This window comes from Vibrio variabilis, from assembly GCF_003263785.1.
Taxonomy (GTDB): Bacteria; Pseudomonadota; Gammaproteobacteria; order Enterobacterales; family Vibrionaceae; genus Vibrio; species Vibrio variabilis.
On record NZ_JYJK01000118.1, the window covers coordinates 1 to 56,282 of the forward strand.

Sequence of the window (56,282 nt, forward strand, 5' to 3'; positions counted from 1 at the left end):
GTATGGGTAGTCAAAGTCAGCACGAGTTGATAGGTCGTAGTGCGCATCGAAGTGGATAACGCGAAGAGGACCGTACTTCTCACCTAGTGCACGCATTGTTGGGTATGGGATTGTGTGGTCACCACCGAAAATAAGCGGCGTACAATCTTTTTCAACAACCATGTGGTGAAGAAGCTCAGTGAGCTGCTCAACTTCTGCTTTCAGCTCGAACTGGCCTAGGCTATCCCAGTTACCGTAGTCAGAGATACGACACCATTCGAATGGGATTTCACCGTTGTCACCAACCGTACCCATACCCATTTTACTTAGGTGACGTAGACGCTGTGGTGCGAACTTGTGTGAAGAACCAGTAGGAGAACATTTTTCAATGCCCATACCGTAGATCACAAGGTCAGTGTTATCGAGATCTTGTGAGAATGGCGCTTGGTAGAAACCTAGGTAGTCTTTGTTGATAAAGCTAAGCTGCTCTACACCTTTACCGCCGCCTTGCTCTTTAACGCGAGCTAGGTAAGCCGCAACTTCTGGATCTAGGTTGTCTGCTGCAGAAACGTTTTCCCAGATGTGCTTATATTTCGCTACTTTTTCTGGGTCGATTGCAGGCCACTTTTTGATGTTAGACATGATATTGCCTCTCTACTTGGTTGATGGCTCAATATTAGCGTAACAATTTGGACGCCAACAGTAACAGTAGGTACAGATTACGTTTTAGAAAACGTAAACTACATAAGTTACGTTAGAGCGTTCGGGATACTATCTGTCATACGAAGTACAGTAAATAATGGACTCACTGGAAACACTAATCTGTGATATTCGCCAAGCTCAACCTAGCATGCTCTAACGTCGTGCGAAGGGAATCATCAAGTATCATCACATCAAGTTGCTGTGCAGCGATAGCGTTGATATCTGCCACGCTTTGTTTCGCCTCGCTCCAATACTGCCTAGCCGTTCCCTCTTGGCCTGCGACCTGATAAATCAAAGCAAGCAGAGTCGTCTGAAGCACATTTCCTTCCACGTAGAACAAATCCAGGCTTTGCAGTGCGGCTTCATTGTCTTGTTGACGAATGGCGTTTAACGCTTGGCTTAACTTGAGCCAGATTGGAAAATAATCATCCTTACCCCAAAGGTTGGTTAAAATCTTGATTCCATAGTCAAAATTTCCCGATAAGCACACCAACCAACCCACCGCGCCAATCGTGTAGTGAGAGTTAGGATTGAGCTGAATAATTCGCTCAGCGCAGCCGCTCACTTTCTGCGGATTGTTTGTCAGCAATGCCCACCAAGCTTGAGCCAACATCACTTCACCATCACGCGGGGCATAATCCAACGCTTTCGAGACCAACTTCTCGCAGCGCTCAATCACCTCGTCGTGGTTCATCATGCCAAAGAGTAAGGCGTCACAATAAAGCTGAGCTAACGTAGCCAAGGTTCTCGCATCATTGGCGTATCGACCAGCGACCAACTGTTGATAGAGTGTGATCATATCTTTTAGACGCTCCTGGCTCATTTTGGTCAGGTACTCCAAATAATAGAGACGCGCTTGATAGTCGTTAAGTGAGACCGAGTCTTGCTGCGTAATACGCTGAAATTCATGCATCGATATCACGCCATAGGAAGACGCCATTTTTGTCGCTATGCGTTGCACAACCGCGAGTTGGTCGCCAAGCATATCCTCGCTAGTGACCGTTAAAACAAATCGCTCACTCCAGATTTGCAGACCGTGCTCTGTCTCATTGAGTGCGACAGTAACGCGCAGGGACTCACCGGCACGGCGCACTGATCCAGATACAACGTAGCGGGCACCCAGCTTATCGCGAAATTCACTTAACGACAGTGCCCCCTCCGCCATTTCCTGCACCCGAAGCGGCGATATTACCGCTAGCTGTTCAAATAAACCCAATGCATGGCTGAGCTCCTCTTGCAGCGACAATGTTACTTCATTGCAGATCGGATCTTGCAACGTCATCGCAAAAGGCTGAACCACAAGAGTCGGATAGTTAATACTTGGGATAAGTGGTGAAGGCTCGGCGCTCTCTTTTAGCGCAAACTCTGGCTTGTAACTGCGCTTTGGCAGAGAGATGACGATAAGCTCGTCGTTGTTGCTTTCATAAAAAGCGGCCAGCAGCTTTCGCAATTTCGTTGCCAACATACGAACCATAGGATCCGAGGAAGGGTTAAAGCTCGCTGGCTTTTCAAATAGATCTGTCGCGATGGAATGTTGAGTAAGCAGACTCCCTTGTCCGGCCAGCGTCTGCTCCACAATGTAGCGTAAAAACGCCACCAGTTTAGGCGACGAATAGAACGGCGGGAAGACAACGATCTTCTCTAAGGTGCTCTGGATTTGCTGCTCCGTGATGGGCTTCGGCATAGACTCGGGGCTCGGCATATTGACTCAAACTAAAGTGCTTTGTTTTTACTAGTTTATCACCTAGCGAGGTGTTTCCAAATCTAGCGACCTTAGATAAGGTGTTGTCTGCCCATCAATTAGATGTTCAAAAAAGAGGCCGTTGGCTCCTGCATAGTTCTGAAAAGACTAACTATTGAAGTAAAGACAGACCTTACGCCCATCAACCTCACGTATATCAAACGGGATTTCGTAGATGGCTTCCATGACCTCCTGCTGAACCACTTCATCCACTTTGCCCGATTTGATGACCTTGCCTTTCTTCATCGCTACGATGTTATCCGAGTAGCAAGACGCAAAATTAATGTCGTGAATAACAATCACCACAGCCTTATTGAACGCGTGCGCGAGACGACGAAGCGTGTGCATGATTTCGACTGAGTGTTTGATATCCAGGTTATTTAAAGGCTCATCCAAGAACACGTAGTCGGTATCTTGTGCCACCACCATGGCGATGAACGCCATTTGACGCTGACCGCCACTGAGCTGGTCGAGGTACTTATTTTGGATCTCTTCAATCCCTAAATGACCAAGAGCCTGGTCGATGATCTCATTATCTTCTGCCGTTAGACGGCCACCAGAATGTGGAAAGCGGCCAAAAGACACCAACTCACGAATGGTAAAACGCATATTGATGTTGTTAGATTGACGCAGCACGGCGAGGTGTTTTGCCAGCTCTTTGGTATCCCATTGAGCAAGCAGTTTATCGCCAATCACGACTTCACCTGCATCGCTCTCTGTCAGGCGGCTTGCCATCGATAGAAGCGTACTTTTACCTGCGCCGTTCGGGCCAATAATCGAAGTCACTTCTCCTTTCGGGAAAAGCGCATCGGCATCTTGTACAACGAAGGTTTTGCCGTACTTTTTACTTAGACCTGTTAACTTAATCACTGTTATACCTCTTAATTAATTCTGTTTCTTAGCAATAAGAACAGGAAGTAGGAACCACCAACGAGATTGATGATCACGCTGATCGTCGTTTGGAACGCCAATACTTTTTCAACAAACCACTGGCCTGTAACCAGTAGAAATACCGCCAGTAGACTGCTCGCAATGATGAGGAAACGGTGTTGATAGTGCCCAAAGATTTCACGAGTTAAACTCACCGTGATCAAGCCAAAAAACAGCACAGGCCCCACCAAAGCAGTAGAAATAGCAATCATGATAGTGATGAGTATCATCACACGTTGAGTGAGTTGCTGAGTATTGACACCAAGACTTGTCGCGTTATCTGTCCCCAGCCAAAGCACATCCAGCTTGGGCGCGTAGTAGAACAGAATCGCTAAGCAGAGTGAGAGTGGGATCAGGCTCCAGTAGACCAATTTGGCATTGATGTTGTTGAAGCTCGCGAACATCGAGTTTTGAATACTCGCAAACTCATTAGGGTCGACCAACATGGTCAAAAAGCCAGTCACACTGCTAAACAAACTGCCGCATACAATGCCAATCAGCAATAAAGTGAAGACGTTACTGTCTTTGCGTTTGAAATAGAAATGAAATAGCAGCAGCGAAAAGCCAATCATCACACACGTGGAAAGCAAAAAGTTGCTCATCGCGTGAATCACCCAAAAACTGGTGCTGCCAAGAATGACGACCATCAAGACTTGCACCATCAGATATAAGCTATCAAAGCCCAATATCGATGGCGTTAGAATGCGGTTGTTAGTGATGGTTTGAAACACCAAAGAAGACGCGGAGATCGCAATGGCGGCCAATACAATCGCCAACACCTTTGGAATGCGGCGCGATAAGAAAAATTGGTAGTTGTCGGCCGTCAGTCCCTGCCCCATAAACCAAGCGATAATCGCCACACACCCTGCGATGAGTAGGGAAATTTTCAGTGAATCACGCATTGCGCTTCTCTCTCAACACCAGATAAATAAACACTGCACCACCGAAAACACTGATGATCATCGAGATAGGCATTTCATAAGGGAAAATAATCAAGCGACCTAAAATGTCACAAGCGAGGACGAGTATGACGCCCCAGTAAGCTGTCCAAGGCAAGATCCGCTTCATGTTATCGCCCATAAACAGCGAGACGATATTCGGCACGATTAGGCCAAGGAATGGGATAACGCCAACGATCATCACGACCGTAGAGGAGCTAACTGCAACTAAGATGACGCCAATAAAGACAATCTTCTGATAGTCGAGGCCGATATTCTTAGCGAAGCTTTCACCCACACTCGCGGCACTGAACTGTCGCGCATAGACGTAAGCCAAAAGACATGCAGGTAGTGCTAGATATAAGATCTCGTAGTTACCTTGCAGCACGCTAGCAAAGTTCGCCACTGTCCACGAAGACATGGTTTGCACCAAGTCGTACTTGTAGGCAATGAAGGTAGTGAGCGCAGAGATCACGTTGCCATACATGATGCCGATAAGCGGTACGAGAACGGCGTTCTTAAATTGCAGCCTTTGCAAGAAGCGTACGAAAATCAACGTACCTGCAACGGCGAAAAAGAAGATAGCGCCCAAGTGAACCCATTGGCTAGCACCGCCAAGAAAAATTAGCCCAACCACATAGCCAAGCAGCGCACAATCTATCGTACCCGTCGTCGATGGTGACGCAAAACGGTTCTGAACGATTTGCTGCATGATAAGACCCGCGACACTCAAACCAGCACCAGCAAGAATAATGGCAAGTAATCTAGGAACGCGGCTGACGACATAGATGGAATAGGCATGCTCATCACCACGAAATAGATCGGCCAGTGATACGGAAGCAGCGCCAAGAACGAGAGAGCAGACGGCCAATACTATAAGCAGAGCAGTCGCCAAAATGGTTTTATGAATGGTCATTACAAAAATGGGCTAAAGACAAAACGGAATTAGAAAGGTCTCTGCTAAGCATCAGCAGAGACCTTTAATGAATAACAGACTAGTTCAATGCTTTTTCAATATCGCTGATCATGGTTTGCGTTGCGGTTACACCGCCACCCGAGATATACCATGCGTTTGGATCGATATAGACAATCTTGTTGTTTTTCGCTGCTGGCGTTGAGCCACTAGCGGGTTGTTGAACAGCTCTTTCGCTTTCCCAACGCTGCCACCAATCGCTTGTTCGCGGTCAAGAATGAAGATTACTTCTGGCTGAGCATCGGCAACATATTCAAACGAAATAAGATTACCGTGCGAGCCTTCAATTGGCGCTACTTTTTTGCTGCTGGACTCAGCAAAACCAAAATCATCAAACACAATTGAGAAGCGGCTGCCTTTGTTGAACATCGCTACGTTACTGCCATTGTTCATGAGCATTAGCGCATTTAGTTTTTGCTTCGCGACTTTAGATGATGCATTGTCAAGTTGCTGCTGAGTTTCCGCGATAAGCGCTTCTACTTCGCTTTGCTTGTCAAACAGCTTACCCAACATACGCCAGTTTTTTTGAGCGTCTTGCCAGTACTGACCATTATCAACGTAGAACATGACTGTAGGAGCAATCTGGTTAAGATCATCGTAGACACGAAGCATGCGATTTTCTGCGATGATCACATCAGGCTTTAAGGTAAAGATGGCTTCAAAATCCGGCTCACCAACAGAACCTGTGTTGCCAGTCGTTTGATTGTAGTCAGCGAGATATTCTGGGAGAAGCGAGTGAGGCGCGCCTACAGGTTTCACACCAATACGATCTAACACGTCTAGACTACCATTACCGAGTACTACGACACGCTTTGGTGTGTCATCAAATTCACTGGTGCCTTTAAAGTGCTGAATAGTAACGGCACTGGCTTGAGCGGCCAAAGCTAGACTTGCGGTAAGGGTTAGCGCCAAACGCTTGACGAAACCAAAGGACTGACTCATTCCGATTTCCTTATATACTTTATGGTTATAGTTAACCTGCTCATTATCACTTACAGCAAAATAGGAATCAATATCATTTTCATAATCAATAGTGATTTTATTGTCCTAGCTCAATGTTCCGTTCTTACATCTCTAATGATTACTCACTGGCCGTGCTGAGAATGGGGCAAATTTCTCCAATTCTTGGTCAAATCACTGCTATTGTTTTTACTCCTGCGCGTTTTGTCATACTATGTCGAAAATCATCGACTTATAGACAGCGCAACCCTATGACCACCAAAGCGAAATATTCCGATATCTACCAATCGATCAAGCAGCGCATTTTGAGTGGGCAATACTCCACCACACAGAAGCTACCTGGTGGTAGTGAACTGGCCGATGAGTTCGGCTGTAGTGAACTGACGATAAAAAAAGCACTGGATATACTGGTCACAGAAGGTTTGGTAGTGCGAAAACGAGGCTCAGGATCGTTTGTTAAAAGGCCTTTGGGGAATGCAAGCTACGCGCACTTGCATGGCACTAAAGCCAATGTCCTCGCAAACGGTCAATCCGTTGAAACTAAAGTGCTCGAATTTCAGGTAGTACCGGCCGATGAGCATGTAGCCAAGCGTCTTAACTGTGATGTAGAAGACATGCTCTATAACACCACCCGACTGCGCATTATTGATGGCGTTCCGTCTTCGTTGGAAGAAACCTATATGCCGATCAGTATCATTTTAGGTCTTAAGCGTGAGCATGCAGAGGACTCCATCTATAGCTTCATCACCGACAAACTAGGCCTGAAGATACACAGCTCCACCATGGAAATTACTGTAGTTAAAGCAAGTGAATTTTATGCTAGGGAGTTTGGTATCTCTGAAGGCGAGCCACTCGTCAACGTGGAGCAGGTGGTGTACCTCGATGACGGCGAAATTTTTGAGTATTCGAATGTGAAACATCGCTGGGAGAGCTATAAGTTCGCCACGAACTTCTTTAAGGTTTAACAGCCTTACAGCCACAACACATCACCCGATATATCTTGTCGTTTCTCCATCAATGAAACTAATGCTCTAAAGAAAAACAAGCGCCAAGTGACGATAAGTATCCTTTATCGTCACGGTCATTTTTTTCGTTTTACTCACACCTCCCAAAGCCTCATAGTCGCGGCGAAAACTTCATCAGACCTTTCTTTTCTGTTATTTCCCACGACTAAATTTGGAGGCACCGCGAGTGGAAAACACAACTGATTTCGCAGTAAAAACTGGCTTTAAAGTTCCTGTTATTGCGCTATCACTCTATGCTGTGGCATCAGGCTATCTAATGAGCTTGATCCCGTTGATGCTCAATCAATATGGCATAGATGCAAGCAACGCAAGTTGGCTGGCAAGTGTGTTTTATGCGGGTCTATTAGTGGGCGCTGTGATTATTGAGCCAGCGGTTAAACACGTGGGTCATCGTATTGCATTCATTGCCTGCTTGGCGCTATTTATCGCAACTATCCTTGTATTACCGCTTGCCCCTATTGCTTGGGCATGGCTGGTAGCACGCTTTGTTGCGGGTATTGCCGTTGCTGGCGTATTTGTGATTGTTGAGTCATGGTTACTCGTGGGTGATGAGTCTAGCCGAGCAAAACGCTTAGGTCTTTACATGGGCTCACTATACGGTGGCTCTGCTTTGGGTCAGCTTGGCATCGGTTTCATTGGAATCGAAGGTAGCGTGCCGTTTGTGGTGATTCTGTCTATGCTTAGTGCTGCGATTCTGGTGCTGATGTTTGTCCCAACTCAGCAGCCACAAAGCGCGCATTCAGCCACACTGTCACTCAAGCAAGTGGCGAAGCTGAACCATGCCGCCATTATTGGTTGTATCGTATCGGGTCTGACACTCGGCTCTATCTACGGTTTAATGCCAGTAGAGCTGACACATCGCAATGTGTCACAAACCAACCTAAGCGCATTAATGGCATTAGTCATTCTAGGTGGTATGGCAGTACAAACGATTGTTCCTGCATTAATCAAACTAGCAGGACGCACACCGCTAATGGGTCTATTCTGCCTACTTGGTGTGTTTGGTGTGGGTCTAGTGATTTTGAGCGATGACTTGAGCGTACTTGCCATCAGCCTATTCTTGATTGGTATGGCCACGTTCGCGCTCTACCCAATCGCGATTAACCTTGGCTGTGACAAGCTTGATGAAAGCTTTATTGTGTCAGCGACGCAAGTGATGCTTTTCTGCTACAGCATTGGCTCAGTTGCCGGCCCTGTGATTGCAGACTGGTTTATGAATGGCACACAAGGTTTGATGGCATACTTGTTAGCACCATGATGGCGACTGCGATCTACATGTTTATCGCGAGTATACGTACCAAGAAACACTTGGTCGCGGGAGAATAACAGCAAAAAGGTCACCGTAGTGGTGACCTTTTTGATTTCACTGCAATTTGAATAACGCAGATGCTGTAGGCTACTGCGTCGCACCTTTAGCAAAATTGGCGAGTGCGCCCTCGACTTTACTCAGTACCTCATCGCAGCCTTCTATATGATGTCGTGAAGCAAGGTAGCGGGGACTGTTGTAAAGCAGCCATACCTCGCCTTTTTCATCTTCCATAACTAACGCTTTTTGCGGCAAATCAATCGCGACACTTTGGCTGCATGCCATCAATGGCGATCCGACTTTAGGATTACCGAAGATAACAAGCTCAGTTGGCCTTAGAACCACATCCACCTTTTTCGCAGACTCTGAGTGTTTTACACGATTGAAAACGGTCATCCCCTTACTTTCAAGCAAGCCGACTAGCTTGTTCGCCGTCATCGAAACATCGTGCGCACTTTTCACACGAACCAGCCCATCATCCCCATCAGGCATACTCGCCAGCGCAGTGGCGCTAAAAGCTATCACTAACCCAAGCCCTATCATTACTGATTTCATCACTTCTCCTATCCGTGTTCATCGCACAATGACTTGAGTATAGTGCTTGGTTACACACCCAGCGCTATCGTTTTGTGAATCACTAGGCGTTCAACAAATCCAACATCATGACTGACAACTATCACGGTACCCGAATAGTTATTGATGGCTGAAATCAACTGCTGTTTGGCGTCTAAATCGAGATGGTTATCGGGCTCGTCTAGCAGCAAAATTGAGGCGTTAGATTGGTGCGAGGCAATCAACATCGCGAGTTTCATTTTTTCTCCTCCGCTAAGAGCAGACACGCTTTGATACACCGATTCACGCCGAAAGCCAATACCCGCCAAAAGCGTTCGCGCCTTGGGTATGTTCAAGGCTTCACAGCGATGGCAGACCATATCCAGAATAGAAACCTCAGAATCTAAAAACGAGAAATGCTGATCAAGATAGAAGCACTCGCCATTTACCGTGAGATGTCCACCAAAGCTCGACTGATGGCCACACTCCAACAGGCGCAATAAGGTGGATTTTCCAGAGCCATTAACCCCTTTGAGCCAAACATGCTCCCCGGAAAGTATCTGCTGATTCATTGACTCCGATTCAATAAGTGCATGGCTAAAGTCTTGAAAATGCACCTTCACTCTCCCACCAGACTGAGCCTCACTGGTATACCATTTTTGTGGCTTGAACTGTTCAAGCTGTGATTTCACCTCCTTCAACTTTTGGTCAAGTTCCGCCATTTGGCGCTCATTTTGCGCTTTGACTGCCGAGTTGGCTACTTGTGCGCCTTGCTTTTTACCATCCATTAATATTTTTGGCTGACTGCCTGAAGCCCGCTGTTTCTCTCCTCTGCTAGCGAGCCGCTGGGCGGTGATTTCGCGGCGTTGGGCTCTCTCGACCTTAACTTTCCGAGCTTTCTCCAACGTTTTGGCCATCTTATTGACGGCCGCTATCTTCTCTTCTTTTTGCTTAAGGTAGCCTTGATATCCGCCGCCAAAACAACTGATACCCAGCCTGCTGAGCTCTAAAATGCGATCGGTGTGATTCAAAAAAGTGATGTTATGACTGATCACTAAAATGGGCACAGGACGCTTGACTAGCGCCGCCACCAGCCAATCAATATGCTTTGCATCGAGATGATTGGTAGGCTCATCAAGGATCCAAGCATCGTGCTCTTGGTTAAGCAAACGATAAAGCCTAATGATGGCTCGCTGTCCTCCACTTAAACGCCTCAATTTGGTGCTCACATCTTTGGGGAGTCGCAGTGTCTCCATCAAGTCTGCGAGCGCTTGCTCCAACTGCCAGTCTGAATCTGAAATACGCTCAAACCACTGGCTATCGGTTGCTCCTTGAGAAATCTGGGTAAGCGCTTCGAGCTTGTCTTCAACCCCTAGGTAGGCGGCAATCGAGCAATCAAGATCTTTGGGCGATGCCTCTTGAAGATAAACTCCTACGGACTTAACGCCCCTTCCCACTCAACACTGCCGCTTGTTGGTTGAGATTGCCTGGCCAATATTGAGGCTAAGTGGCTTTTGCCACTGCCATTTTTCCCTACTAGGGCGGTAACACCGCATGGGATCGTGAATGAGAGATCGTTAAACAGGCCTTGCCCATCTGAAAACTGTTTTGATAGTGAAATAGCATGAATAGCAGTCATACATCCTCCTTGGCAGAGCATTAGACGCATGGCAGCACATACAGTAATGTCGTGATAAGTAGTGATGTCTAGACCAGTAGACAAAAATATAGAACGAGCCAACGCCCACTAACTCTGCGATTTCAAAAGTTACTTGTATAAAACGTTCGAAATTGAGTTAGTTGTTCATGTAGGCGTGCGCTCCTAGGGAAGTGATGGGAAGGATTATACACAATTGAGCAAAAGTGGCAGCCTCAAAATCCGAGACTGCCAGCAGGATCGCAAAATACAGCGCTATTGCTCACTAACCAAGTAAGCCTTTGAGAGCCATCGGCTCAGGTGCACCTGGAAAAACTTGCGTCAAAGCAGTGTTATCGGCTCCCATATGCTCCTTCAACACCCCCTTAATCACCTCACGACTATCTGTAGTTGGCGCCAAATCACGCCCTTGATAGCGCTGCGCTTCAGAGAGTCCGGGCCACTCCACAATCACCTCAGATTTCTTCAACGCACCGCCAAGCACAAACATGGCGTTGGCTGTGCCGTGATCGGTACCTTTGGTGCCGTTTTCTGCCACGGTGCGACCAAACTCACTGGCGGCGATAATAACGGTTTTTGACCACTGTTCACCCAGTGCCACTTTGAGAGCAGCAAGTCCTTTATCCAGCTTGGTCAATTGATTGCTCAATCGCCCCTTGGTCGTACCTTGCGCAGAGTGGGTATCCCAACCTCCTAGCTCTAATACAGCAATATTGGGACCGTCAGGTGCCCTCATGAACTCCCCAGCTTGGCTCATCAAACTTGCAAATTGTTTGCTTTGACTGCCACCTGAGGTCATGGACTCTAGCTTCATCGCATCTTCAAAGTTAGCCGATAATGTTTCATCATTTTGGAATAGCTCCGCAAGCAACTCCGCCTGCTGCTGTTTGGCTTTCAGTTTGTGTGGAAACCAGCTACTCACTTTCACATCGCCGCGCACAATGAGCGGCATACCCGCATCGATAGCAATAGCGTGCTGAGACGTTGCTTGAGAGTGCTGCGTTGCCAGATATCGGTTTATCCAACCAATCGGGTCAAACGGATCGGAGGTGCCATTTTCTAGCACTTTTTGACCATCAAAGTGAGAGCGCTGTCGGTAGTTTGTCGCGCTCGCATGCACAAAGGCAGCCTGACCTTGTTGATACCACTGATGAACATTGACTAGTGATGGGTGCAGGCCAAAGCCTTTATCGAGAGGCTTGAGATCGGTTTTCGCCATCGCGATGTTGGGACGCAGCGCATAGTAGTCATCATCAAAAGTTGGCACCACAACGTTCAATCCATCCATAGCGCCACGCAGCGTTATCCAAACCAGTTTGCTAGCAGATTGAGTTGATGCGAACGATAGGTTGGGTAGTAAACCAACCAGAGATGCCGCACCAACGCCTTTAATAAAATCTCGTCTTGTCGTCATCGTCTTTACCTATATTGAAATTGTGGGCTCATCCAAAGCACGACAAGCTTGGATACGGGATCTTGTGCTTTATCAATCGCCGTAAGAACATGCTCATCAACTTCACTGCCATACAGCCTTTGAATCATCTGTATCAGTTTGTCATCGACATTTTGTTGACTGCGCTCCATTTGCCTGACAACCAACTTGGCGGTTTGATCCGCGACTTGCCAGCGCTGCTTTAGCGCCGATGAAGAATTGTAATCGGCATCGCTGTCGGGCCAGCCAGCGGGCGAACCTGACATAAAAGGCTGCTGCCCTAGCAGTCTAAGATGTTGAATCATTTGCCTTGGGTTCGGTTCAAAATCGGCACTGCGAAGCACAGCAAAGTACCACTCTTGGGGCGTGCGAAAGCGTAATTGCTCAGAACTGTTTTTTAATGGTGAGTTAATTAAAGTTAGGTAGACGGGAATGAGCATGCCTTGGTTATCGAGCCAAACTTTGGTCATCTCATCGACTAAAGAAGCGTGCCCAGAGCCATAGAAATGCGCCACCAGCTTACTACATAAATGTCTCGCGGTATTTTCATGGTTCGCAAGGTCGCGCAGACAGGCGGCGGCTTGCTCTTCTCCTGATTGGTCATACACCTGACCAAGCACGTTGATCGCACCCGGCTCATGCATAGCCTCTACAAACTGATAGCCGGGACGCTCTGCCTTGAAGCTGACACTCCAACCAGTGAGACCTTGTGCCAACTCAATCACATCGTTTTGAGAGTAACCGCCATCGACACCTAAAGTATGCAGCTCTAGGATCTCTCGCGCGAGATTCTCATTGAGTCCTTTATTGCGCTTTTGACCCGCCTTGGAGCCAGGACCAATCGAGAGATGATTGTCCAAATAGATCAGCATGGTTGGATGCTTACATACCGCAAGCAACATAGATGGAAAGTCGATACTCCATAGCTCACGTATCACCTCATTTTCGATACCTGCAACAATAGGGCGAACGCGGCGATTATCCGCCGACACAGCAAAGTGATTGCTCCAAAACTGAATCAGGCGCTCTTGGAAGCGAGAGGGGTAGATAAGGTTTGTAGATTGCGAGCCGTGGCCAATGCTTGATAACTTTCTTGGAAGAATGCATTGCTGGATTTGGTGAACAGCTTTTTCTCTTCTTCCGTCATAGACTGTTTGCGGCGACGATTGAGGTCGCCCATATGTGCAAGCAGCTCATTGGTAGTAGGCAGCGACGTGATTGCTTTGTTTACATATGGCTGAGATTTGAGTTGATCATTGAGTGAGGGAGCGAGCTTTGCATCTCCTACCCTTGGACCAAAGCCAAAACGCTGCGAGACAATGTATTGTGCGGACTGTGATTTCTCCATGGCAACCTCAATGACGGGAGCATACAAAAAGCATTGCACATTCACGCCAAATTGCCCAATCACTAACGGCAAAAACAACAACGGCGCTCAAAATTGAGCGCCGTTGTTGATTCACAATTAACGATTACGAACGTTTTGGCTGACGGTAAGTTTTACCCGCAGTCTTGTAAGTATCGCTTTGTTTGATTTCAAACATCACATCAAAGAACCATGCGACAAACTTAATGACGTCGTCACCTTCGTTCATGATGTGCTCAGCGTACTCTTGCTCTTCACCGTTATCATCCACGTCGTTAAACACGTGATAGATGCGCTCTTCACCATCTACGGTTGCCAGTGCGAACTGACCCGTTAGGCTCTCTGCCGCTTCTTTGATTTCTGGGTTTTCAGAGCTTTTCAGCTTGTTCAATGCGTCTGGGAGTGTTTTCAACTCACATAGCTGCATGACCAGCAGCTGAAATTCTAATTGTTGCATGTATTACACCATTGTTATTTGCAAACCAAGTGTTGTTGAAGCCTTAGCACTTAAAAGAGATTGAGATTAAAGCTCGCCAGTTTGGTCTCTTGTTTCTCAAGCATAGCGTCCAGTTCGTCTCGACGCGCGATAAACTGCTTGAGTTCGTTTTTCGGGACAGAGTCTGCCATAGGAATGTTGGCTCGCATAGCATTTACTGGCCTACCACGAGAAATCAACTCGTAATGCAAATGGGGACCGGTCACTCGACCTGTTGCACCAGACAAACCGATTCGGGTACCACGGGTCACTTTCTGCCCTTTCTTCACTAAGATTTTACTTAAGTGAAGATAACGCGTTTTGTATGGCCCACCGTGATCAATTACCACATATTTACCCGCGTATGGGTGGTTGCGAACCATGGCGACAACACCGTCACCCGTCGTATAAACATTGGTACCGGTACGAACGCCAAAGTCCGTACCATTATGCGGAGAAACGCGCCCGGTCACCGGGTGACGTCGGTTTGGATTGAAACCCGAAGTAATGCGGTGGTTTTTCACTGGATAGCGCATAAAGGCACGCTGCAAACTGTCGCCTTTAGCATCATAGTATTGACCATTGGTATGCAGGTAAGCTGAGTACATTGCGCCGCGATTGAAGATCTTAATCGCTTGGATCTCCGAGTTCCCGGTTGGAGTGCCATCGACAAACTGGCTATTTTTGACGACTTCAAAACGGTCACCTGCGCGTAAGTCACGCGTGAAGCTGATCTTATCTTTTAGCAAGGTCACGACTTGGTCGATTTCTCTTGGGTTAAGTCCGAGTTTGTTCGCAGAGGCAGAGAAACTGCCATTGATACTGCCCACCATCGCGACACTTTCCCATTGACCCGGGATAGAAATGTCTTTGAACTCGTAGCTTCCATCATCCAAGCGAGCATAGACGGCTTTCTCCGCGACATTGCGGCTCACCTCTAGCTTACTTAGCGTACCGGTCGCTTCATTTTGCCAAAAGCGCAATCTGTCGCCCGGTCTTAGGGTGTCGAGTACAAGAAAGTTCAAATCGGTTTCCATGACAGACATCATGTCACTGTATGGAAACCCCAATTGGTCAAAGATCTGGCTTAGGCTATCACCAGATTTTACTTTGTAAGCGTATTTAGGTGGCAATTCAGCTTTTGGCGGTTCTTCAGAAAGCACAGCAACAGCTGGAGAATCATTGAGATTAAGCTCAATGGTACCTTTCATATTTGAGTCAGGTAGGCTGTGAAGAAAAGCAAACGCTGCCATAAAAGGCAGTCCAAAAGCGATGCTTGTTTTGAGTTTTCGCGACGAATTCTTAGCCGTGTTTGATCCGTCTGCTGGTTGATTCGATTGCACAATGGTTCCGATGCAGGTCGTAAATAGAGCCAATAGAGTAATCGTTTCCTATTTTAAATGCACCCAAATGTCGGGAAAAGTCAGGTAAAACATGTGATGAGAGTGTAAAAAAGCGACGTTTGTCATCTATTCAGCCTCGCCTATTTTTTAGTCACCACTTCAAAAACTGTCTAACTGCTTGAATTTACTTGAACAGTATCGAACAGCGTCAAAAATGAGTGTTTGCAACCCACAAAATGATGAATCTTGCTATATTCATCATTGCCTTACAGTGGAATTGGTAGCATATCAATGCCTTTAATGACACTTTCTATTCATAACCATCCCCATATGATCGCCTAGATATGATAGAATTGTCAGTTCAGGATTAGATGTAAAACGGATAATTTCATCATAAACCTCTGATTAAAGACTACTTTAATCGAAGGAATTTCGAATTCTAATCAGCAATTCATTAAACATGGAGTTGGTCTTTATATTCGTCCACACGAATATGTAAACCTCATAATTATGAGTTTCAAATCTCAAAAATACAGTATCGATTCAACCGACTATCAAGTCGGCCAAGACAACATCACTAAATGGGGCATGGATGTCCACAACACAGTATTTACCGCGTCTGCGGGTCTATCCATCCTCTTCATCGTCACTCTTCTTGTTCTTTCGCCAGCCGATGCTAAGGCAGCTATCGACGCGGTAAAAGCCGTCGTCCTCTCGAAGTTTGATTTTGTGTTCATGTGGGGAGCGAACATCCTACTGATATTCGCAGTACTCATTGCGTTTTCTCCACTCGGGAAAATTCGTTTAGGTGGCGATGATGCCACAACGGACTATTCAACCTTATCCTGGATCTCAATGCTGTTTGCAGCAGGCATGGGCATTGGCCTTATCTTCTGGGGTGTGGCAGAGCCAACGGCATTCTTTACCAACTGGTTCGGTACGCCGCTCAATGCAGAGCCTTTCACACCAGAAGGTCGTGAAGCCGCACTAGGTGCCACTGTATTCCACTGGGGTCTACATGCTTGGGCGATCTATGGCATGGCCGCACTGTCACTGGCCTACTTTGTGTATAACAAAGGCCTACCTCTCTCTATGCGCTCGGTGTTCTACCCACTGCTGGGTGACAGAGTTTGGGGGCGCATCGGTGATGTCATCGACGTGATGGCGGTACTGGTTATTCTATTTGGTCTTGCAACGTCTCTAGGGCTAGGGGGCTCTCAAGCAGCCAGTGGCATCAGCCATGTGTTCGGCCTAGAAAACAGCTTGATGCTACAGATTGCGATCATCCTGACTATCATGGGTCTGGCGATTGTTTCTGTGGTTCGTGGCATGGATGGCGGCGTTAAGGTGCTGAGTAACCTTAACATGATCATCGCTTCATCTTCCTTGGCTTTATGGGCTTACTGAACTTCACTACTGTGTTTGATTCATTAACGACCTCACTTGTAGGCTATGTGAAAAACATCATTCCACTAAGCCAAACAACTGGCCGCGAAGATACGACCTGGTTACACGGTTGGACTGTGTTCTACTGGGCTTGGTGGGTAGCGTACGCGCCATTCTTCGGTATGTTTGTTGCGCGAATTTCAAAAGGTAGAACCATCCGTGAATTCCTATTCTGCGTCCTAATCATTCCAACACTGGTTACCACAGCCTGGATGTCTTTCTTTGGCGGTATCGCGATTCAGCAAATCATCGACAAAGTCGGCCTACTTGGTATGGAACAAGGGATCTCTGACGTATCACTGAGTCTGTTCTACATGCTAGATGCGTACCCTATCGGCAATATACTTTCAATGATCGCGGTTGCGTTGATTGTGGTGTTCTTTGTGACCACACTCGACTCTGGCTCTATTGTGGTTGATAGCATGACCGCAGGCGGCAAACTTGAACTGCCGATCAAGCAGAAAGTGGTTTGGGCGGTGATCTCCGCGGTAATTGCGACAGTGATGCTGTGGATTGGCGGCACTGAATCCATTCAAGCATTGCAATCCATCACGATTATTGCGGCGCTGCCGTTTACGGTTATTTTGATTTTGGGCTGTGTAAGCCTAGTCAAAGGCCTGTTAACCGAGGTTGATAAGCCTAAAGTCGCTGAAAGACAAGCGCAATAAGAGCTTAGAAGCTAACTGTAGAGTTTGTTAGCGATGTAAAAAGGGGCTCACAGTATCACTGTGAGCCCCTTTTTGTTCATATCGGTTGGTATCGCTGTCGATGACCTAAATCAACCAACGCGCGATTTAGTTAAACCTGTGCCGTATTCACGATACAGTTGTCAGCACCAAACCCATTCGGAACATATTGATCCGCCTGCGCGTCGTTCACCCACTCACTCTCATTAACTAGGTAACGAAACTCAAACTGCGCATCTTTTGGTAGTCGCGTTTTGTATTTAAACGACTTTGTCTTTGCGACTTTCTTCATTGGCACGGGTTGCCAATCAAGAAAATCCGCCATCAGCACAGCACTTTGCACATCGGTTGCATCCAACTCGAACGTGACTTCAACTTCATCTTTAGTTTTAAAAAAACGCTTATTAATCATTGCAAGCTCCATTTGTCTAAAAAATAACAACATCAAAACTTCATGTTATGTAATTAATGTCACATTCTCAAGCAGACATTTGCAACCAATGATTTACCAAACCAATAAAAGCTATCAAACCCATATGAACTCACTCAACAGCCGCTCTAGTACAACCGCTCCAGTTAAAGTCCTTCACTTCACAGATTAGACTGTCGCTTCCGCTGGTACTTCAGCCATAGACTGCGCTTGACCGTGCTTGTTGAAGTTGAGCGTTATAGTATCGTTACTGCGTGTCAGTTCTATGATATCAATGCGATCTCCCGCTAGCTTGGCATCAGACAAAATCACGCGCTGGCGAGCTGAATCCCATTTGAACAGCCCCAGGTAATAGAAAACACCAGAACCCTGATTACTGACGGCAAATGGAATCACCACAGCAGATAAAGACTGGTCGTTATAGATAGACTGCTGATACGCATACAACAAATAGACGCTGCCGCGCTCCATGCCATCATCGTAGCTTCCTGCCGCAACCTGAGTATCTGGGTCAATGTCTGTCAGTAATGAGAATGCGCTGGTCTCAGGCACTTGAATTGTCCAAGGGTTCGGCACTTGAAGACCCAATATGGCTTCAACCACAGGATCGGCTTGTAAGTTTTGCTGTGAAGGGAATTTGGCAAGAATCTCCTCATCAGACAGGGAGAACCGATAGATACCCGCCACTATAACAACGGCGAGCAAACAAAGAGGGATCAATAGAATCAGGGGAACTGGGAGCTTCTTCCTAGGCATTGTTATAATTCTCAATAGCTTATTCAACTATGACAGTTTAGCGCGTTCTTGAAAACGCGGAAAGCATCAATCCCCACTATACTTTGTGCATACTCATACCAACACTCACCATACATTCTATTGCGTATTATTGGTTACTATAGAACCATGTAGTGAATAATTACCCTTTAATGATGAATAGTATTGCCAGCATTCAAAAAAAGGAGTAATCTTGCGCTCAATGCACAAATATGGATGTTTAGTGAATAAATAGGCGCAGGACGTCGCCATTATTAACTAGTTGTAACACGAGAGAAAAATGCAAAATAGTGCTCAATCTATGCCGAAAAGCAGTAAAAAAGGCAACTTCTGGATGTTCTTCATCCCATCGTTAATCGGTCTATTCCTATTTATGGCGCCAATCAGCTACGATGGCGGTCTAACTATCCCTGTTGCAGTACTTGCTAAAGCTTTGCAAGCAGCAGTGGGCGACTTTATTGTTCCGTTGGTCACCGCAATCATTGCAGTGATGGCAGCAGCATCGGTTTTATCACGCATTTTTAAGCCTGCTTTCATTACTAATAATGAATTTTTAAACGGACTATTCAACCCAACACCAATGTGGCTCGCGGTTCGCGTTATCGGTGGTATTGCGGTACTCATGACCTACTTCCAAGTGGGTCCAGAAGCCATTTGGGAAGAAAACACTGGCGGTCTAGTATTGGAAGGCCTTCTACCGACGCTATTTGCCGTGTTCATTTTTGCTGGTCTTCTTCTGCCACTACTTTTGAACTTTGGCCTACTTGAGCTGTTTGGCGCACTACTCAGTAAGATCATGCGTCCAGTGTTCAATCTACCAGGTCGCGGCGCTATTGACTGTATGGCTTCTTGGCTAGGTGATGGTAGTGTGGGTATTCTTCTGACCAGCAAACAGTATGAGAACAAGTTCTACACCATGCGTGAAGCAGCGGTGATTGGTACCACATTCTCTGCCGTATCTATCACATTTAGCTTGGTGGTTATTGCCCAAGTTGAGCTTGAGCACCTGTTCCTACCTTTCTATGGCGCGATTTGTTTAGCGGGTATTGTCGCGGCGATTATTATCCCTCGCCTTCCACCGCTGCGTAACAAAAAAGACCTGTTTATCGATGGGACTAAGCCATCAGCAGACGCGGAAGTGACACCTAAAGGCCACACTACATTTTCATGGGGTTTGGATCTAGCATTACAACGTGCTGGTACAGTGACATCGGCTAAGTCAGTATTCGGCGAAGGCGTTAAGAACGCTGTCGACATGGTATTTGGCGTACTGCCTGTTGTCATGGGTCTAGGTACTGTTGCGCTTGTTATCGCTGAGTACACATCGGTATTTGAAATCCTGGGAACGCCGTTTATCCCTTACCTCGAGTTACTTGGTGTACCAGAAGCCGTAGCGGCGTCAAAAACCATGGTTGTCGGTTTTGCGGATATGTTCATCCCATCGATTCTAGCAGCATCGATTGATAACGAAATGACGCGCTTTGTGATTGCAGCCATGTCGGTTACGCAGCTTATCTACATGTCGGAAGTGGGTGCCCTGCTACTTGGTAGCCGCATCCCAGTGAACATTTTTGAGCTGTTCGCTATCTTTATTCTACGTACGCTTATCACACTGCCTGTGATTGCTGGTGTCGCGCATTTAATCTTCTAAATCGCAGACCACTTTTTCTCTTGATAAGGCTCACCTTTTTAGGTGAGCCTTTTTTTATTCCATAAAAACAAAATGATATATCGTTTACTTTATATAAATATCAATTATCATATGCTCGCGTGTGAATAACTCACAGCAAAGCAGTGGCGTGCTCTTTGCAAAACTCCAGCAAGGAAGTACGTAAAGATAAGACTCATCGGATAATGAGTACTAATGCGAATGAATCGCAGGACATAATAATGAAAAATATCACTAAAGTGGCCGCCATCGTCTTGGCAGCAACCACTCCAACACTATCGAATGCAGCTAACAATATGATCGAAGCGCGCGGCGCCGCCATGGGTAACACTGGCGTAGCCTCCGCTGACTATCTGACTGCAGGCTTATACAACCCAGCGTTAACGGCATCATACAAGGAGAACGACGATGTCGGCCTTCTATTGCCTACCTTGGGCGCTAGCGGTCGCGATGCTGACGAAAGTATTTCTACGCTTGACGATCTTCAATCGTTGATCGACGAGTACGAGAAAAACCCATCAGGCGAACAAGCAAAGCTGATCGAAATCAACCGCCTACTTGACCAACTCGAAGGCAACAAGCCGACAACCGTAAGTGCCAACTTAGGTTTTGCGGTAGCGATTCCATCGAGCTTAGTATCTAGTAATCTCTACGCTCGTGGCTATGCAGAAGCGATTGCAGCGCCTTTGATTGAACCTAACCAAGGTGATGCACCAGATCAAATCAAAGACCGCTACGAGAGCTCTGAAGTGCAAATGCAAGCTTTTGCTAGCGCAGAGTTTGGCTTAGCACTGGGTAAAAATTTCACTATTGCCGATCAAGACGTCTCGTTTGGTATCACACCTAAGTTCCAAAAGCTGCGCACGTATGCTCTCATCGCGAGCGTGCAAGACTTCGATGCTGACAATGCAGAAGATAGCATGGTTGAAAAGAGCGCTTTTAACTTCGATTTGGGCGCAGCATGGCACTACAACAACTGGCGCCTTGGCCTATCGGTTCGTGACCTCATTCAACAAGAGATTGATGTGCAAACCTACGAAGGTACCAAGATTGATACTTACAAGTTAAACCCGATGGCAACCATTGGTTCTGCATACAACGGCGAGTTTGTGACCGTTGCGGTAGATATCGAACTGACCAAGCAAGAGCGCTTTGCTAGCCTTAACGATGAAACTCAGTACCTACGCTTTGGTATCGAGGGCAACGCTTGGGACTGGGCACAGCTTCGTGCAGGTTATGAGGTGGACATGCAAGACAACGCCGACAGTGCCATCACTGCTGGAATTGGTTTGAGTCCATTTGATGTGGTAAGCCTAGATATTGCTGGCAACTACGCGGGTAGCAATCAGTTAGGCGCTTCTGCGAACTTAGCATTTACGTTCTAATCGCTAAGCCGATAGAAAAAAACGGAGCGATGATCGCTCCGTTTCTGTATTTGGCAGTTTTGTTCTAAACGGATTGTCGATTAGAAGAAGTACTTGAAGCGAACACGAACGCCAGTGTCTGCGTTTTCTTCAAACACGTCTTTAGTCACAGTTTGGTCATCAACCTTAGTATGGTAAGCACCTAGGTAGATAGAGAAGTCATCAACTTCTAGCACGTCTGCAAACTCGTAAGACGCATAAACTGTGTCAACTTTCGCTTTACCTTCTGCGTAAGTCTTGATCTTGTTGTTTTCGTATTCGTTCGCTGCGTGGATGTAACCTAGACCAAAGCCTTTGTATAGTGCGTTCACACCAACAGTCATGTTGTCTTCGTCAACTGCATCCATGTAAGCGAAGTTTGCGATAAGATTCCAGTCTGCTGTCGAGTAGTTTGCAGTCACACCGTAACCTTTACGGTCAGAGATATCGATCTCTTCATTACCTTGTCTAACGATTACTGCGTCTTTCACTAAGTTAGCTTCCATAGACGCTGCAATACCAAAGTTACCTGCTTGGTATGCTAAAACTGGACGTAAAAGAACTGAATCTTTATTGTTTTCTACTTCTAGGCCGTGGTAAGTCACATCACCGTTGAATGCATTTTGGCCGAACAGTACAGAGCGGTCACCAATCATAGAAGAAACTTCTAAGTATACGTTGCCAAAGTTCTGGCTGTACATTAGCTGACCATCAGAACCACGACCACGACCTTCTTTCATTTGGTATACGTATGCTGCGCCATCTACATATAGATCGTTAGCCGTATCACCAGAGTACTCAAGGAAGGTATCTTGACCTACAGGGAACATATCGAACGCTTCAAAACGACCCATACGTAGGTTCCAGCCATCTTGCGCGCCAAATGCAAACCATGCATCATCCAAAGCTACGTTGCCGCTGCTCTCCATTAGTGGCTGTACATTTACTTGGAATACATGACCAGACTCGGTGTAACGCTCACCAGCAAATTCAAGGAGGATACGACCAGATTGGTTGAACTGGTTAGAAGTTTCAGAAGAGCCAGAAATAACAGCACCATTTGTGTCACGCTGGTGTCTTTCGATGTTCTCAAAGTTGAAGTCAAATTCAACGTCACCACCGATAGAGAAGTTACCTTGCTCGTTGTCGACGATGCTGATGCCCGCGTTTGCGCCCATAGCAGCAGAAACCAAAACTGCAGCTAGCGATAGCTTAAATGTGTTTTTCATTATTAACCCCAGGGATTGTAATTAACTATTTTTTTTATATTTAAAAGCTTTCTGTTTGTAGCGAATGAGAAGGGATGAACCTAGCGCCTCATTCACACGTCACATCAAACAAAAAACTTGAAATCATTTATCGAATGAACGAGAGCAATTTTGGGCAAATTCATTCACCCCATCAATCCTAATAAGTTAAAAATGCCTACCTAAATCACGCTTTTAGAACTATCAAAAAACCCATAACAATCAATAGTTTATATATAAATAAATATCCATTTAGCTTTAAAAATATTTATTGACTCAATTTATATGAACTTTAATTGAATTAACGGTCTTACAGTGATGCCAGTCACAATTACAGATTAATAAAAACATCAATTAACTGTTTAAATTTCAGGCGCAAGATGTAGCGCAAATGTAACGATTATTCGTTACACCAGAATAGTGGCAATTAACTAGCAACTCGTATACATGCATCTCTATCAAGAAGAACTCGTACCAACACCGCTTGCTGTTAGCTTTTCGGTCGTGCCGTGGTCAGACAAGGCGCATCAAACTGCAAATAAACTTGCTATTAGGCGCATATGGTCTAGGGTAACAATATGAAAGTAATTGAGGAGTGAGTCGCATGAATCAAACGTTGGAGCAGGATATTGTTGACGCCATTCATCATTTAGACACTAACCAGCTGAGAGACGTCAAATCGTTTGTCGAACGCTTATCGAGCGAGAAACGAGTTGAAGACTTGGTCACTGAAGAAGAGCTGGTTATGCTCCTCAAGGTCAGCGCGAGTAAGCAGCGCCGTTAGAGCACGTATTCACCTCGCTCTCCAAAATAAACAAAGGCCAGCATTTGCCGGCCTTTGTTATTGATATCGAAAGCACGAGAGCAAGGCTACTGATACTGAAGTCCCTTCAGGTAATAGATGCTCCCCTCTACTCCCGTTAGCAGAAGTTGATTAAACTGCGCCACAAACAAGCGTGACGTAAAGACCGTTTCCCCATCATCACAGAAGATTTCAATACTCGAATGATCGACAAACACTCTGATTCGGCTTTGAGTGCTCAGGCGCTTAGCAAAACGCACCGTACCAAACTCTGCTGCGTGTACCTCTGTCACATCGGTTCGATCCAAAATCCACTCATCTTCATTGCCTGAGAACACCATTTTGTCACCGCTATCATTGGCAAGTTCTAGGCAGAAGTTGCTTTCAACGGATAGCTCTAGCTCAAATGCACGACTACTCAGCCTGTTGCTTGCTGTTAACGGTTGAGTGGTGTGTCTTAGTGCCTTAAGCTCATCGAGCGGTTGCTGAATCAATCTATTGCCGCGAATCGTCACTTCTCTTGGTAGCGTTAACATGTGAGCCCAATAATTTTTATCCGTTGGGTATTCACTTTTAGAGTTCCCTAGCCAGCCGATAAGAATTCGCCTCCCTTTCGGGTCTAGATACGTTTGCGGGGCATAGAAATCAAAACCCTTATCCAGTTCAAAGTAGCCTTGGTTTTCAAACACACGCTTTTCGGTATCGATAGGTTTGCCCACAATGTAGACCACGGAAAAGACGTTCTTTAAGTCGTACTTACTCTCAGAAGACACGCCTTGAGGCGAGAAGATAAACACTCCCTTATCATCTTGTTCATAATAGTTTGGGCATTCCCACATGAACCCAAAGTTGTCGAGGCCGATATCGACATTACCTAGATATTGATAGCTATCGATAGAAGGGCCGCCATAAATTGCCAGCTTTCCCTCATGCTGATGGCTTTCAGCGCCAATCAACATGTAGTAGTCATCACCACGCCGCAATGTGACAGGGTCACGCATGTTATGGGTGTAGTACTCTGCGTTGAAATCGACCACTACCCCTTTTTTCTCGACATTGCCCTGTTTATCCATGACCGCCAATATCTGTGTCGGATGACCTGATTCTGGCTCAGGTACATAGTGCGCGGTATAAAGAAGGTTTAAGTGATCATCTTCAACAACGGCCACACCGGTATGACAACCGTGTTGGTCATAATCTTGATCTGGATACAGCGCGACACCTCGATCGGTAAAATGCACAAAATCTTTCGTCGACACGTGATACCAATGCTTCAAACCATGCACAGGACCAAGCGGGAACCACTGATAAAAGATATGGTGCTCACCGTTGAAGTAGCACAGACCGTTCGGGTCATTCACCAGGCCATGCTTTGGCGCAATGTGATAGCTTGGATAATAAGGATCTTGTTTGGTGAGCTTCGCAATATGCTGCAAATACTCATCCGACACTTCGTCTAGCCTAACCATTCGGTTTTGACGGTTCGAAAAATCCATAACGACTCTCTTTAAAACTCAAAATAAAAAAATCCCCTCATGTGACTCGCTCATCCATGAGGGGATAAAAATCAATGTATTAGTTTGTTTCTTTGTAGAACAGTTTCGTCATAGCGAAGGCAACCAAGGCTGCAACCAGCATAACAACAACATACATGCCTAGACCGCCACCCAAGTACAGCAACATACCTGGAAGCATTGTTGCACCTGTACCTGCTGAGCCAATACCCGCAATCGCACCGATACAGCCACCAATCGCACCACCCACACAGCCGTACAAGAAAGGCTTAACGCGAGGTAGAGTTACCGCAAACATTGCCGGCTCTGTAATACCAAATAATGCAGGTAGCGCTGCACCAAACATGCCCGACTTTTTCACCTTACTGGTTTGCATGGTCATCACCGCCATCGCCGCGCCAAACTGACCAGCAATCGCAGCGGTGCCTAGTGGGTTGATGTAGTCAAAACCTGTCTCTGTCACCATAGCAATTGTGATAGGAACAATAGTGTGGTGCATGCCTGTCACGGCCATAAACTGAATCGCGCCACCGTATATTAGGCCACCAATACCGTATGGAATTTGTAAGAAGTAAACCACGATATCGGTAATGAACTTTTCAATGCCCAGCAGTAATGGGCCAACAAATACTAGGCCTGCGATAAGTGAAACCAGTAAGGTAATGAAAGGCGTTAAAATCAGATCCAATACTTCCGGCACATATTTGCGCGATGTTTTTTCCACCATCGCCGCAAACCAACCCATAAATACCGCAGGTAGAATCGAGCTTTGTAGGCCAGTAACCGCAATTTCAAAACCAAAGAATGGGATCATCAGCGCTTCTGCGTTGCCAAATGCTACATCCCACTTATTTGCAAGTTGCGGTGCCACCAGCATTAATCCGAGCACAATACCCAATACCGGGTTGCCGCCAAACACGCGCATTGCAGACCAAGTGACCAAAACAGGGATAAAGATAAAGGCAGTATCGGTCAATACCTGAGAAAGTGTCGTCAACTGAGGAGAAAGCTCAACCCCAAAACCGCTAACGATCAGTCCACGCAGTCCCATGAGCAATCCCGTTGCAACGAGTGCAGGGATAATCGCAACGAAGATGTCTGAGAAAGTTCGAGTAACGCGTTGAAACGTGCTACCAGATTCTTCCTTCTTAGGCGCCGCGCTTGTATCTACTTCACCATTTCCAGTGAGTTCAGCAAACACTTTACCCACAAAGCCGGTACCTAGAATGACCTGATGTTGGCCATTCTTGAAGAAGTAACCGTGAACACCCTCAGTTTCACCGAGCTGTTCTGCGTTAACTTTTGAGTCGTCTTTAGTAACGACACGAAGACGTGTTGCACAGTGCGTCAACTGTTCGATGTTGCCTTCACCACCTAGCAAGTCCATAACTTGCGATGCGACAACTTTAGCATTTCTTGCCATGTTTTCGTTCTCTCCTAAGAGCACAAAATAGTAACCTGTATTCAACGTGTATTAATGTAATACAGGTAAAATACAGGATAAACCTTTTTGTCGTATTGGACGTGAGAAACGTGCTTGTCATCACAATCAATAATAGATAGAGGGCATATAAAAAAACCACCTTATCAAAAGGTGGTTTCATGGATCTTTGCGAAGACTAAAGCCTAGCGACTATCTCAAAGTCATAAACGCTCGACTTATAGTAGACAATGGAGTACTCATACGGCTCAGTCTCACTGCGATAGTTGATCGATTCGTTGATCAAAATCGGCTCGAGCGCTTCAACAGACAACTTGTCTTGAACGAGCTTACTCGGCAATGACGGCTTGATCTTTTGATGCGTTTTCACCATCTCGATCCCTTGCTCTTTTAAGTAGGCAAACTTAGATCCAGACAACACCTCTTCACTCAGCTCAGGCAATAGTGCAACTGGAATATAGAAATCTTCATAAGACACCACATCGCCATTAACCACACGCAAACGGCCGCATCGATACAATTCAGAACCCGGATCAACCAGCAGCTTTTCGGCCAACGCTTCATCGGCCACTGTCTTTTCAAAATGGACAACTTGGTTGCTCGCTTCTAAGCCTGCGCCTTGCAGCTCCTGTGCAAAGCCCGCCATACCCAAAAAATCATGTTTGAGTTTTTGAACCGCAACATAAGTCCCCTTCCCTTTTTCAGAAACGGTATAGCCAATATCGGCCAACTGACCAAGTGCTTTGCGGACAGTCACACGGCTCACACCCAAACTGTCTACTAACTGACTCTCAGAGGGCAACTTGGAACCTTGTGGGTATAGCCCATCATCAATACGTTGTTTGAGCGTATCGGCGATCTGTATATAGAGAGGTTGTAGTGATTTTGAGTCCATGTAGCGCTAGCGTCTCCGATTGTGAATGTAAGCAGGAATGCTCATCTTGCTTTTATAGTCCTTATTAGACAGCGTCTTTTGCAAACAATCAAACGTCTTCACCGCCAACTGTTGGCAATCTTGCTCGATAGAGTCGATTTGTAGCGGCAAACAATCGAGAACGGAATAGTTATCAAAGGTAGCAATTCGCATCGGCTGCTGAGCAGCCGTCGCCATCAGGTTCTGCTCATTGAGATACCTAAGCACGCCCTCTAATAAAGAGTAAGAACCTGTAAACAGTGCTGCTGGAAGCCGGCCAAGATGCTCAACACAGCTTTGCATCATCTCATAACCACTTTGAGGCTGATAATCTTGGTTAAAGACAAGCTCAGGTTGCAGCGACAGCCCACCGTCTTGAATGGCATCGACGAAGCCTTGATAACGCTCTCGGCTAGGAGACAAAGAGAGCTGTCCGCCGATAAACGCACATTCAGACACATCTTTAACCAATGCAGACACAATAGTTTTAGTCGAGTCATACGCATTCGTCGTGATTTCACTATGGTGCTCCGACTCCAACTCTCGGTCGAAAAACACCACTGGGATATCCTTGATATGGATTGTATAGTAATCATCACTCGCTAGACATGAAGCCACCATCATGCCATCGACTTGGCGTTCAACAAGGTTCGCCACCGCCTTTTTCTCCTGCAAAGGATCGTCATCGGTAGAAGCAATTAAAAGTTGATAACCCGCGTTTAAGCACAGCTGTTCCAATGCTTTCGCAATCGTAGCGAAACCCATGTTGGTAAGATCTGGGATCACCAAGCCAAAAGTTTGCGTCTTTTTCGACTTGAGCGCTCTGGCATAAACACTGGGCGAATAGTTATGCTCCTCAACGACACGCAGCACGCGTGCCACCGTCTCTTTATTAATGCGGTGTTTTTCTGCATGTCCATTCAACACAAAACTGACGGTCGATTTAGAGACCTCTGCCAATTGTGCAATATCGGCCAATGTTAGCTTTTTGCTCATCGCGTTCTACTTATGCTTCCTGCTTGTTGCGTCTTATATAGAGAAGATCTTCACTGCGGATCACGATCGTGCTTGAGATCACAATTTTTAGCGCCGCTATCATGGTGTCTATTAAAACACATTTTCTTTGCTAAATCGATTTAGTAAACTCAAAACAAATCGATTAGTACAGGAAATTTGTTATGAGTAAGGTTTGGGTAACTGGCGATGCCGTTGTAGATTTGATTCCTGATACGGACACGACGTATCTAAAATGTCCCGGCGGTGCTCCTGCAAACGTCGCTGTTGCGATCGCCCGACTCGGTGGTGAAACCGGATTTTTTGGCCGTGTCGGTCAAGACCCGTTAGGACGCTTCATGAAGCAAACATTAAGCTCAGAAAACGTGAATACTGACTTCATGCTACTAGATGACGCCCAGCGCACGTCAACGGTGATCGTTGATCTTGATGAATCAGGCGAACGCAGCTTCACGTTTATGGTTAAGCCAAGTGCAGACCAATTTATGCAAGTGGGCGATATTCCTGAGTTTAGCGCAGGCGAGTGGCTACACGTTTGCTCTATCGCTCTTGCTAATGAGCCAAGCCGCAGCGCGACGCTAGAAGCGATGAAACGCATTAAGCAAGCTGGCGGCTTTGTCAGTTTCGATCCAAACCTTCGCGACGAAGTATGGGGCGACCAAAGCCTTATCAAGCCTGTGTGCCAGCAAGCCATTGCTCTGGCCGACGTGGTTAAGTTCTCAGACGATGAACTGATGTTCCTAACTGAAACCGACAACCTTGACGCTGGTATTGCAGCACTTGGTGAATACAACAATACACTTGTGCTCATTACTCAAGGCGCAAAAGGCGCATTGGTTATTCGTGACAATGAGCAACAGCTCATTGCCGGCACACCAGTCAAGCCAGTTGATACCACAGGTGCAGGCGATGCTTTTGTGGGCGGCCTATTGACTCGTTTATCTAAAACAACAGATTGGATCAATGATGAGACCATCGTTGATGCGGTTCGCTGGGCAAACGGCTGCGGCGCTTTAGCGACAACGCAAAAAGGCGCGATGACCGCACTACCAAGTGAACAAGCTCTTATCGATTACATTCAGTAGTCTTATGCCCCTTGCTGCGGTAAGGGGCGACTTCTTGCCTGTTATACCCTACCCCTTCTCGAACAAGCGTTATCGTCACGATAAACAACCTAAATTGAAGCATGCTATCTATTTCTTTATAAAGCGCCCTCCCTGTTTCTAACAACGATGGTGCATCATGCAAACACTGATCGACAATCTGACCCAACATGGCTATTACGTTTGGGATGACTTTCTCTCTGCCGAGCAAGTTTCAGCTCTCAAAGAGTGCTTACCTGAAGAGTGGAACAAAGCGCGTATTGGTCGTAATGATGATGTGATGCGTGAAAGTACCATTCGCAGTGACAAGATCTGTTGGCTATCCCCCGATCTTGGCGATCCGGTAGGACAATTTCTTAGCAAGATGGAAATCATTCGCCAAACGGCTAACCAAAACTTTTTCTTGGGGCTATTTGAGTATGAAGCGCATTTCGCCAAATATGAGAAAGGCGATTTCTACCAAAAGCATCTGGACTGTTTCCGTGGCAATGAGAACCGTCGCCTGACCACCGTGTTTTACATGAATGACGAGTGGACAGACGAAGACGGTGGCGACCTGGTGGTTTACGATCTGGATGACAATGAAATCACTCGCATCAAACCTAAGTCCGGCCGTTTGTTTGTGTTCTTCTCAGAAATGTTCCCGCACGAAGTTCTGCCAACTCAGCGCGAGCGCTTTAGTATTGCTGGTTGGTTCCGAATTAACGGCGTAAAAGACAATGTTCTAGATATCGCTCGTTAACTTTATGTAATGAGGCCTCTCAAAGGCCTCTTTATTTACTATCCCAAGTTCAGACCAAATGGTTCACTCATACTTTCTTAAAACCCGATTCTGATTACTGCACCTCACCTCACTTTAAAGTGCCTATTCATTCAGCAGAACTGCAAGAATAGCAGTTTAAAATATCAATAAATATCCTTTTTAAACAACAACTTAATCAATAGACACCCAGTAGCACATAAAATTCATCGCTACAGATTAAAGCTGTTTTTTTTGATACCTATCGCAAGCATTGGCACAAATCTCATGAAATGCACTTAAATGCATATTTTCTTTACGCGTTCCTCATCCGTTTTGACTAGCTTGAATTTCGTACGCGAGCTGCACTGCTGTTTGCAAGCGCTCGCATCGTCAGCCAGCACTGTGCTGACGTTATTCAATAATTCGATAACTTTTGAATGGAACACAATATGTTAAAGACATTTTTGACCTTTTCTATCGCATCCGTTTTTGCGATCAACTCAAGCTATACCCTAGCTGAACAAAACCTTGCTACTCCAGAGTTACAACAAAATGAGGTATTGGCACCGCTAGTCACAGCGTCAGCAGACACTGCGCTGAGCGATCAATACATTGTGGTACTCAAGCAGCCTATGACGCTAAGCAATGATCCTATTGCGTTACAACAGTTCACAGAGCAAACCGTTTCCGGCCTAGCTACACAGCATTCATTTGAGATAGAAAAAGTCTTCAATCGCTCGCTAAGTGGCTTTGTTGCGACACTCTCCGCCGAACAATTGTTTGAACTGCGTAGCGATCAACAAGTCGAGTTCATCGAGCAGAACCAGGTCATTACACTGGATCCGATATTCTCAACCAACGCTAATCAAAGCAACGCTATCTGGGGACTCGATCGTATCGATCAGCGCGACCGCCCACTAAACAGTAACTACAGTTACAACTATGATGGTAGCGGTGTGACCGCATACGTTATCGATACAGGTGTCACTAATACTCACCCTGAGTTTGGTGGCCGCTCAAGCTCTGGTTACGATTTTGTCGACAATGACAGTGACGCTACCGACTGTAACGGCCATGGTACTCACGTTGCTGGCACCATTGGTGGAGCGCAATATGGTGTAGCTAAAAACGTCAATATCGTAGGTGTTCGCGTGCTTAGCTGTACCGGTTCTGGTACCACCGCTGGCGTTATCAGTGGCGTAGACTGGGTGGCGACAAACGCATCTGGCCTTCGGTTGCCAACATGAGTTTAGGGGGTGGTGTATCTACCGCACTTGATCGCGCTGTTGCTAGTGCCGTGCAATCAGGGGTGAGTTTTATGCTCGCAGCAGGTAATAATAATGCCAATGCTTGTAACTCATCCCCTGCTCGAGAGTCTAGTGGCGTCACCGTGGGCTCTACCACCAGCAGTGATGCACGTTCAAGCTTCTCCAACTGGGGCAGTTGTGTCGATGTATTTGCGCCGGGCTCAAGCATTAAATCAGCTTGGTATGACGGTAGCTACAAGACCATTAGTGGCACTTCGATGGCAACGCCGCATGTCGCTGGCGTTGCAGCTCTGTATTTGCAAGAGAACGGGGCACTCTCACCCGCTCAAGTGGCCGCTAAAATCAGTGAACGTGCGAGCGTCAACAAGATAAGCGATACCAAGGGGACAGTGAACAAGCTGGTCTACAGCCTCACCGACAACGGCTGTGGCAACGATTGTGGTGGCCAAACACCGGATGGCGAACTAAAGAACGCGACACCCGTTAGCAACATTTCCGGCGCTCGCGGCGAGCAAAAGCAATATTACATTGATGTCACTGCTGGGCAGCGTTTGAGCGTGACTATTTCTGCTGGCTCTGGCGATGCCGATTTGTACTTACGTTATGGCTCGGCACCAACACTCAGCAGCTGGGAATGTCGTCCATATCGCTATGGCAACCAAGAAACTTGTACTGTTACGAGCACTAAAAATGGTCGCTACCACATTATGCTCAATGGCTACACCAGCTTTAGCGGAGTCACGCTAGAAGCGCGTTATTAACTCAAGTTCTTTAGCTAACCAATAAGTGATGAAAAACGCCAGCCTTTAAGGTTGGCGTAATTGTATTAATCTGCGTTAGGCCGAACTTTGAACTCTAGGACTTTCGGCACACAAACATCAATGCAGCGCCCACAACTGATGCAGTCCTGACTCATGACTCGCTTATCGCCCGACTTTAGTGGCTGTCTAAGTACATCTGGCTCTGGGCAAACGTGATAACAGTCCATACACTTAGTGCACGCTTCACGGTGAGTGGCTTTTATACGTATTGGGCTCTTACGGCCAATTACCCCATACGTTGCTCCAAGCGGACAAAGATGCCCACACCAACCATGTTCGACCAGCACTAAATCCAACAAGAACACTAATGCAATAAGGATCCAACCGGCGCCCATCCCAAATACTAATCCACGGTGCAGTGTCGCGACAGGATCCACCCACGCCCAGAGCAGCGATCCCGATACTGCACTGCCAAGTAAGATCACAGGGATCAACCAATAACGTAATGTTGGAGACCACTTAAAGCTAGTTTTGAGATTCAGCTTGCGGCGCAGCATGCCGCCATATCCGTGACGATATTTAATGGACACACCCAAGCGCAAAACGCGCGAGGAGCGAGCAACGCATAAAAAATCACAACGATAGTGACACCAATTAAGGCATTCACCTCTGGCCAATGTCCAGTCGCTAAGGTTTGTAGAACCAATAGAGGGTCACTCAGCGGGACAGTACCTAGCAGCATGCTAGACGACAAGTTGCCCTGTAAAATGCCCCACGTAGGCCCCATCATAAACAGACCAACGATAGAGAGCTGACACAACCTACGTAGAATCAGAAATCGATGAGAACGCCACCAGCCAAGTTCACGGATAGCGTCATTACCAGCATCTTTAGCGAGATTCTTAGCCATTATTTTCTCCCATCATTGATGCGGATATGCTCGGTTGGCGCAATTTCCGGTGTTTTGGGGAAGTTCCCGTCTCGCAGTTCAACCTGCTCTTCCCAGCCAAGCTGATAATGATCCCCATGTAACCCTTAGCGAGCTCAATCGGAACCACTTTGATTACAGGTACTTCCGTCACGCAGGCTTGCTCACATTTACCACAGCCCGTGCAAGCATCAGAGTGTACGGTAGGTATGAACATCGCATGATAACCGGTGCGCTGGTTACGGATTGGCTCAAGCGTGATCGCTTTATCAATAAGAGGACAAACGCGATAACACACATCACAGCGAAGCCCTTGCCAGTTGAGGCACTCCTCATGGTCAATCAGCACCGCGAGCCCCATTCGCGAGTCATCAATGTTGGTCAGCGCATGGTCTAGAGCACCACTTGGGCAAGCGACAACACAAGGTATGTCTTCACACATCTCGCAAGGAATATCACGAGCGGTAAAATATGGCGTTCCAGAAGCAACGGGAGAGAGCAATGTGGCGAGTTTCAGCGTGTCATAAGGACAAGCCTGAACGCAAAGACCACAGCGTAAACACGCTTGGTCAAACTGATTGCCTTCCAATGCACCAGGCGGACGAATAGGCACGCCACCACTGGTTTTGGCTTGTCCTTGTTTGGATTGAAGTCCTAATACGGTCGCGGCTGCGCCGACACCGACCGCGGTTCGAGCGGCGTCGCGAAGAAATCGACGTCGACTCTGTGAAGTTTTCTCTCGTGACATATACTCCGCCTTATCAGTGATGAATAAATGGCATAAGGCTATCCCATAAAATTAATGGGAATTCTGTCATTTGGAATAGTGCTTTGTGGTTATACCTAACCCCGCTTGATTTCGGTCAAGAAAGGCTAGTTATTCAGATCACATTAAGACACTTTGGGTGTGTAAAATGTCCTAGACCACAGAAAGTGACAATGTCACCAAAGTAAGTTAGCACTGACATCCTAATACAAAGTATAGCGTATTGAACGTCGCAAAAAGGCCATGTCAATTAAGAAGGAAAAGCGCCTCAATAGAGGCTTGAGGCGCCATAGAATTGTGTTGAGTTAAGCCGTTTTCACCGCTTTAGTCGACGGCTTCACTTGATTAACACCTGATGCCGATGCAGGTTGCGGTGAACTTTTGGATGCAGGAGATGCTGGATTGGCCTCTTTCTTAGCCTGGCTAGTTAAAGTGACCACTTCTTTCTCAGGAAGCTCTGCGGTTTCACCAAAGAATTTACCACCCGGTTCAATGCTTAGATTGTTGCTCCACACTTTGCCTTTGACACGACCATTTGCCAAAATTTGGATCTGCTCAGCGTGACAATCGCCTTCCAGTATGCCATTAACAATCAATTGTTTAGCAAATACCTCGCCTTTTACTCGACCCGATTCAGCCACGACCATCACGCCTTCAATGTGCAACTGACCTTCCACGACACCGTCGACTTGGATGTCATTTTCTAGTTTGAGTTTTCCGCTAATAACACAGCCTTTGGCGATGAGAGTTGAAGCTGCTGAGCGACTCTTTGTTCCACTGTTTTTACTAAAGATTCCCATCGTATTGCTCGCTCCTTTTTAAAGATATCTTCGAAATCGTTTACGCCCCACTCCACGAATGGCTTAGGGTCAAGTGCTCGCCCAACAAAGCGAACTTCATAATGCAAATGCGGACCCGATGACAGGCCACTATTACCAGAAATGGCAATGAGCTCTCCCTTACGAACAAACTGTCCCGGGCGGACTTTAAAGCCCTTTAAGTGAGAGTATGAACTGGAGAAACCAAACGAATGCTGCAATCTAAGAAAGTTACCCGACCCTTTCTTACTGCGTCTTGTCACTTCAACCACGCCATCCGCTGGTGCGTAAATTTTTGTACCAGTATTGACCGCAAAGTCCATACCACGGTGCATTTTTAGCTTGCCCGTCACCGGGTGCTTTCGTTTACCAAACTGCGACGAGATGCGCTCTTTACCCACAGGAGAACCACTTGGGATCTGGTTGAGCATCGTCATGCGCACACTTGAGTGGATCGCCGCCACATCAAGTCTTGAATCCAAGTCGATATTTTCTGGTGAGTCAGCGACGCCCAATACCTTTTCCAAATCGGCTAGGCGCTCTGAGACTAAACTAATTCGCTCTTCACGCTCGGAGAGATCTTGTTGCAATGTCTGTTTAAGATCTTGCAAATTAGCCAACTCATCCCCAAGCGTTTGTGATTCACTGGCAAGCTCCGCCTGCTTTAACTCCGCGTAATCCACCACCTGATACAAATGCTGAATAAGCAGCACGGCGCCTAGCACTGACACCAACCCGATCCCCGCCAAGCTCTTTAAGCTGCGACGCATCGATTTACTGAGCTGCCAATGAGAGGAGCCATTAATCGTTGAAATTGAGATTGTGAGTTGATCTTTCATGATAGTGCAGTGTTCCATAGCGCAGTGGCGGTCTTTGCCTTGTCCTGATTGATAATCTACGAAATCCCTATATCAGGTACTAGTCAGAAGCGGCAAAAGAGTGTCAATACGTGATGTGGTTTCAGACAATTTAGAAAAAACTATATTACGTTTAACAACCAGTTAAAAACATCCGCAACAAATTCTTCTACCTATGTCGTAGTAAAATTCACAATCGCTGGAGTTGTGTTCATAATGGCATTGTAGATTATCGAAAATACCATCAATTCCGAGGCTTATATTGAAAATTGCACACATAGGCTGGGTGATATTGCCCAAAAAGCCTACCTACCATTCACCACGTCACAGCCCGATATCCAACCAATATTTTGTACTCGCGATGCAAGTACTCTTAATGCACTCGCTCAGCAATATCGCGTAGCAGAGACGACCACTCGTTACCAAGCCCTACTCAATTTTCAACCGGATGCGGTCATGATACACGCGGCAACATCGATTCATCCTGAAATCGCGCGTTACTTCCTAGAGCATGGAATCGCGACCTTTGTTGATAAACCATTGGCGGATAGTTACCAAGAGTGTGAAGCGCTGTATCAGTTAGCGGAGCAGAAACAAGTCCCGCTCTATATCGGCTTCAACCGACGCCATTTGCCGCTTATTCAAGAACATAGCCTGTCTGATATCGCTTCACTGCGCTCACTGCGTTGGGAAAAACATCGTCACGCCTTACCCGGCGAAGCGAAAACATTCTTATTTGACGACTTTATTCACCCACTGGATAGCATCAACATACATGGTGACATCGACTTTGAAGATATCGATATTCACTATCAAAAGGATGGCGAAAAACTGGCGAGAATCGACATCAAATGGCAGCAACATGGTGCCCTTTTCGAAGCTTCAATGAATCGTCAGTTTGGCATGACCCAAGAAGTGATTAGTAGTTGTCATCAAGACCGAGCCTATCGATTCGATTCATTTGTCAATGGCGAGTGCTACCAAGATAATTGCACCACTCAGATTCAGCTTAAAGACTGGACGCCAATGCTCGCGAGCAAAGGGTTTCACGGCATGTTTGAGCAGTGGAAGCAAGTGGTGGCGACTGGAAAGATGGACACAAAATTAATCGAAAGAAATCTATCCAGTCATCGAATTGCTCAAAAGCTACTTGACTTCATAACTTGATGAAATTCAGCTAGAAAATAACCAGCACCCTTCTAATATTGATAGTAGATCTCCATTAGAAGGGTTAGATATGAAACGTTCGTTGCTCGTCATTATTCCACTAGTCTTAGCGCTCCTTGGCTGCCAAAACGATGACAACGGCAAGGCATTAGGCACACTGGAAAGAGACCGTATTTCTTTTTCTTCCACGGCCAATGAGATCATTCGTGAGCTTCCTGTAAGAGAGGGAACCCGCGTTAAAACCGGTGATGTACTCGTCCGTCTTGATACTAAACGTCAAGAAGCTGTGCTGGCACATGCTATTGCCGAAGAAGCTAAAGCGAGTGCTTACTTGCTGCGCCTAACCAATGGTGAGAGACCGGAAGACATTGCTGCCGCAAAAGCACAAGTCGATATGGCAGAAGCGAAACTGACCGAAGCTCAAAAAAACTATTCCCGCGCCTCTGAGCTAGTGCGAAAAAAACTCGCCAGCCAATCGCAAAAAGACCAAGCGGTCGCCAGCCGTGATACTGCCAGAGCCGAGCTAAACTCTGCCAAAGAGGAGTTTTCCAAACTCACCGCAGGCTCTAGACCCGAAGACATTACTCAAGCAGAAGCCGCGCTTGCCGCCGCTAAAGCCGATGTCGCTTTGCAAACTCAACAGCTTGATGAGTTAACGATTACCGCCACTCGAGATGGCATCTTAGATAGCCTTCCATACAACCTAGGTGAGCGTGTTTCCGTTGGCGCATTTGTTGCCGTGGTGCTTGCAGACCGTATTCCTTATGCCCGAGTCTATGTGCCTTCTTCGGTTCGGGTAAAGTTTGTTCCTGGACTACAAGTTAATGTTCACGTAGACGGTCTCGATGAGGTGCTGGCTGGCACCGTGCGCTGGGTGGCTGCCGACCCTTCGTTCACGCCCTACTATGCCCTCACAGAAGACGAACGCTCTCGACTTATGTATTTAGCCGAAATTGACCTTCCAGAGAGTGCAGAAAGCCTGCCGACTGGCGTACCCGCTCAAGTTGACTTGCAAGGGCTAAAATAAATGACAGACATTGCAGTAACAGCGACTAACCTAGTCAAAAAGTTTGGTGAATTTACCGCCATCAATGGAATTAACCTATCTGTACCCAAAGGCAGTATCTACGGCTTTTTAGGGCCAAACGGATGCGGAAAATCCACGACAATTCGCATGCTCACAGGTTTGCTAAAACCCACCGAAGGCGAGGTCAACGTGCTCGGCTTACCGATCCCAGAACAATCTGAAGCACTCCGGCTCAAAATTGGCTATATGACGCAAAAATTCTCTCTCTATGATGATTTAACCGTTCTCGAAAACCTTCAGTTTATAGGCCAAATATTTGGCTTAGATAGAGCGTTACTGAAACAACGAATCGCCGAGCAAATGACCATCTATGGGCTCACTGATCTCCAGAAACAGCGTGTCGGCGGCATGAGTGGCGGGCAGAAGCAACGGCTTTCGCTCGCCTGTGCCACCATGCATCGTCCCGAATTGCTGTTTTTAGATGAGCCCACTTCCGCCGTTGATCCTGAGAATCGTCGCGACTTTTGGGAACAGCTGTTTGATCTTAGTGATCAGGCACCACAATACTGGTCACCACTCACTACATGGATGAAGCAGAGCGCTGTCATCGCCTAGCCATTATGGAGTCCGGCGAGATGCGCGCCGATGGCGAACCGGAAACCCTAATGAACAACATGGGTGTCAACATCATTGAAGTAAAAGCGCAGAACCTTAGAGCATTAAAAGAGCGCCTCATCGCATGCCCAGAAGTACGCTCCGCCGCTCAGCTTGGTATTCGACTGCGTGTACTCATCTACCAGAGAGTTACCGACCCTATTAAGTGGCTCATTAACACATTTCCCGAGCTTGAAAACTGCGAACTCACACCTGCGAGACCTAGCCTTGAAGATGTCTTTGTCTCTGTCACAGGAGAAGGTCGACAATGAAAAGTTTCACTCGCATGAGCGCCATTATGGTGAAAGAGATCCGCCAACTTTCACGTGATCGCATCACCTTTGGGATGGTGATTATGATCCCACTCATTCAACTGATTCTGTTTGGTTTTGCCATGAACACAGACGTGCGCAATATTCCCGTCGCTATCGTGGATAAAAGTGAATCGGCGCCTGGCCGAGTGATTGTTGAAGCCGTAAAAGTCACTCAAGTGGTGAATGTCAAAGCTCAATACGCCACTGTTAAGGAAGCAGAAACGGCGATAAGAGAAGGCGTCGTGCGCGCCGCATTAATACTACCAACCAATCTAACTCAGCGTATCACACACCAAGAAACACTTGGCAGTGGCTTGTGGATGGCTCTGATACCATGGTAAGTGCAGCCTTGCTCTCCCTACAAACGATGCCGATTGCGGAATTTGCCATTGCAGGGTATCAACCCAACCAAACCAAAACCTTTGAAGCAACCTTGCTGTATAACCCGAGTCAACGTTCTGCGGTCAACATCGTGCCAGGCTACTCGGGGTGATATTGACCATGACCATGATCCTGTTTACCAGCGCAGCCATCGTGCGCGAACGAGAGCGGGGCAACTTAGAGCTACTTATCACCACGCCAATCCATTCGCTTGAGCTGATGATTGGCAAAATCGTGCCCTATATCTTCATCGGTCTTATCCAAATTTTCATTATTCTAGGCTTAGGCTACCTCATTTTCAGCGTTCCTATTAATGGACAAATCAGCCAAATATTACTCGGTAGCTTGCTGTTTATTGCCGCTAGCCTCACCTTGGGTTTGGTGATTTCAACCATCGCTCAGACCCAGCTCCAAGCGATGCAAATGACGGTGTTTATTTTGCTTCCCTCAATTCTACTGTCTGGTTTTATGTTCCCCTACGAAGCCATGCCCAATGCCGCCCAGTGGATTGCAGAAGCTCTACCAGCCACTCACTTTATGCGCATGATTCGAGGGATTATTTTACGCGGTGCTGATTTAGCAGACGTATGGCGAGATACACTTTGGCTTGCCGGGTTTACCTTCATCGGTATTGTTGTGGCTGCGCTAAGATTTAAGAAGAACTTGGACTGACCGAGCCACTCATGTCGGTCATCCAACCATTACAACAAATTTGCAAGGAAGCACCATGGTTTCGAATAAACAAAATAGCAAGAAGTTCGATCTCAACTTGTTGCGTGTGTTTGTATCGACCTATGAAACCCAGTCTGTCACCAAATCGGCTGAAGAATTGGATTTAACACAATCGTCAGTCAGTAACGCACTTTCGAGGCTAAAAGGTGCACTTGGCAGTGAACTGTTTACCCGAACGGGACGAGGAATTAAACCGACACGATTTGCGGTCGACTTATACGAGCACATACACGAGCATATGTTGGGAATCGATAAGGTTATGGAAGGGTTAGACAGTTTCGATCCACTTACTAGCCGACGAAGCTTTGTGATTTATTGCCATGAAGCAGCGTTACTACGACTTCAAAAACAGCTCCATGTTCTAGAAAAGTACCCTGGCATCTCTTTAATCCTAAAGGAGCTACCGCCCAATGATGCGCGTATTTATGAGGACTTAAGGCTGGAAAAAGTCGATCTTGTCATTGACGTCGCCCCACCTGACGGACGCGTTTTCCAGTCACAGCTATTGCACAGTGATGGTCTGGTCTGCATTGCAAGTCAGCACCATCCTCGACTCAAAAATGGCCAAATGACCAAACAAGTCTACATGGAGGAAAGCCATGCGCTTCTGAACATTCGCCGCGATAATCTCACTTTTGTTGAGTGGTTAGTCAGCGATGTTTTACCTCCTAGACGCCCCCACAGCCAACATTCATCCCTACTCGGTATGTTGCCTGCTATTTCTCAATCCCAAGCGATTGCGACCGTCCCAGAGACGTTATTTGAGGAATATGGTGAGATGTTCCATTTACAATCACTGCCGTTCCCTTTTGAGACTAAAACCTTTGACACATACATGGTTTGGCCGAGCAAAATGGCACGTAATTCAGCATTAACTTGGGTGCAGCAGCTGGTGAAGTCGCTATTGGAAAAGCGTCATGCGTAACAAATAAATTGCAATTAGATTAGCCAAAAATAGAAAAACGCCGCTCAATGCTTGAGCAGCGTTTCGATATTCAATTCGTTCTCTCTGATTACATCAGATTAGAAGTTGAACGTTACACCCACACGAACGCGGTTTTCAGTTTTCACTTCCGCGTTTTGGCTTACGTAAGTCTTGTCTAGGATTTGGTAATCTAGGTAAGGTGCCCACGTGTCGAAACCAGTGTATTTCACTTGGAATGTGTGTTCCCACTTGCTGTCTGCACGAGAAAGATCGCTGTTGATCTTACCGCCATTGTTTTGCGCGATGTAAGCTGGGTTATATTCTAGGTTGAAATCAGAAACGTTGTAACCAACCCATGCATCAACTTGGTTTGTGTTCTCTTTACCGTCAGTTGCCGCTTGGAAACGGTAACGAGCTGCGGTGTAGAAGTTACCTGTTGCGTAAGTCGCTTTTAGGTAAGGACGGTATTCAGAATGGCTAGTACCGTTCCAATATACGAAACCAGGAGTTAGGGTTACGTTGTCGTTGATTGCGTAGTTGTAGTTTAGTTCAGTCTCGAACGCGGCTACTTTGTGGTCATCTTGACTGAAGAAGTTCTTGTCGTGACCTTGAGTACCCTCTAGGTGGATTTCCCAGTCTTCAGCAAAGCCCATGCCCGCGCGAACACGGCTTTCATAAGTTTTTGCTTCTGTGTTGTACGCACCACGAACGTCAACGTAGTTTGCGCTTGCTGGAAGTGCTACTGCAGCAACAAGTGCCGCTGCTAATGTCATTTTAAAAGTTTTCATTAAAAGCTCCGTATAGAACAGGAATGCCAAAAATGGCACGGATTTAATGTGCGAACGACAAGGCCACTGCCAAGCATCCTTGAAAGTCACACCGAAACTGAGCTCAGAATATTTTTTTGAACATTGTTTTTGTCATGGAAGTGTCAGGGGCATACATTGAGTGATACCGATCACACGAACATCACCCAAAAATCCATCTCAATGCACATTAAGGAAAGAAAAAGGCTACATATGTGAAACAGAATCTCACATATGACTACTTAATATCATTAGCGATAAGTATAAAAACAAATTTGATTGGATTATATCGCTCTAGGAATAGTGAGTATCATAACTGGAGTAGTTGTATGAGTTTGCCGCGTCTTCTGAAGCGTCCTCAACATTTGAAGAGCTATTGCTCTCAATCTCGCTGGACGTTGCCTCTGGCGGTACTTGGTGTTGAGTTGTCGCGGCCGTTTCCTCTTCGCTATCCCGCACTAAGCCAAATAAAGGTAAGTCCCGTTTGTAGAGTTTATTGAGGGCACGAATCAACGAGTGTTTGACTACCGGTCCAAACTGCAATTTTTTCAAAACAGGCTTGGCGAGTGACTGCAGCCCAACCACGGAATCAACGCCCAACGTACTGCCTACCGCATCACGTGCCGATTTAGCGGGCTCATAGCCATATAAGCGGACATAAATAGCCAAATATAGGCAATAGCTGCCCCATTTGGTTTTACATCACGCCACGCTTCGCCGGCAAAATACATGGCTTCAACATTGCCTTTTTCTGCAGCACGTTCAAGCCAGTAGCAAGCGCGCTGACTGTCTTGCTCAACACCCACCCCATTTAAGAAGTTGAGCCCAAGCTTAGTCATGCCCTCTTCACTTTGTTTGTCCGCAGCTTTCTCAAACCACTGAGTGGATTGCTTTGGCGATGGTATTGGGTTCTCAGGAGAAATGCTCCAATCGCCCATAAACAGAATCGCTTCAAGATTGCCTTCTTCAGCTACCTCTTGAATTTTGGCGACGCCTCTTGGGATATTGCGCTCAACCCCTTGACCAAATATTTGCGCTTTCGCAGCTTCAAATTTAGCGTGCACGTCACCTTCGGCACCAGCGATACACAATCGCCAATAATTAGCTTGTTCACGAAGGACAAGATCTTCACGTTTTTTGTCACTAAGTCGCACAATGCCATACATAGAGGTGATATTGTCGAGCTCTGCACCTTTGTGATACCAATACAGCGCTTCGTTAGGTTTGGTTCTCTCGGCCTCTTTGGCGAGATAAAGAATGGTTGGCACATGACCCGTCTCCGCCTTAAAGACGCGATCTTGCCTCTCTTGCTGACGCGCTTTTTCCATCGCCCGACGATAGGCGGCTTCGCGCGCAAGACGTTCTTCCTCCATGCGCTTCTTGCGCAGTGAAAGGGAGAACATCCAGACGAACACCAGCAACAGTGACAAGCTGGTAGCGCCAATAGCAATGGTAAGTGTCGACATAATTGAGCGGCTTTTGTGGTAACGGTTACTCTCTATAGTAACGGCTGATTGCGCCAACAATTAAGTGCGATTGTCGATCAACACCACGCTTTTACACTAATCGGTCAATTATTCTTCCTTTTTACTGGGAAGCAGACGCATTCACCGCTTTGTTGAAGGCCTCGCGCGCACCTTCCACCCCTAAAGACTCTGCCTCTTCAAGTAAACTTACTGCTTTTTTTAGCTGGTTGTTATCAACGGCATGGGTGATCGCTTGACGGTAAAACTCACTCGATTCTTGAGTTGCTTTTACCGGAATGATCTTGCTCTGAGTGACTTGTTCATCAGTTGGTGTTGGATTGGGCTGTGACTTACGGCCATCAATAGCAATAATAACCTCACCTTGATCACTAAAAGGCACCTGAATATCTTTCACCTCAGGCAAGTAGTTGCCCCTGGCTTTGGCATCAAGCTTTGCTGGATGGGTTACCGTCACGCTGCGAGTCGCCGCTTCTGGCTTGGTATACACCACCAGCATGAGCTTTGAGGATGTACTTGGCACAGCAAATGTGAAGTTTAGAGCTAATCGATTTCCCAAATGAAAACGTGCAGGCAGATACTCAAACTCATTCAAATCATATTGCTCAACGACGCTGCCATCATCACGGATAACGGCCACATAAGGAGCAAAGGCAGAAGAAGATATCAGGCTAGTGATTGTAATATCGAGCAGCCCAGAAGTAAGGGGCAGTGAGACAACAGCAACCGGACTCTCGACGCCGTCTATGATATAGCGCTGGCTATTCTCATCAATTCGAAACGTCTGTTCACTTGGTGCTTTCATGGCCAGCACGTTCAGGCTAGCGGGATCGAAAACCGTTGCCTGAGCGCGAAGCGGCGCTTGCTCGACAACATCAGTGCTTTGACATCCAGCGAGTAACAAGCAGCTACTAATCAGGGTCGTCGATAGTTTGATCATGTTCGTCTCCAAAAATGGGCGAAGTCACCTTCGCCCTGCGTCTATTAAGTTAATGAGTAAAACGTTAGAACCACGCTTCTACTTGTACGCCTACAAGGAACTCGTTTTTCTTTGATTTGTCCGCAAGCTGTGCGCTGTCCGAACGATCATTTAAGTAGGTGCCGTATACGCGAATTTCAGGACGAGCAAAGAAGCCTTCACCCATAGAGAAAGCTTGCGCAACCGTCAACTTGCTGCCTTTTTTGTTACCGTAGTTGCTGTAGTTCTCAACGTATGTACCCGCTTCAAATACCGTACGAACTGTGTCAGTCCATTGGTACATTGGGCGAATGACCGCAGAGAACAAATCATGGTCCGTCTTCGCGCGGTTAGTCGCTGAGATAGCCGCATCTGTTGAGCGAGCAGCAAGCAGTTGGTGACCCATTTCCCACTTTTCACCAAGCTAATCACACCCCAGTTTAACAATCGAACACCTTGTGCGTCGTTGTTGGCGCCATCGCGACGATCGAAGTTACCGCCGTTACCTAGGTCAGCCATTTGTGCGCCGTATGCGCTGTTACCGTATTGAACAACCGTCTGGTTGAAGCCAGCATCCATATTCTGGTGAAGAATAGCGGTAACCAATGCACCATCGTCTGCTTGTACGTTGGTATTACCCGAGGCAGTGCCTGTAGAGAAGTTGTATGCACCGGCTACTTCAAGTGTTGCGTCTTCCCAAAGACCGATGTTCGCCAAACGTACGTCGGCGATATAGCCTTTGACTTCATCTTCTTTGTATTTGTCTTGCTGTTCCCAGCTACCTTCTGCTCCTGGGTTAGTACCTGGTTTTTGTACCCACTGTTTGCCATCAAGCGTCTTTTGCTTTGAGCTACTGTCTTCAACCAACGCAAGCGACAGTTTTTGATTACCAACAGAGATGTTCTCGATACCACCACCGGTACCAGACGTGTTCAAGAAGTAGAAGTCCGTGATATGTACATCACGACGTTGGTAGTAGCGTTTACCGGCCCATACGGTCGCTTCTTTATCTGAACTGAACAGACCCGTTGCCTGAACATTGTATTGTGCGACGTTGAAGTCACCATCTTGCCAACCATTGGTGCCGCTGTTGCCTGAAGCAATCATCGATTCCACGCGCCACGTTTGTTCGCCCGTTTTTAGATCTTTACCAAAACCGAACTCTGAGTAGTTGTCGTTCTCGTTACCTAGACGACCCACTTTTTGCTTTTCGTAGTTGGCATCACCCGTTCCGTTTGAGCTAAGCGCAGTGCCCGCACGAAAATAACCAAAATAATCCACAGCGAAAGACGGCGCAGCAACAAGTGCAGTAGAAACAGCTGCAGCGACTAAACATAATTTTTTCATTATTAACTCCGATTTTTATCGTTATATTTCTCAATCGACATTCAAAAAGGCAGCAGAATGTAGGATGTGGTGAGAAAGTTGTCGGAGAGGAGAATAATGATGTGAATTTTGATGGAATAGGGGCTGTTATTGATAATAGTGGCAGTACTTCCAAGCACCTCCCCTTATTCATCGATAGTAGTTGGCTACGGTTTTGGAACTTTTCGTTTCACTGCGGAATGAAATTTGACGTTGAGCACGGAAAATCCGGAATGACGCAAGTAAAAAATGACCAAAGTCACACTTTCTTGGCAAAACAGCACTTGAGTAACAAATACCAGCTATTTGAACAATGTCACTTTTTGAGGTTAATTGGATGTGAACCTGAGGGCGGTATGTTAGAGGAGAAAAATATAAACCCCGAAAACATTGAAGGATAAATTACCTCAAAGCATTTTCAGGGCTAATAATAACGATTTTGTGAATGTGCTATTTTGCATTAATTGCTTTAACGAAGATCTCTTGAGCACCTTCAATGTCTAGTGCTTTAGCTTCATCGAGTAGGCTAAGAGCCTTTGGAATGTTTCCATCGACAACTGCCTTTTCAATTGCGGTATGGTAATACTGCTGTGTTTCAGGTTGAATCTTAACCGGAGCTGCAACCTTATCATTTGACACGGCTACTGCTGTACCAGTCGCTACTACTGCTGAAGCAGTTTGTTCGCTTGATGTCTTTGTCACTCTTGAACCGAGACTCAGCGTTTGAACCTCAAGATGAAGTTCACCGGTATAGCTATATGTAAATTTAGGATCGGTGACGATTGGTCGCGGCTCGCCACTCTCTTCTGCTCGAATTCGGGCTGGATGCGGGACAGTAATGGTCTTTCCAATCAAGCTCGGATCGGTATATACCACCATATAAGGCAGCTCTTGTGCATCGATTTCAAACTCATGCATGTATCGGTTTGCGTCGAACATATCCGAGTATTGCACTTTAAAATCAGCTAAGGGGATAGTCCGAGACACCTGATAGTCTTTATCCAGTAACTGAACTACAGGGGCAAGAACTTGTTTTTTGAGCATTTTACTGCTTAACGTAACTTTTACCTTGCCGGAACGAGGAGAGAACTCAAAAGCATTGAAGAAACTCTTACCCGTTTGAAAGTTCCATACTGGCGAGGTTTCATCGATTGAAAAACCGACATCTTCTGTTTTTTCTAGGCTAATCCAAGCAAAATCTTTCTTACTCACGCAGCAAACACTTTCTTTATCCATAAGCGAAGCTGACACGGTGGGTTCTACGCCACTATTACTCGCACACCCTACCACACTAAGTCCAAGTACTAGCGCTAAAATATTTTTATTCATAATATTCCACCATTTAAGAGAAAGAAGGCAGTCCTAGGACTGCCTTTGTTTAGATTACTCAGTTATCCAGTTTGACTAATGTCATTAGAACCAGATTTCAGCTTCTACACCAACGCGAGTCTCTGAACTGTCAGATGCACCGTTACTCCATTTGTAGTTGCTGTCACTTGATGACATGTACGATACATATGGTTTAACTTGAGGACGACCCCAGTAATCAGCATTAACCGTAAATACTGGTGCTAGAGTAGCAGAGTAGAAACTAGTGTTCTTGTCTTCACGACCCCATGCAGGTGAACCAGGGTTACCAGCATCATCACCTAGTGCCTCAACAGCGTATGTCAACGTTGCTTCTAGACGGAAGTTTTCGTTGATTTTGTATGATGGCGTCGCACCAACAATTAGACGAGAAAGACCATCTTTAGAACCCCAAACTTGGTCTGTTTCAGAGTTTGAAAGATTCCAATATGTTACTTCAGTACCCAACTGAACATTGTCAGTAATGTTTGCAACACCGTAAGACGTAAAGAAGATAGATTGATCGTCTTTCTGCCAGTTACCACTCCATTGACCGAAGTTAACACCACGGTTAGCCGCTACGCCTTTACCGTAAGTAATTGCAGAAGTTGTCCAACCATCAAAACCATAGTAGTCACGAGAGTAAGTAACTGCTAGGCCGTAACCGTCTTTTGCCGTGTTGTCAGCGTCAACATTCGCACGAGTCATGATTTTTGCGTCGAAGTCAAAACGACCGCCCAGAGCTTCAACACCGTAGAAGTATAGGTCTACAGAAGTCATCGTTGTACTACGTTGCTTGTCGTCAAGGCCATTGTTCTTACAGCTTGTGTTACCAGTGTTTGGATCAAAACAGCTACCTTCACCTGAGTCTGCCGACATTACAGCAATACCCATGTCGTTGTACTGAACACCACCACCTACACCAGAAGATTGTTTCCAGAACTCTTTTGTGATGATACCAGCTTGACGGTTCAGATAACGCTTACCCGTCCAGATGCTCATGCCTTCTGCGAAATAAGAAAGATCACCTAGTTCAACATATGCTTCTTTAAACTCAAGTTGACCTGTTTCTAGGTGGCCTTCGTTACCAGAAGATGAACCGTAGAAACCACGGCCATTGCCGCCTTCATTGTTACCGTATTCTGTTTTCAGTACATATTTAGACCAAGCACCGTTATCGTAGTTGTTGCCTTTGGTCACTGTAAATTCAACTTGGTTTGGGTTACCAGAGAACGGTGCACCTGCTGCACGGTAGTCACGACGGTGCTCCCAAGTTTCGTTTAGAGCTAGAGACTGCCCTACGTTATATAGTAGGTGACCGTAACCATTTACTTGCCAACCTTCTTGTACTTTATCTTCAGCCATTACCACGCCTGAAGCCAATGCGCCCACCACTGCAGCAGCAATTACACTTACTTTTTTCATTTAGAAAACTCCGTTTAACTTATTGTTATATTCAATTTTTCCTAAAACGCTTCGGAGGCAGTGCCGAAACGTTTTAGTCTTGAAATATCGGTTAGGGTCCCGAGTTGATTGAACAATTGCAGATTAACGAAGTCGTGTGATGGAAGCGTCCTCCACCCTATAGATAGTTAAGGGGGATGAGAAAGGAGTAGAAAAATAACCGTACGGCGTTTTTTTAGGGGAGATCACAATTCAAGGGGGAGTAGCATAGATGGGAGTAATGTTTTGACGCGCACAATATGCTTTGCATCACTATTTTTAACTTTTAGGTAAGGAAACTGAAATTAAATTACATTTAAAATTCTGTGATCTTCGCTTGACCTAAAGTTTACAAAGCTATTAACTAGTGAAAGTAAGATTAATGTCATTCACGAACAAATAGAAAAAATCTCTATGACGCAACATCAATCTAGCCCTTATCCGCTGGGTGCAACACTGGATGAAGCCGGTTGTAACTTTGCTATTCACGCACCCGATTGTGAGGCTATTTATCTCGCTCTCTATGATGACAACAACAAACAAGAGTTGTTCCCACTTTTTAACAATTATGCCGGAATCAAGCATATTCACCTTAGCGGCATAAAAGCCGGGCAACGTTATGGCTTTGTCATAGAATCGTGCGAAGAACGTCAGTACATAGCCGATCCCTACGCAAAAGCATTAGACAAAGCACTGCATTATGTCCCACCGTTTTCAGCCGAAAAAAGTTTCGAACTGCCAACTTGCGTGGTCGTCGATGATACCTTTGACTGGCAACAAGTAACATCACCCAACATTCCCCGTGAAGAAATGGTGTTGTTTGAAACGCATGTCAAAGGGATTTCTAAGCTCAACCCGCAAGTGCCAACTTCAGAGCGTGGCACCTATCTTGGATTGGTCAGTGATGCCATGCTTGCTTTCTACAAAGAGCAGAACATCAACACTCTTCAGCTACTGCCGATTGCCGCTTGTATGCACGAGCCTCACCTTCTACAAATGGATAAGGTGAACTATTGGGGCTACAACCCTTATGTGTTTATGGCACCCGATCCACGCTATGCCCGCCAAGATGCAGTAGAAGAGCTCAAAACCACCATTCGTGAGCTGCACAGAGCAGGAATCGAAGTGATTCTTGATGTGGTTTACAACCACACTGCTGAAGGTGGCGATCAAGGTCCGGTCTTTAACTTAAAAGCCTTGGACTCCAAGTTCTACCTTCGTCATGGCGAGTACTTCGCGAACTACACTGGTTGTGGCAACACAGTCGACCTCAACTACCAGCCAGCTCTCAACTTAGTCATGGATACGCTTCGTTATTGGGTACAAGAGTTCAAAGTCGATGGGTTCCGCTTCGATTTGGCGGCAACATTGGGTCGAAATGGCGATCACTTTAATCGTGAAGCCGCCTTTTTCCGCGCAGTGGCGCAGGATCCAATCCTCAAGATGACCAAATTGATTGCCGAGCCTTGGGATATCGGACCAAACGGCTATCAAGTCGGAAACTTCCCATTTGGTTGGAATGAATGTAATGACCGCTTGCGTGATATCACGCGTAGCTTCTGGCGTGGCGATCAAGGTTACTTAAAAGAGTTCGCAACTCGTATCATGGGCTCTCGCGATTTGTATAGCGCTGCCCATTGGCCATATAAGCTAACCGTTAACTACATCACCTACCACGATGCTTCACCATGCAAGATCTTGTCTCGTACAAACATAAGCATAATGAAGCCAATGGTGAAAACAACCGTGACGGCCATGGTGACAATCGCTCAAACAACTATGGTGTAGAAGGCGCTACTGACAACCCTGTTGTACTCGCGACTCGTGAGAAGCAAAAGCGCAACTTCATGGCGACTTTGCTGTTTTCGTTTGGTATCCCGCACATTCTTACCGCAGATGTGCTCTCTCATACCCAGCAAGGCAACAACAACGCCTACTGCCAAGACAACGAAATAAGCTGGCTCAATTGGGAAACCAGTGAAGCTAAACAGCATTTCAAACAATGGCTAGCGGAGATGCTGCTGCACGCCAAGAGTATATGGTGCCGTTCATCCGCGCCTTCAGCGGTGAAAAGCGCAACGACAACCGCATCTTTTGGAGTCGCGTCGATGGCAAATTAATGAGCATGGAAGATTGGAACCGACTAAGCAGTGTCGCTCTGCACATCGGTATTGGTGAAGATGGAGACGAACTGGTCTACCTCATCAACCAAACCAAAGCTCCGGCTCGTTTCTCTCTGCCGAATGACCGCAATCAAGTTTGGAAAACCATCTGTGATACCCATATTTCAGATGCCGAAGTCGGTCATGCTGAAGGTGAAATCTTGCAAGCGCCTATGTCGATGGCGATTTTGCATTACTCCGCTCAGCCTTAACTGACAGACCTATCATTTATTGATTGCAAATCACCCATAAAGAGCTCACTTGTTGAGCTCTTTTTTATTGGAATTGATCTCAGTTATTGATAGCAAAATTAATGCTTCAAAAGCTATCTATAATCAGTGATAGTAATGATGTAGTGTTCAATTTGTTTTATATGTTATGTCGTTACCTAAGCTGTTGCTCCGCCTGTTTAAACCGCTCACTTTTGTGTTAATTGCGGTACTTATTTACCTCTCCTATCAGCACTATCTGCGTTCTCAATCGCTGGCTAAATCTCAATCTCAAGATAATGTAAAAGTGGCGACGGCCTTAATCTGGTCGCAGATAGAAGCGACTTTTGCAAAGGTAGATCTGTTGCAACAACAAGTCGGCACCGCTAACTTTGCGCCTCTTGCCAATCAAATGCTCGCCAACAGTTATTTATATAAAAGCGTTGCAGTCTATGACCGACAAGCGGATCAATACGCAAATTTTAATGATGACCGGCTCACTGCGAACAGCAAACGTAATATTGAGTGGCATACTTTTGATGGGTTCACCAGACAATACGCCGTCTCAACGCTTTATCAAAAATCCGATGGGATTTGGGTGTTTGCCATCAAGCAGGTTCAGCATCACAATCCAATCGAAGTGTGGTTTGAAGTGGATGTTCAGCACACCACGCAATATCTATCGAACCTAAAAACATTAAATAACGGCTATGTTTTTGTCATTGACAGCATGACGGGGAAATTGGTATTTCATCCCAACCCAAACCGCATTGGTACCTCTTCGATTAGCTATCAAGGTGGGCTAAAGGAGCAGATTGAGGCCGGGAGAACACGTGGCAGCTATGACTACTTTTATAATGGCGAGCTAAAGAAAAGCGTTTTCGATGCGCGAAACCCAATAGGTTGGGTCGTCGTATCCGGCACCAGCCAAACCGATATCCTGTTTACGTCTTACCAGATTTCTCTAACGGCCATCGTCGTATTCGCGCTGCTGTTTTTAGTGATATCGGTTAACTACATCACTTTCCAGCTTAATCAAGGGCTGTCTCAACTGACTCTAGCGACAAACATGGCAGCCTTTAAGCAAGACTTGAAACATATCTTTGATCGCTTTACCTACCACGGTGGCGTTCAATTTTGCTTATTCGATGAATCGGCAAACCAGTTCCATACTATCGATTATCATGCAATACCAAAGCCAGCTATCAACTCGACAAGTTACCGGCGTACTTTAAGTCCCGTGGCATAAACTACCTTTACAGCAACGAGTACGATCCCCTAGCAAAGCAACTGCAGATCAACGGACGACATTACGCCCTTCCCCTCTATCACCACGATAACTTGATAGGGATTATTTATGTCAAAAGTGTTTTCTACGCCTTTGAAGGACTCATGCGCGCTATCCGTGACTTTTCTGAAGTGGCGTTGGCGAACCTATTGCTAAGCAAACAAGTGGCGATGAACGATCCTCTTACTGGTCTAGAAAACGAGCATCATTTGCGCCAAGAACTGACGAGGGCGAGCGATAGTGAGTCACTGTTTTATGCGGTGGTTGATGTATGTGGCTTAACCGCGATCAATGACCGTTATGGCAGCGCCATTGGTGATAAAGCGATCAAACATGTTGCTAACGTTGTAAGAAGAAGCTTCCCGAAACCGCAATCGCGCTGTCTGGCACGCACCAACAATGGTCATTTTGGTCTACTGTTTAGTGCCAATGACCCAGAAGATGCGCAAAAGCAACTCGAGTGGTTAAGGCAGCTTGTCGAAAAAAGCCCATTGGTTGATGTTCAAGATGACATCGTCAATACCGTTTCTATCGGAGCGACACCCATAGAGGGTTCGGCTGACGGCACCCTTAGTCGCGGACTAAAAAATCTTCAGCAAGCAAAGCTTCAAGGGCGAAACTTAGTCTATCTGTATCCAAACGAGCTTAGAGCTTAAATCCATCAGCCACAAAAAAACCTCGCGGTTGAAACGCGAGGTTTTTCTTCTGAGTCAGTGGCCTAAGCTTTACGCTTAAAAAACGCCAAGCATTTCACAAAGATACTTAGCCGCAGGCCCCAGGCGAGTATTTGACTTCCAAAGGACATCGGCAGAGTTGAGCATTTCATAGCGTTGGAACTCAGGTCTAAAGTCGATCAAGGTACCCATGGCTTGCTTTTCGACGATGTAGTCTCTAGGCACGATAGCCCAACCAATACCCTGCTCTACCAGCTTAATCACATCTTCTTGATCATCGGCTTGCCAGATATCTTGTGAGAATGCACCTTGAGCCTTGAGTACTTTATTCAGCATCATACTGCGACAAACGATCTGCCTCTCACCAATCAAGGTTTCATTGCTGACTTGCTGCATATCGGCAAAAATGGAATCTGGGCTGCAGATACACACCCACTCAATATTCGCAATGGAGATAAAGTCCACGCCTTCTGGCACCGCATCCGCCGCTAAGTTAAAACCGAGTTCCACGTCATCGTTAATAATAGCGTTAGTCAGATGGTGAGCGCTCAAACGTGATACATCCACTTGAGTGAAAGGAAAGCGCTGCGACATTTTCTCAATCGCCGAGTCCAGCAAAGAGAATGGCAACAATGGGTCGATGGCAATTTTCAGCGTATCTTCGACGCTGTCCACACTGGCTTTGGAATAATTGCGGATCCGCTCAGCTTGTCGCAACAACACTTTCGCTTGTGCTAACATGCGCTCACCTTGCGGGGTCAGCTTAGGATATTTTGTGCTTCTATCGAAAAGCGTAATGCCTAAATCGAGCTCAAGGTTATTCACTCCAATACTCACGGAGCTTTGACTCTTACCAAGATGCCTCGCGGCCGCAGAAAATGAACCTTGCTCTGCCGCAGCGACGAATGCCACTAGCTGTTCAATATTCAGCATACTCAACCCTTTGATTAATTAATTAATAGGCGTACCATCGTAAAACAATAGCACATAAATTGCACCCAAATATAAGCATCGCAAATACTTGCAACCCACTCATTCACAATGATTATTTGCAAGTATCAGAATGGCGATTAGTACGCAGTTAGAACGCTTCTCCAAATCGAATATAGAAGCTGGTGTTACCCATTTTCGATACTGCAGCATCAACACCTACAGTAAATCGCTCTTTGGCATTAAGTAAATACCTGACACCAATACCTGCTGACGGGATCACTTCTGACTTCACTGAGTTTGCAAATTGGCGGTCTTCGTTGCGCACTACTGCGGCGCCAGCAAAAGCGACACCGCTCCACAATGTAGAAAACTTGTGGCGATATTCGACTTCAGCCTGGTAGACTGAGCTGCCTCGATACTTGTTCCAGTCCGCACCACGTAAATCAGGCGTCACAAACTCATACTCCGGCGCATCACCCAGCATTTCCTTGCCAATCACTCGATACGCTAAGACATCGTCACCAATGGGGAAATACTGACTCACCTCAGCATCTAAACGATGGAATGGCTTTCCTGTGCGTTTATCTTTTGAATAATGAAGTGTGCTCAGATCGACATTGAGGCCTTCTGTTGCCCCCATCATGTTATCTCGTGAGTCATAGGTCATGAGAAAACCGATGGCGTGGTTGCTGCCACTCATTTCTTGTTCAAACGCCTTCTTAATCGCAGGATCGGTTTTTTCGTTGAGCTCTGCATTGCCGCCGCTCCACAGCCCTTGCACACCGAAATACAAATCATCGACAATTTGCTTGCGAACTTCACCGTAGACGAAATTGGAATAGGACGCGTATTGGGCGGCTTTCGGAAGCTGAGCACCGATACGCCCCGTGTATTTAAGATTCAGACTGAAGTGTCCCGCATAGAATCCTGCACGCCAGGCATCATGGGCGAACACGTGCTCGTGACCAATGATGGCCATACCACTGTCTGAATCTGTGTATTGACCATAGAACATACTGGTCGATGGATTGGTCGCACCTTCTTCACGATCGTGAATATACATCGCGTTTACGCCTAGGCCTACGCCTAGCGCATCATCGGTAATTGGAACAGGGAAAGCAGCAAATTTTCTATCCGGAAGCGCTTCTGATGCTTCTTCGGCTTTTGTTGGTTCTTCAGGATCGGCTAACGCTGATTTGGCTTGAGGCTTCTGCTGTTCGGTGGCAGGTGAATCTTGTGCCATGACAGGAGAAGTCGAACACAGCGCGGCCAAGATCAACGACAAAGGGCGTTTTGACATCTTCAAATGAAATCTCTTTAAGTACAATAGGATTGACTACAATCGCACTGAGATTCCATTCATTTAACCCATCTCTTTACGGGGTCATTCAGTGCTCGTTGAGCGATTCTCGCTTGAGGGGCGATGCTACTAGATTCAATTTTCATCGCCAAGCTAATCTATTCGATTTACGTATAGTAACCATTAGCAGCCAAGCGATTTAGATGGACGTTGCATTGTTCGGTTTCGTTAACTATTTTCATCGCCTTCCAGCTAGGTCACCTGTTGCATTTGAGGGGATATTGGTTTCCTTCATTTGGTTAAATTGATTTATATTCACAACATAAACAGTGAACTAGCGATTTATATAAACTAAAAACACAATAAAGCACCGAATAAACCACACCAATGTCAGTTTTTAACGAAATTCAGCCAACCCGTGCATCACAAGATTGCAAAGTGTCGCTAACCTAGGCAAGCTAAACACCGAAAACTGAGCTAACCTCAACGTAAACAGCTTGAGTTCGCTTGAACACATCATGATTCACATATTCTGCTAGGGAAATAATAATGAAAGCATCCAATCTGATTGCTGCTGCGCTACTCGTCGGTTGTAGTAGCCTTGCGATGGCTGACGTGACCATCAAAATACCTGACAATGTTGATCTTCTTTCTGTCAATGCAGGTGACCCAATCACAGACTCAAGCGGATTTTTCTCATCTGGCGAAACAGCTACGCTCCCTGATGGCGTCAATCAAATCGTGTTTAAATATGAACCTTTCTTTGATGTGAATCGCGACGAAAGAAAAGTGATTGCTAGCAAAGCCATCATCGCGCGCTTTGAAGCAACAGATGCTGAATTGACCCTCAATGTCCCAACGTATCGAGATGCACGCCAAGCGCAGAAAAACATCGATAACCTAGAGTGGTCACTCACCGATAAGAACGGCCAAGTTGTCCCTGTCGTTGAAGACAAACTGATCAAAGATGGTATGCAAATCGGTCGCGACTACAACCGCGAAGCTGATGATTACAATCGCAAAGGTGGTGTGGCTGCTCTGACGGTTGCAACAACAGCAGCGGTTGCGACAACGACCGCAGCCGCCGCTACAGCGGCAGCAACAACTGCGGCACAACCAACCACGCTACCAGCAACCGCTCCTGCCGCTGGC

The 56,282-nt window shown here is 46.4% G+C and carries 41 protein-coding genes and 11 pseudogenes; 19 read left to right on the forward strand and 33 right to left on the reverse strand.

Annotation, left to right across the window (positions count from 1 at the left end; translation table 11 throughout):
• The 6 genes and pseudogenes from TZ48_RS19775 to TZ48_RS19800 form a co-directional block, all read right to left on the reverse strand.
• Window positions 1-621: arginase family protein (locus TZ48_RS19775; protein WP_162674673.1), on the reverse strand; the 621-nt coding region annotated here is incomplete at its 3' end.
• Between the two features lie 175 nt (window positions 622-796).
• A complete protein-coding gene (locus TZ48_RS19780; RefSeq protein ID WP_112480382.1) occupies window positions 797-2,383 on the reverse strand; it encodes a hypothetical protein in 1,587 nt (528 codons plus the stop codon).
• Window positions 2,384-2,530: 147 nt separating this feature from the next.
• The gene (locus tag TZ48_RS19785) at window positions 2,531-3,292 is read right to left on the reverse strand and encodes an iron ABC transporter ATP-binding protein (protein ID WP_112480383.1); all 762 of its coding nucleotides are present in this window, start codon (window positions 3,290-3,292) and stop codon (window positions 2,531-2,533) included.
• A gap of 11 nt (window positions 3,293-3,303) precedes the next feature.
• Window positions 3,304-4,254 (reverse strand): iron chelate uptake ABC transporter family permease subunit, encoded by a 951-nt coding sequence (locus TZ48_RS19790; protein ID WP_112480384.1) that lies wholly within the window; start codon window positions 4,252-4,254, stop codon window positions 3,304-3,306.
• Window positions 4,247-5,206 carry an ABC transporter permease gene (locus TZ48_RS19795; protein ID WP_112480385.1) on the reverse strand — a complete coding sequence of 320 codons (960 nt, stop codon included), beginning with the start codon at window positions 5,204-5,206 and terminating at the stop codon, window positions 4,247-4,249. The genes TZ48_RS19790 and TZ48_RS19795 overlap by 8 nt, the downstream gene beginning before the upstream one ends.
• 79 nt (window positions 5,207-5,285) lie before the next feature.
• Window positions 5,286-6,205 (reverse strand): annotated as a pseudogene (locus tag TZ48_RS19800) (siderophore ABC transporter substrate-binding protein).
• Between the two features lie 113 nt (window positions 6,206-6,318).
• Here TZ48_RS19800 and TZ48_RS19805 point away from each other — a divergent pair.
• Both TZ48_RS19805 and TZ48_RS19810 read left to right on the forward strand, forming a co-directional pair.
• Window positions 6,319-7,188 (forward strand): GntR family transcriptional regulator, encoded by an 870-nt coding sequence (locus TZ48_RS19805; protein WP_239670998.1) that lies wholly within the window; start codon window positions 6,319-6,321, stop codon window positions 7,186-7,188.
• A 226-nt stretch (window positions 7,189-7,414) separates the two neighbouring features.
• Window positions 7,415-8,574, forward strand: a pseudogene (locus TZ48_RS19810) (MFS transporter).
• Between the two features lie 70 nt (window positions 8,575-8,644).
• Here TZ48_RS19810 and TZ48_RS19815 read toward each other — a convergent pair.
• From TZ48_RS19815 to TZ48_RS19845, 8 genes are all read right to left on the reverse strand, one after another.
• Window positions 8,645-9,109: a DUF302 domain-containing protein gene (locus TZ48_RS19815; RefSeq protein WP_112480386.1), complete on the reverse strand. Its 465-nt coding sequence runs from the start codon at window positions 9,107-9,109 to the stop codon at window positions 8,645-8,647.
• Window positions 9,110-9,159: 50 nt separating this feature from the next.
• Window positions 9,160-10,563: an ATP-binding cassette domain-containing protein gene (locus tag TZ48_RS26005; RefSeq protein WP_112480387.1), complete on the reverse strand. Its 1,404-nt coding sequence runs from the start codon at window positions 10,561-10,563 to the stop codon at window positions 9,160-9,162.
• Window positions 10,539-10,745 (reverse strand): ATP-binding cassette domain-containing protein, encoded by a 207-nt coding sequence (locus TZ48_RS26010; RefSeq protein WP_162674674.1) that lies wholly within the window; start codon window positions 10,743-10,745, stop codon window positions 10,539-10,541. The genes TZ48_RS26005 and TZ48_RS26010 overlap by 25 nt, the downstream gene beginning before the upstream one ends.
• A 283-nt stretch (window positions 10,746-11,028) precedes the next feature.
• A complete protein-coding gene (locus TZ48_RS19830) occupies window positions 11,029-12,177 on the reverse strand; it encodes a DUF1501 domain-containing protein (protein ID WP_112480389.1) in 1,149 nt (382 codons plus the stop codon).
• A gap of 5 nt (window positions 12,178-12,182) precedes the next feature.
• Window positions 12,183-13,187, reverse strand: a complete 1,005-nt coding sequence (locus TZ48_RS19835; protein ID WP_239670999.1) for a DUF1800 domain-containing protein — start codon at window positions 13,185-13,187, stop codon at window positions 12,183-12,185.
• A 26-nt stretch (window positions 13,188-13,213) separates the two neighbouring features.
• Window positions 13,214-13,543, reverse strand: a complete 330-nt coding sequence (locus TZ48_RS25530) for a hypothetical protein (RefSeq protein WP_239671000.1) — start codon at window positions 13,541-13,543, stop codon at window positions 13,214-13,216.
• 124 nt (window positions 13,544-13,667) lie between these two features.
• Window positions 13,668-14,018 (reverse strand): hypothetical protein, encoded by a 351-nt coding sequence (locus TZ48_RS19840; protein WP_042502594.1) that lies wholly within the window; start codon window positions 14,016-14,018, stop codon window positions 13,668-13,670.
• 50 nt (window positions 14,019-14,068) lie between these two features.
• Window positions 14,069-15,289 carry a peptidoglycan DD-metalloendopeptidase family protein gene (locus TZ48_RS19845; protein WP_112480417.1) on the reverse strand — a complete coding sequence of 407 codons (1,221 nt, stop codon included), beginning with the start codon at window positions 15,287-15,289 and terminating at the stop codon, window positions 14,069-14,071.
• A 600-nt stretch (window positions 15,290-15,889) separates the two neighbouring features.
• Between TZ48_RS19845 and TZ48_RS19850 the strand changes: the two are divergent.
• Window positions 15,890-17,493: pseudogene (locus TZ48_RS19850) on the forward strand (BCCT family transporter).
• A 130-nt stretch (window positions 17,494-17,623) separates the two neighbouring features.
• Here TZ48_RS19850 and TZ48_RS19855 read toward each other — a convergent pair.
• Window positions 17,624-17,923, reverse strand: coding sequence for an isoamylase early set domain-containing protein (locus TZ48_RS19855; protein ID WP_112480390.1), 300 nt, complete (start codon window positions 17,921-17,923; stop codon window positions 17,624-17,626).
• Window positions 17,924-18,109: 186 nt separating this feature from the next.
• On the reverse strand, window positions 18,110-18,697 hold the full coding sequence (locus TZ48_RS19860) for a hypothetical protein (protein WP_112480391.1): 588 nt from the start codon (window positions 18,695-18,697) through the stop codon (window positions 18,110-18,112).
• Between the two features lie 298 nt (window positions 18,698-18,995).
• Here TZ48_RS19860 and TZ48_RS19865 point away from each other — a divergent pair, with 298 nt between their 5' ends.
• The gene (locus tag TZ48_RS19865) at window positions 18,996-20,366 is read left to right on the forward strand and encodes a YjiH family protein (protein WP_112480392.1); all 1,371 of its coding nucleotides are present in this window, start codon (window positions 18,996-18,998) and stop codon (window positions 20,364-20,366) included.
• Between the two features lie 239 nt (window positions 20,367-20,605).
• Window positions 20,606-21,769, forward strand: a complete 1,164-nt coding sequence (locus tag TZ48_RS19870; RefSeq protein ID WP_112480393.1) for a conjugal transfer protein TraF — start codon at window positions 20,606-20,608, stop codon at window positions 21,767-21,769.
• An 80-nt stretch (window positions 21,770-21,849) separates the two neighbouring features.
• On the opposite strand, the gene TZ48_RS19875 is transcribed toward TZ48_RS19870, so the two are convergent.
• Entirely contained in the window at window positions 21,850-23,016 is a 1,167-nt protein-coding gene (locus TZ48_RS19875; RefSeq protein ID WP_112480394.1) for a carbohydrate porin, read from the reverse strand.
• A 622-nt stretch (window positions 23,017-23,638) separates the two neighbouring features.
• On the opposite strand from TZ48_RS19875, the gene TZ48_RS19880 reads away from it, so the two are divergent.
• Window positions 23,639-23,818 carry a hypothetical protein gene (locus TZ48_RS19880; RefSeq protein WP_112480395.1) on the forward strand — a complete coding sequence of 60 codons (180 nt, stop codon included), beginning with the start codon at window positions 23,639-23,641 and terminating at the stop codon, window positions 23,816-23,818.
• 86 nt (window positions 23,819-23,904) lie between these two features.
• Here the strand turns inward: TZ48_RS19880 and TZ48_RS19885 are convergent, their stop codons facing one another.
• The 4 genes from TZ48_RS19885 to TZ48_RS19900 all read right to left on the reverse strand — a co-directional run bounded on the left by TZ48_RS19885 (window position 23,905) and on the right by TZ48_RS19900 (window position 28,700).
• Window positions 23,905-25,332, reverse strand: a complete 1,428-nt coding sequence (locus tag TZ48_RS19885; protein WP_112480396.1) for a sucrose-6-phosphate hydrolase — start codon at window positions 25,330-25,332, stop codon at window positions 23,905-23,907.
• A gap of 79 nt (window positions 25,333-25,411) precedes the next feature.
• On the reverse strand, window positions 25,412-26,773 hold the full coding sequence (locus TZ48_RS19890; protein ID WP_112480397.1) for a PTS transporter subunit EIIC: 1,362 nt from the start codon (window positions 26,771-26,773) through the stop codon (window positions 25,412-25,414).
• Window positions 26,774-26,969: 196 nt separating this feature from the next.
• Window positions 26,970-27,686 carry a GntR family transcriptional regulator gene (locus TZ48_RS19895; RefSeq protein WP_112480398.1) on the reverse strand — a complete coding sequence of 239 codons (717 nt, stop codon included), beginning with the start codon at window positions 27,684-27,686 and terminating at the stop codon, window positions 26,970-26,972.
• 6 nt (window positions 27,687-27,692) lie between these two features.
• Complete coding sequence (locus TZ48_RS19900; RefSeq protein WP_112480399.1) at window positions 27,693-28,700, reverse strand: LacI family DNA-binding transcriptional regulator; 1,008 nt, start codon at window positions 28,698-28,700, stop codon at window positions 27,693-27,695.
• A 182-nt stretch (window positions 28,701-28,882) separates the two neighbouring features.
• Here TZ48_RS19900 and TZ48_RS19905 point away from each other — a divergent pair, with 182 nt between their 5' ends.
• The 3 genes and pseudogenes from TZ48_RS19905 (at window position 28,883) to TZ48_RS19915 (ending at window position 32,592) form a co-directional block, all read left to right on the forward strand.
• Complete coding sequence (locus tag TZ48_RS19905) at window positions 28,883-29,803, forward strand: aminoimidazole riboside kinase (RefSeq protein WP_112480400.1); 921 nt, start codon at window positions 28,883-28,885, stop codon at window positions 29,801-29,803.
• Between the two features lie 157 nt (window positions 29,804-29,960).
• Entirely contained in the window at window positions 29,961-30,563 is a 603-nt protein-coding gene (locus TZ48_RS19910; RefSeq protein WP_112480401.1) for a 2OG-Fe(II) oxygenase, read from the forward strand.
• A 449-nt stretch (window positions 30,564-31,012) separates the two neighbouring features.
• A pseudogene (locus tag TZ48_RS19915) lies at window positions 31,013-32,592 on the forward strand (S8 family peptidase).
• 65 nt (window positions 32,593-32,657) lie between these two features.
• On the opposite strand, the pseudogene napH reads toward TZ48_RS19915, so the two are convergent.
• The 4 genes and pseudogenes from napH to TZ48_RS19935 all read right to left on the reverse strand — a co-directional run bounded on the left by napH (window position 32,658) and on the right by TZ48_RS19935 (window position 35,943).
• A pseudogene (gene napH / locus TZ48_RS19920) lies at window positions 32,658-33,502 on the reverse strand (quinol dehydrogenase ferredoxin subunit NapH).
• Window positions 33,502-34,268, reverse strand: a pseudogene (gene napG, locus TZ48_RS19925) (ferredoxin-type protein NapG). The pseudogenes napH and napG overlap by 1 nt, the downstream one beginning before the upstream one ends.
• Before the next feature lie 323 nt (window positions 34,269-34,591).
• Window positions 34,592-35,086, reverse strand: a complete 495-nt coding sequence (locus TZ48_RS19930; protein ID WP_112480402.1) for a bactofilin family protein — start codon at window positions 35,084-35,086, stop codon at window positions 34,592-34,594.
• Entirely contained in the window at window positions 34,990-35,943 is a 954-nt protein-coding gene (locus TZ48_RS19935; RefSeq protein WP_112480403.1) for a M23 family metallopeptidase, read from the reverse strand. Before TZ48_RS19935 ends, TZ48_RS19930 begins: the two co-directional genes overlap by 97 nt.
• 279 nt (window positions 35,944-36,222) lie before the next feature.
• Here TZ48_RS19935 and TZ48_RS19940 point away from each other — a divergent pair, with 279 nt between their 5' ends.
• The 5 genes and pseudogenes from TZ48_RS19940 to TZ48_RS19960 all read left to right on the forward strand — a co-directional run bounded on the left by TZ48_RS19940 (window position 36,223) and on the right by TZ48_RS19960 (window position 41,161).
• Window positions 36,223-37,128 carry a Gfo/Idh/MocA family protein gene (locus tag TZ48_RS19940; protein ID WP_112480404.1) on the forward strand — a complete coding sequence of 302 codons (906 nt, stop codon included), beginning with the start codon at window positions 36,223-36,225 and terminating at the stop codon, window positions 37,126-37,128.
• Between the two features lie 70 nt (window positions 37,129-37,198).
• The gene (locus TZ48_RS19945; RefSeq protein WP_112480405.1) at window positions 37,199-38,155 is read left to right on the forward strand and encodes an HlyD family secretion protein; all 957 of its coding nucleotides are present in this window, start codon (window positions 37,199-37,201) and stop codon (window positions 38,153-38,155) included.
• Window positions 38,156-39,081 (forward strand): annotated as a pseudogene (locus TZ48_RS19950) (ABC transporter ATP-binding protein).
• Window positions 39,078-40,176, forward strand: a pseudogene (locus TZ48_RS19955) (ABC transporter permease). Before TZ48_RS19950 ends, TZ48_RS19955 begins: the two co-directional pseudogenes overlap by 4 nt.
• Window positions 40,177-40,231: 55 nt before the next feature.
• A complete protein-coding gene (locus TZ48_RS19960) occupies window positions 40,232-41,161 on the forward strand; it encodes a LysR family transcriptional regulator (protein ID WP_112480406.1) in 930 nt (309 codons plus the stop codon).
• 98 nt (window positions 41,162-41,259) lie between these two features.
• Here the strand turns inward: TZ48_RS19960 and TZ48_RS19965 are convergent, their stop codons facing one another.
• From TZ48_RS19965 to TZ48_RS19980, 4 genes and pseudogenes are all read right to left on the reverse strand, one after another.
• Window positions 41,260-41,949, reverse strand: coding sequence for an oligogalacturonate-specific porin KdgM family protein (locus tag TZ48_RS19965; protein WP_112480407.1), 690 nt, complete (start codon window positions 41,947-41,949; stop codon window positions 41,260-41,262).
• A 312-nt stretch (window positions 41,950-42,261) separates the two neighbouring features.
• Window positions 42,262-43,433, reverse strand: a pseudogene (locus TZ48_RS19970) (tetratricopeptide repeat protein).
• 121 nt (window positions 43,434-43,554) lie between these two features.
• Window positions 43,555-44,391, reverse strand: a complete 837-nt coding sequence (locus TZ48_RS19975; protein WP_112480408.1) for a MalM family protein — start codon at window positions 44,389-44,391, stop codon at window positions 43,555-43,557.
• A 64-nt stretch (window positions 44,392-44,455) separates the two neighbouring features.
• Window positions 44,456-45,756, reverse strand: a pseudogene (locus TZ48_RS19980) (carbohydrate porin).
• Between the two features lie 101 nt (window positions 45,757-45,857).
• Between TZ48_RS19980 and TZ48_RS19985 the strand changes: the two are divergent.
• Window positions 45,858-46,175, forward strand: a complete 318-nt coding sequence (locus tag TZ48_RS19985) for a hypothetical protein (protein ID WP_112480409.1) — start codon at window positions 45,858-45,860, stop codon at window positions 46,173-46,175.
• Window positions 46,176-46,224: 49 nt separating this feature from the next.
• Here the strand turns inward: TZ48_RS19985 and TZ48_RS19990 are convergent, their stop codons facing one another.
• Together TZ48_RS19990 and TZ48_RS19995 are read right to left on the reverse strand one after the other, a co-directional pair.
• Window positions 46,225-47,103: a MalM family protein gene (locus TZ48_RS19990; RefSeq protein WP_112480410.1), complete on the reverse strand. Its 879-nt coding sequence runs from the start codon at window positions 47,101-47,103 to the stop codon at window positions 46,225-46,227.
• 84 nt (window positions 47,104-47,187) lie between these two features.
• A complete protein-coding gene (locus tag TZ48_RS19995; RefSeq protein WP_112480411.1) occupies window positions 47,188-48,546 on the reverse strand; it encodes a carbohydrate porin in 1,359 nt (452 codons plus the stop codon).
• A 432-nt stretch (window positions 48,547-48,978) separates the two neighbouring features.
• On the opposite strand from TZ48_RS19995, the pseudogene glgX reads away from it, so the two are divergent.
• The 3 genes and pseudogenes from glgX to TZ48_RS20010 all read left to right on the forward strand — a co-directional run bounded on the left by glgX (window position 48,979) and on the right by TZ48_RS20010 (window position 52,879).
• Window positions 48,979-50,938, forward strand: a pseudogene (glgX, locus tag TZ48_RS20000) (glycogen debranching protein GlgX).
• Window positions 50,939-51,104: 166 nt separating this feature from the next.
• Complete coding sequence (locus TZ48_RS20005; protein ID WP_112480412.1) at window positions 51,105-52,184, forward strand: PDC sensor domain-containing protein; 1,080 nt, start codon at window positions 51,105-51,107, stop codon at window positions 52,182-52,184.
• Between the two features lie 143 nt (window positions 52,185-52,327).
• The gene (locus tag TZ48_RS20010; RefSeq protein ID WP_112480413.1) at window positions 52,328-52,879 is read left to right on the forward strand and encodes a GGDEF domain-containing protein; all 552 of its coding nucleotides are present in this window, start codon (window positions 52,328-52,330) and stop codon (window positions 52,877-52,879) included.
• Window positions 52,880-52,954: 75 nt separating this feature from the next.
• Here TZ48_RS20010 and TZ48_RS20015 read toward each other — a convergent pair whose 3' ends face one another.
• Window positions 52,955-53,830, reverse strand: coding sequence for a LysR family transcriptional regulator (locus tag TZ48_RS20015; protein WP_112460646.1), 876 nt, complete (start codon window positions 53,828-53,830; stop codon window positions 52,955-52,957).
• A 148-nt stretch (window positions 53,831-53,978) separates the two neighbouring features.
• The gene (locus tag TZ48_RS20020) at window positions 53,979-55,130 is read right to left on the reverse strand and encodes a BamA/TamA family outer membrane protein (RefSeq protein ID WP_112480414.1); all 1,152 of its coding nucleotides are present in this window, start codon (window positions 55,128-55,130) and stop codon (window positions 53,979-53,981) included.
• Between the two features lie 549 nt (window positions 55,131-55,679).
• Between TZ48_RS20020 and TZ48_RS20025 the strand changes: the two genes are divergently transcribed.
• The coding region (locus TZ48_RS20025; RefSeq protein WP_112480415.1) for a DUF2057 family protein at window positions 55,680-56,282 on the forward strand (603 nt) is incomplete at its 3' end.

Coding starts and splice junctions, on each gene's coding strand:
- TZ48_RS19780 (WP_112480382.1), bottom strand. CDS start 2,383: ATGCCGAGCCCCGAGTCTATGCCGAAGCCCATCACGGAGCAGCAAATC.
- TZ48_RS19790 (WP_112480384.1), bottom strand. CDS start 4,254: ATGCGTGATTCACTGAAAATTTCCCTACTCATCGCAGGGTGTGTGGCG.
- TZ48_RS19795 (WP_112480385.1), bottom strand. CDS start 5,206: ATGACCATTCATAAAACCATTTTGGCGACTGCTCTGCTTATAGTATTG.
- TZ48_RS19805 (WP_239670998.1), top strand. CDS start 6,319: ATGTTCCGTTCTTACATCTCTAATGATTACTCACTGGCCGTGCTGAGA.
- TZ48_RS19815 (WP_112480386.1), bottom strand. CDS start 9,109: ATGAAATCAGTAATGATAGGGCTTGGGTTAGTGATAGCTTTTAGCGCC.
- TZ48_RS26010 (WP_162674674.1), bottom strand. CDS start 10,745: ATGACTGCTATTCATGCTATTTCACTATCAAAACAGTTTTCAGATGGG.
- TZ48_RS19830 (WP_112480389.1), bottom strand. CDS start 12,177: ATGACGACAAGACGAGATTTTATTAAAGGCGTTGGTGCGGCATCTCTG.
- TZ48_RS25530 (WP_239671000.1), bottom strand. CDS start 13,543: ATGGAGAAATCACAGTCCGCACAATACATTGTCTCGCAGCGTTTTGGC.
- TZ48_RS19840 (WP_042502594.1), bottom strand. CDS start 14,018: ATGCAACAATTAGAATTTCAGCTGCTGGTCATGCAGCTATGTGAGTTG.
- TZ48_RS19845 (WP_112480417.1), bottom strand. CDS start 15,289: ATGGCAGCGTTTGCTTTTCTTCACAGCCTACCTGACTCAAATATGAAA.
- TZ48_RS19855 (WP_112480390.1), bottom strand. CDS start 17,923: ATGATTAATAAGCGTTTTTTTAAAACTAAAGATGAAGTTGAAGTCACG.
- TZ48_RS19860 (WP_112480391.1), bottom strand. CDS start 18,697: ATGCCTAGGAAGAAGCTCCCAGTTCCCCTGATTCTATTGATCCCTCTT.
- TZ48_RS19865 (WP_112480392.1), top strand. CDS start 18,996: ATGCAAAATAGTGCTCAATCTATGCCGAAAAGCAGTAAAAAAGGCAAC.
- TZ48_RS19870 (WP_112480393.1), top strand. CDS start 20,606: ATGAAAAATATCACTAAAGTGGCCGCCATCGTCTTGGCAGCAACCACT.
- TZ48_RS19875 (WP_112480394.1), bottom strand. CDS start 23,016: ATGAAAAACACATTTAAGCTATCGCTAGCTGCAGTTTTGGTTTCTGCT.
- TZ48_RS19880 (WP_112480395.1), top strand. CDS start 23,639: ATGAATCAAACGTTGGAGCAGGATATTGTTGACGCCATTCATCATTTA.
- TZ48_RS19885 (WP_112480396.1), bottom strand. CDS start 25,332: ATGGATTTTTCGAACCGTCAAAACCGAATGGTTAGGCTAGACGAAGTG.
- TZ48_RS19890 (WP_112480397.1), bottom strand. CDS start 26,773: ATGGCAAGAAATGCTAAAGTTGTCGCATCGCAAGTTATGGACTTGCTA.
- TZ48_RS19895 (WP_112480398.1), bottom strand. CDS start 27,686: ATGGACTCAAAATCACTACAACCTCTCTATATACAGATCGCCGATACG.
- TZ48_RS19900 (WP_112480399.1), bottom strand. CDS start 28,700: ATGAGCAAAAAGCTAACATTGGCCGATATTGCACAATTGGCAGAGGTC.
- TZ48_RS19905 (WP_112480400.1), top strand. CDS start 28,883: ATGAGTAAGGTTTGGGTAACTGGCGATGCCGTTGTAGATTTGATTCCT.
- TZ48_RS19910 (WP_112480401.1), top strand. CDS start 29,961: ATGCAAACACTGATCGACAATCTGACCCAACATGGCTATTACGTTTGG.
- TZ48_RS19930 (WP_112480402.1), bottom strand. CDS start 35,086: ATGGGAATCTTTAGTAAAAACAGTGGAACAAAGAGTCGCTCAGCAGCT.
- TZ48_RS19935 (WP_112480403.1), bottom strand. CDS start 35,943: ATGAAAGATCAACTCACAATCTCAATTTCAACGATTAATGGCTCCTCT.
- TZ48_RS19945 (WP_112480405.1), top strand. CDS start 37,199: ATGAAACGTTCGTTGCTCGTCATTATTCCACTAGTCTTAGCGCTCCTT.
- TZ48_RS19960 (WP_112480406.1), top strand. CDS start 40,232: ATGGTTTCGAATAAACAAAATAGCAAGAAGTTCGATCTCAACTTGTTG.
- TZ48_RS19965 (WP_112480407.1), bottom strand. CDS start 41,949: ATGAAAACTTTTAAAATGACATTAGCAGCGGCACTTGTTGCTGCAGTA.
- TZ48_RS19975 (WP_112480408.1), bottom strand. CDS start 44,391: ATGATCAAACTATCGACGACCCTGATTAGTAGCTGCTTGTTACTCGCT.
- TZ48_RS19990 (WP_112480410.1), bottom strand. CDS start 47,103: ATGAATAAAAATATTTTAGCGCTAGTACTTGGACTTAGTGTGGTAGGG.
- TZ48_RS19995 (WP_112480411.1), bottom strand. CDS start 48,546: ATGAAAAAAGTAAGTGTAATTGCTGCTGCAGTGGTGGGCGCATTGGCT.
- TZ48_RS20005 (WP_112480412.1), top strand. CDS start 51,105: ATGTCGTTACCTAAGCTGTTGCTCCGCCTGTTTAAACCGCTCACTTTT.
- TZ48_RS20010 (WP_112480413.1), top strand. CDS start 52,328: ATGCGCGCTATCCGTGACTTTTCTGAAGTGGCGTTGGCGAACCTATTG.
- TZ48_RS20015 (WP_112460646.1), bottom strand. CDS start 53,830: ATGCTGAATATTGAACAGCTAGTGGCATTCGTCGCTGCGGCAGAGCAA.
- TZ48_RS20020 (WP_112480414.1), bottom strand. CDS start 55,130: ATGTCAAAACGCCCTTTGTCGTTGATCTTGGCCGCGCTGTGTTCGACT.